This window comes from Labrys neptuniae (assembly GCF_040797145.1).
GTDB lineage: Bacteria > Pseudomonadota > Alphaproteobacteria > Rhizobiales > Labraceae > Labrys > Labrys neptuniae.
This window is the reverse complement of the sequence record NZ_JBFNQD010000023.1, coordinates 1-55,542: the sequence shown is the minus strand read 5'-3', so window position 1 is coordinate 55,542 and position 55,542 is coordinate 1. Positions and strand designations below refer to the sequence as shown.

Below are 55,542 nucleotides of genomic sequence, written 5' to 3'. Positions count from 1 at the left end.
ATGGCGGATCCTGGGCTGTGACGGTCGCGGTGAACGGGCAGTACCTGCCAGAGCCGGCCGTCCATTGCAATCGTTGAGGGAGCATCCTTCTGGGACCGCAGGCGTCTCGCCTGCATCTTCCTTCCTGCAAAGGCGTCGCTTTCAAGAGCAGGCGGGACGCCTGAGGTCCCAGGCAATCGACTTCCTCCCGATGTCGGTCCGTCATCGCCCTCCGAAACGATCCCGCCAGCTGGGCAAGGCCCCGGGGAAGGGCAGGGCTTTCGCCTCGTAGACGGCACGGGCACAGGCCCTCGCCAGGGCATGCGCCGCCGCCGTGCCCAGGGCGATCAGGTCGCCGATCGGTTCGGCCAGCGCCACGCGCCCCGTGGCGGCGGCAAATACGGTGTCGCCGTCGAGCGGGGTGTGGATCGGGTGGATGGCGCGGGCAAGGCCATCCTGCGCCATCACGGCAAAATGCTTGGTCTGGGCCTTGGTGAGCACGGCATCCGTTGCCACCACGGCGATCGTGGTGTTGCCTGCCTGCATGGCCTTGTGGCGCAGCGCCAGCGCGTCGTCGGGCCAGGGGATCGGCAGGCCGAGGCCACCGAATTCCCCGGCCTGCTCATAGGGCGCCGCCCAGAAATGGGCGCCGTCACCGATGGTGACGCTGCCGAGCGCATTGACCGCGACCAGCGCCCCGACCACATGGCGCCCGCAGCGCACCGAGGCGGAGCCGAGACCACCCTTCAGGCCGGCTGTGGTAGCGCCCAATCCGGCGCCCGACGATCCCAGGGCGAAGGTGTCGCCCGCCGCCTCGGCCGCAGTGAAGCCGAGTTCTCGATAGGGCGGAAAGCGTCCCCATTTCTTGTCGCCGCCATTGAGAAGGTCGAACAGGATGGCGCCTGGCACGATCGGAACCCTGACGGCGCCGACCTGGAAACCACGACCCTGCTCCGCCAAAAGGGCTCCGATGCCGGCGCCGGCTTCCAGGCCGAAAGCCGAACCGCCCGACAGGGCGATGGCGTCGATCCGCTCGACCGTCCGCTCCAGGGCGAGCAGATCGGTTTCCCGCGTTCCCGGTGCGCCGCCACGCACATCGACGGCGGCGACCGCCGGCTCCTCGAACACCACCGCCGTCGTGCCGGAGGCAATCGCGGCGTCTTCGGCATTGCCGACCAGCACGCCGGCGACATCCGTGATGAGATTGCGCATGAATCAGCCTCCGTTCGTCGGCAGCTTCGCACCCGCCGTAGGGCGAGACAACCGCTTGGGGTGAAGCGCGAACTCCGGGCGCACGGGCATCCTGCCCGTTTTTCCTCGCTCGCGAACACGGTGTTTCCAAGAACGGGTAAGATGTGCCCGTGTGCCCGGAAGAAACGCTCGCTCGACGCCCAGGTCCATGCGCTTCTTAGCCCGAGTCCGCAGGCTCAGGTAACGAGGCCCTGCGACATCACTTCCGATCACGAGACAGGGAGTTTGACGAAACGGGCTTGGGCAAAAGGCGTGGGCGCGCTAGAGCAGGGGCTTCGCCGCCGGAAGGTGGTGTTGACGCGTGAATGCCTGTTCTGGATGGGTCCATGGCCGATATTACCCTGCCTGCCGTGTTCGTGGCCGGCCTGTTCTCCTTCCTCTCTCCCTGCGTGCTGCCGCTGGTGCCGCCCTACCTGACTTTCCTGGCCGGCTCCACGCTGGATGAGATGACAGGGCAGACCATCGACAAGGGTGTCCGCCGCCGTGCGGTGATCTCGGCCCTGTGTTTCGTCGCCGGCCTTGCCACCATCTTCATCTCGCTCGGCGCCGGCGCCTCCTATCTGCTCGTCCTGCGCAGGGCGATGGCCAACGGCCTCAGCAGCCTGGCCGAAAAGGGTATTCTTCCCGCCTCCTGGGCCAATTCGATCGACCCGTTCTACCTGCTGGCGGGCATCGTCATCATCGCCATGGGCCTGCATTTCCTCGGCGTCTTCCGCATTTCACTGCTCTATCGCCAGGCCCGCCTGCAGGCCGGCACCGGCTCCGGCCCCTGGGGCGCCTTCGTGATGGGCCTCGCCTTTGCCTTTGGCTGGACCCCGTGCATCGGTCCGGTGCTCGGCACGGTGATCGCCGTGGCCGGCAAGGATGGCAGCGTCAGCCAGGGGGTGACCCTGCTCGCCATCTACACGCTCGGCCTGGGGCTGCCCTTTGTGGTGGCCGCCTTTGCCATGAACCCCTTCATGCGCTTCCTGCGGAGCTTCCGGGCTCATCTCGGCACGGTGGAGAAGGCGATGGGCGGGCTGTTGGTAGTGGCCGGCATTGCCTTCCTGACGGGCGGCATGGCCGATTTCGCCATCTGGCTACAGAACACCTTTCCGATCCTCAGCAAGCTCGGCTGATATCGAGGGATCGGTTCGCTTTTGGAGTGTCAATCTCCTGATTGACACTCTCGTAGAGGATCGTCTGTCGGAAAAAGATGTCAATCTCGCTCCGTCAAAATGATGGAGCTGTGGAGATTGACGCTCCGTGCTTCCCCACTTTTGCGAGTACAAAGGGGCTGTTGCTGTCTGTTCGGCCCAGATAAAAACCCGCCCCGGTGAACCGGAGCGGGTCATGGTCGTCATTGCGATAGGAGGCGAGGCGCCTCAGGAAGGGTTCTGCTCCGCGGCGATCTTGCCGTCCGCAGCCTTCTTCCAGGTGTAGATGGCGTAGGCCGGCTGTGCCAGGTCGCCCTTTTTGTCGTAGGAGATCTCGCCGATCACCGTCTGGAACTTCTTGCCCGAATGCATGACCTCGGCGATCTTCTGCGGATCGGCGGACTTGGCCTCTTCGGCCGCCTGCGCCAACACCTGCACGCCGGCATAGGCCAGCAGGGTGAAGCCGGCCGGATCGGTGCCGCCCTCGCGGAAGCGCTTCGCCAGGTCGGCATTCGCCGGATAATCCTCGATCTTCGGCGCAAAGGTCATCAGCGTGCCGACCACGGCGTCACCGCCGATGGTGGCGAATTCCGGTGAGTTGAGGCCATCGGCGCCCATCATGATGGTCTTGCCGCCCTGGTCGCGCAGTTGCTTGAGGATCAGCGCGCCCTCGGTGTAGTAGCCGCCCCACAGCAGCACGTCGGCGCCGCTGGACTTCAGCTTGGTAACGAGACCGGAATAGTCCTTTTCGCCGGCGTTCACGCCTTCATAAAGGACTTCTTTCACGCCGGCATCGTTGAGGTATTTCTTCGCACCTTTGGCCAGGCCTTCGCCATAGGTCTGCTTGTCGTGCGCGATGGCGATCTTCTTGTCCTTGAAATGCGCCAGGACATAGTCCGCCCATACCTTGGATTGCTGGTCGTCGCGGCCGCAGGTCCGGAAGGTGTTCCACAGCCCGCGATCGGTCAGCTTCTCGCTGGAGGCAGAGGGAGTGACGTTGATGATGTTGTTGTCGGCATAGACATCCGAGGCGGCGATGGCACCGCCGGAGGTGACGTGGCCGACAACCCAGGTTATCCCGTCGCCCACGAATTTGTTGGCGACCGAGACGCTCTGCTTGGGATCGGCCTGGTCGTCACCGACGCTGATCTCGATCTTCTGGCCGAGCACGCCGCCCTTGGCGTTGATGTCCTTCACCGCCATATCGGCGCCTGCCTTGGCCTGCAGGCCGTAGGAAGCAGCGGGGCCGGTCATCGGGCCACCGACGCCGAGCTTGATCTGCGCCTGCGCGCTGCTGCCCAAGGCGAGGCCCGCTGCGAGTACAGCGCCGGCCAATGAAAGTTTGTTCATGGGGTTCTTCCCTGTTGTACTGGGCGCAGACCGTTCTTTTCTGGACCGGTTCGGCTGCGCCCGATGACGCCATTGTCTAAATTTCCAGCGGCTTGTCACGGAAATTCAGGCGAATTCGCAAAGGGGAGGGCAGCCTGGCCATCTCCCCCTGCGTCATGTCCCATGTCGCGGCCCGATCCGAGCCGCGAATAGGAGGCCTCCAAAGAAATCGCCCCAGCGAACCGGGGCGATTGAGATATTACGAAGAATGAAGGCAGGTCACTTGTTCTGGAAGAAGTCGATCTTGCCGTCGGGACCCTTCTTCCAAGAGAAGATGACGTAGTCGATCTGCTTCATGTCGCCCTTGTCGTCATAGGAGACGTCGCCGATCACCGTCTTGAAGGCCTTGCCCGAATGCATCACTTCGGCCATCTTCTGCGGATCGGCCGATTTGGCTTCTTCCGCGGCCTGGGCCAGGACCTGCACGGCCGCATAGGCCTTCAGCGTATAGCCTTCCGGCGTGAAGCCGCTGTCCTTGAACTGCTTGACGATGGCGGCGTTGGACGGATCATCCTCGGCCTTGGGCGCGAAGGACATCTGGGTGCCGATCACGGCGTCGCCGCCGATGGTGGCGAATTCAGAAGAGACCAGGCCGTCGCCCGAGACCATCACGGTCTGCATACCCTGGTCGCGCAACTGCTTGAGGATCAGGGCCGCTTCGGTGTAGAGGCCGCCATAGATAAGCACGTCGGCGCCGACGGCCTTGAGCTTGGTGACGATGGCCGAATAGTCCTTCTCGCCGGTGTTCACACCTTCGAACAGGACTTCCTTCATGCCGTCGGCAGCCATCAGCTTCTTGGCATTCTCGCCCAGGCCCTGGCCATAGGTGGTCTTATCGTGGACGATGGCGACCTTCTTGCCGGGATAGGTGGCCTTGACGTAATCCACCCAGACCTTGGCCTGCTGGTCGTCACGGCCGCAGGTGCGGAACATGCCCCAGAGCTTGCGGTCGGTCACCTTCTCGTTGGTGGCGGCCGGGGTGATGGCGACGATGCCATTGTCGCCATAGACCTCGGAAGCGGGGATGGTCACGCCGGAGTTGTAGTGTCCCACCACCCAGGTCACGCCGTCGCCGACGAACTTGTTGGCGACCGAAACGCCCTGCTTGGGATCGGACTGATCGTCGCCGACCGTCGATTCCAGCTTCTGGCCGAGCACGCCGCCGGCGGCGTTGATGTTCTTGATGGCGAGTTCCGCGCCCTGCTTGATCTGGGCTCCGGAGGCCGCACTCGGACCGGTGATCGGTGCGCCGATGCCGATCTTGATCTGCGCGAAGGCGGACGTGCTGAGCAGCAGGCCTGCCGCCAGCGCTGCGCCTGTCAACCAGACTTTTTTCATGTCGTTCTCCCAGTGGATTGGTGGAGCTTGCGGCTCCGGTCTGCGGATAGTCAGGACGTGAACGAGGCCGTCAGCCCAAGTTGCGCGTACAGCTCATCCGATTTCCTTGTTGCTTGTATGCGGTCATTCTGCGCTCGATCGTGCACTCCAGCCAAGCGCACCCGATCGCTGGAACATCCAGCCATATTTGCCGACCATCTGCTTGGCGAGCCGGACGCGATAGGACAACAGGCCGATGAGCTGGATGATGACGAGGTCGACCACGAAATAATAGGGCGAGAACATGTTGCCCCCGAACGGCGCCTGGTGAAGGAAGCGCACGCCCATGGTCAGCAGCACCAGATAGAAGAACAGGATCGGGTAGCGGCTCCAGGTCGAGGCGCTGGCCTTGCCGGTCATCCAGGCGGCCCAGCCACCCATCAGCAGCGTGACCAGCACGAAGACGAAGGGACTGTCCTCGTAGAGGTAGGTTTCCATCTCAATGACCCCCTTCCAGATAGGCTGCGCGCACCTCGGGCCGGGCGAGCAGTTCCTTGCCGGTGCCGGACATGGTGATCTGGCCGTTGACCATGACATAACCTCGATGCGCCAGGCGCAGGGCATGAAAGGCATTTTGCTCGACGAGGAAGACGGTCAGCTTCTCCGTCTCGTTGAGCACCCGCACCGCGTCGAAGATCTGTTTGACGATCAGCGGTGCCAGGCCGAGCGAGGGCTCGTCCAGCATCAGAAGGCGCGGCCGGCTCATCAGGGCGCGGGCAATTGCCAGCATCTGCTGTTCGCCGCCCGAAAGCGTACCGCCGCGCTGGCTGGCGCGTTCCTTCAGACGCGGGAAGAGCGTGTACATGCGCTCGAGATCGTCGGCGAAATGGGCATTGCCGTCGATCTCGGCTCCCATCTGCAGGTTCTCGTAGACCGTCATGCGCTGGAAGATCCGCCGTCCCTCGGGGGATTGGGCGATACGCAGCCGGGCGATCAGGTGCATCGGCATGTGGGTGATGTCTTGCCCGTCGAACGAAATCGAACCGACACGGCATTTGGGCGAACCGAAGACCGTCATCATCAGGGTCGACTTACCGGCGCCGTTGGCGCCGATGATGGTGACGATCTCGCCCTGGTTGATGTCGACGTCGACACCTTTGAGAGCGTGGACCTGTCCGTAATAGGTGTGGACGCCGCGGACGGCCAGCAGGGGCGAGGACATGCTCAACTCTCCGTTTCCTCGTCGGTGCCGAGATAGGCGGCGATCACGGCTGGGTCGTTGCGGACCTGCTCGGGCGTGCCGTCCGAGATCTTGGTGCCGTAATTGAGCACCACCACATGGTCCGAAATCTCCATGACCACGGACATGTCATGCTCGATCAGGAGAAGAGAGGTGTCGTGATCGCTGCGGATCGTGCGCAGCAGCTTGTTGAGATCGAGGCTTTCCCTCGGATTGAGGCCGGCGGCCGGTTCGTCCAGGCAAAGCAGCACCGGCTCGGTGCACATGGCGCGCGCGATCTCCAGGCGGCGCTGGTCGCCATAGGGCAGGCTGCCGGCCGGATCGTCGGCTCGGGCCATCAGGCCGGTCTTGTCGAGCCAGTATTTCGCCTTCTCGATCGCAGCCTTCTCGGCATGGCTGTAGGTGGGCAGCCCGAGAATGCCGAAGACGGAGAAGCCCGACGCGCGCATCAGGTGGACATGCTGGGCGACCAGCAGGTTCTCCAGCACCGTCATGCCCGCGAAGAGGCGGATGTTCTGGAAGGTTCTGGCGACCTTGGCCTGGCGGGAGACCATGAAGTCGGGCATGCGCTCGAGCAGGTAGAGCGTGTCCTGGCCATGGCTCAGCTTTTGCTGGGTGGTTGCGGTCAGGGCATCGAATTCGCCCCAGGCCGCCACCGAGCCGTGACGCAGGCCGATCCGGCCTTCGGTCGGCTTGTAGAAGCCGGTGATGCAGTTGAACACCGTGGTCTTGCCGGCGCCATTGGGGCCGATCAGGGCGGTAATGTCGCCCCGGCCGCAATTGAAGGAGACGGCGTTGACGGCGGTGAGGCCTCCGAACCGCATGGTCAGCTTCTCGACCTTGAGGATCGGATCGCTGTGCCAGTGCTGTTCGGGATGGGCGTGCGAGGCGAGGGCGGGATCGATCATGTCGTTGTTCTCGGGCGCGCTCATCCGTGACCTTCCTGTACGAGGGCGCCAGAGACGATCTTGCGTTCCTTCAGATAGACGGTGGGAGCACGGTTGGAGATGAGACCGCGCGGCTTCCACAGCATCATCGAGACCATGGCGAGGCCGAAGATCATGGGGCGATACTGGCTCGGGTCGAAGTCGGGCCCGAAGATCCACTTCATGAAGGTCAACTCACGCAGGATCTCCGAACCGCCGACCAGCAGGACCGCTGCCACGACCACGCCGAGCAGGCTGCCCGAACCGCCGAGCACGACGATTGCGAGCACCATCACCGATTCCTGGAACACGAAGCTCTCGGGATTGATGAAGCCCTGCTTGGCCGCGAAGAAGGCGCCGGCGAGACCGCCGAACAGGGCGCCGCTGGCGAAGGCTGCGAGCTTGGTGGTGGTGGTGTTGATGCCGAGCGAGCGGCAGGCGATCTCGTTCTCGCGCAAGGCTTCCCAGGCGCGGCCAACCGGCAGCCTGCGCATGCGGCTGGTGATGTAGGCCGTCATCACTGCGAGAATGAGGATGACATAATAGAAGAAGATCTTGCCGTGGATCGGCGAGAAGGCGAGGTCGAAGGTCTTGGCAAAACCGTTGGGGCCGGCGGTGAAGGGAATGCCGAAGAAGGTGGGCGGCTTGATCGAGGTGATGCCGTCATTGCCGTGGGTGAAGGATTTCCAGTTCACCAGCACGCTGCGGATGATCTCGCCGAAGGCCAGCGTGACGAGGGCGAGATAGTCGCCGCGCAGGCGCAGCACGGGAAAGCCGAGGATGATGCCCCAGAGCGCGGCGAGGAACCCTGCGATCGGCAGGCATTCCCAGAAGGTCATGCCGTAATAGACCGACAGGAGCGCGTAGGAATAGGCGCCGACCGCGTAGAAGGCGACATAGCCCAGGTCCAGGAGGCCGGCCATGCCGACCACGATGTTCAGGCCCCAGCCCAGCATGATGTAGATCATGATCTGGATGCCGTAGCTGTCGATCCACTTCAGCGAGCCCTTGTCGCCGAGGGTACCCAGCATGACGAGGGGGAAGACGAGCGCGAGCCCGGCTCCGAACCACATCACCCAGGGCGACATGCCGATCCGCGACATGGTCTGGGCGAATTTGGAGGGGGTCTTGTGTTCCGGGCGCTGCGGGCGCAGCAGCACGAAGAGGCGGACAGCCAGGATGAGGCCGACGATCACGGCGGTGGTGATCAGGCCGCCGAAGCGTTTGCCGAAGCCGAAATCGGGGTTGAGGAAATTCAGGCGGAAACTGTTGGTCGCCTGGTCCGAATAGGTCGTCAGCCCCACCACCGGCAGGAACATGCAGGTGGAGACCGCTGCCCAGAAGATGAGATCCTTGAACAGGTCGGCCGATGAAATGCGCGTGGTATCGGATTCGGCCATGATCACACCTTCTCCACTTCGGGGCGTCCCAGCAGGCCTTGCGGCATGAAGATCAGCGTGATGGCGAGCACCGAGAACACGGCGACGTCGCGATAGGCCGCTACGTCGCCCTCGAAGGATCCCTCCCACAATTTTTCGATCAGGCCGATCAGCATGCCGCCCAGCACCGCACCGGGCAGGGAGCCGATGCCGCCGAGGACCGCGGCGGTGAAGGCCTTGACGCCGGGCACGAAGCCGTCACGGAAGTTCACGGAACCGTAGAGCACCAGAAACATCAGGCCGGCGACGGCGGCGAGGGCGGCGCCCATGATGAAGGTGATCGAGATGGTGCGGTCGACATCGACGCCGAGCAGGGCGGCCATCTTGCGGTCTTGCTCGCAGGCGCGCTGGGCGCGGCCGAGCGAGGTCCGGGAAACGATGTACCAGAAGATTGCCAGCAGCACCGCCGTGGTGACGAAGATCAGGATGGCCTTGAGCGAGAGCGAGGCGTCCATGGCGCGTCCGTCCGAGGTGACCTCCGACCAGATCTGATATTTCGCGCTGAGGGCAGCGTCCACGGCGTGGGGGATCGCCTTGGATTCGGCGCCCTGGCTGACCTGTACGAAATTGGACAGGGCCATGGAGACGCCGATGGCGGAGATCAGCGGAGCGAGGCGGAAGGATCCACGCAGCGGGCGGTAGGCGATGCGCTCGATGGCCCAGTTCCAGATACTGGTGAGGACCATGCCGATTGCCATGACCACCAGCAAGGCCACGACGACCGACGAAAGTCCGAGCAAGGTTACCAGGATCACGAAACAGATGAATGCGATGATCGCGGAGAGCATGAACAGATCGCCGTGAGCGAAGTTCACCATGCCGATGATGCCGAACACCATCGTGTAACCTACGGCGATAAGACCATATAGCGATCCTACCGCCAGCCCGTTGATGAGCTGCTGTAAAAACTCTGCCATCGTCTACAAACTTTCCCCTCTGTCGACGCCGTCCTTGCTTCTCCTGGTCTCCCTTTGGCGGGATTTTTGCCTAAGAGACAGGCAGTCATTCGACGATTTCCTGTCATAGCAAGCGCTTTGCAAACTGACAATCACCGCGATGGTCTCGAAAGCGAAGTTTCTGGAAATCACGAAATATTTATGCAGCCCGACGAATTTTTTAGCGTCGGCTGGCGTTAGAAGCGTCAATTTTGCACCAGTAACGCCCAAAAAACGATTTAGCGACTGAATGGCTCCAGTCGTGCAGACGTGTAACGGCTGTTAGATTTCGTCTAGATCCACACAAAAATTTCGACGGCCATACTATCCTTCATCAGGGGAAAGAATATTGCTGAATAATTGCGCACACCCCTTGCACGCGAATGTTGCGGCGGCGGGGCGAGCAACAAAATGTCAGGTCGGGAGTTGTCGCAATTGCGCGAGCGCCTCCCTCGTGTCCACGTCGAAGCTTGCGGCGCTCGAAGAGACGGGAATCTCGACCACCGCATCGCCGTTGGCCTTGAGGATCTGCCGGCCTCCGGCGTCGCCCTCGATGGCCTGCAATTCGTCGAAGAATCGCCGTGCCCAGATCACGGGATTGCCGCGCTGCCTCTCAGTGACGGGAAGCACGATGAGGGCGCCCTTATCCGGTTCGAAGGCCGATATCAGCCGATCGAGCAGGGCGGCATCCACCAGCGGCATGTCGCCCAGCGCGATCAGGGCAGCGTCGCATTCGGCGGGCAGGGCCGCGATGCCGGCGCGCACGGAAGTGGAGAGGCCTTCGGCGAAGTCCGGATTGTGCACGAAGGAGACGGCCAGCCCGGCCAGGGCATCGCGAACCTCGGCCTGCTGGTGGCCGGTGACCACCGTGACCGAACCCGCCTTGCTGGCAAGCGCCGCTTCCACGGCATGACGGACCAGCGGCTTGCCGGCATAATCCTCCAGAAGCTTGTTCGATCCGCCCATGCGCGTGGAGCGGCCGGCAGCCAGGACGATGGCCGCGACGTGAGGAGGGCTCTCGCCCGTCTTCCCGGCCGCTGCGCGCGGCTGGGGACGGCTGACGATCTCCATCAGCAGGCCGCCGACGCCGAGGCCGACGATATCGGCACGGGTGACCGGCAGGCCGGCCAGCAGGCGGTGCAGGATCCAGTCGAAGCCGTTCTCCTTGGGCGAGCGCGCGCAGCCCGGCGCGCCCAGCACCGACATGGCGCCGGAACGCCCCAGCAGCAGGAGATTGCCTGGATCGACCGGCATGCCGAAATGTTCGACCGTGCCGCCCGATATTTCGATGGCTGCGGGGATGACGTCGCGCCTGTCGGCAATGGCCGAAGCGCCGAAGATGATGGTGAGGTCGGCCTGAGCTGCCTTGGCTTGATCGAGGGCAAGCGCCAGCGCCGGGGCCTGATGCGGCACCCTTTCGTCGAGGACGAGTGTGGCCTCGGCCGGCGCCAGGCGGTCCTTCAGCACCTGCAGGGTGCGGGCGATCACGCTTTCCTTCAGGCCCGGCAGCAAAGTGGAGATGGCGGCTACCTTGAGCGGGCGGAAGGGAGCGATCCGGATGATCGGGGCACCCAGGCTCGCAAGCGCGCGCTCGAAGGTCGGCGCCTCGACTGCAAAGGGGATGATCTTGACGGTTGCGATCATTTCGCCGGCCTTGACGGGATCAAAGGCAGGGAGGGTCGCGAAGGTGATGCTTTCGTCGATGGCGTTGACCCGATCGACGCCGTCACGGTCGATCACCAGCACGCCGGCCTGCTCGGCGAACAGATTGGCCCTGCCGGTGAAGGGCTCGGCCACGCGCACGCCTTCACCTCCCAATCTGGTGGCAATGTGCTCGGCGGCGATATCCTCGCCGACATCGCCGGGATCGAGCCTGGCGATGACGATGGACTCGACCCTTTCGCGGCGCAGCGCCTCGATTTCGGCTGGCCCGATATGCGTACCCTTCTTGAGGACAAGCCCCCCCTTGCGGATCGAATGGACAGCAACGCCGCCCTGGGCCTGGTCTATGGAAATCTCGCCGAAAAACATGGAAACACAGTCACTTATAACAGGGTTTTGACAGGACAGGCGACCTGGGTTGCCTCTCGCCACTCTCCAGTCGAAGCGCGGCAGTAATCTCTGCCATGATCGAGACGGCGATCTCGGCCGGGCTGATAGCGCCGATGTCGAGGCCGATGGGCGCCCGGATACGCGCCAGCGCGGCCTCGCCGACACCGGCCTCGCACAGCCGCTCGATGCGGCGCGCATGCGTCCTGCGCGAGCCCAGCGCCCCCACATAGAAGCACTCGCGTTCGAGCGCATGGATCAGCGCCCCATCATCGATCTTCGGGTCGTGGGTGAGGGCGACGAAGGCGGTGTAACGGTCGATGCCGAGGGGCGGCAAGGCGACATCGGGCCATTCGGCGAACAGTTTGACGTCGGGAAAGCGCTCTGGCGTGGCAAAGGCGGTACGCGGATCGACGATAACAGGATCCTGGCCGACGAGGCGGGCCAGGGGGACCAGCGCCTGGCTGATATGGACGGCGCCGATCATCACCAGGCGTACCGGCGGCACGTGGACGGTGATGAAATGGCGCCTGCCATCCTGCTCGACCGTGGCGGAGCGACCCTGCCGCAATTGCTGCGACAGCACGGAGGCCAGCGGATCGGCCGGGATCGCGCTTTCCTCGACCAGGCGTTCCTCGCCGGTCTCGAGATCGGTGACGAGAAGAACGGCCTTGCGGGTGGCTTTGGCCTGGTTGAGGGCCTGGAGGGTGGCAAGTTTCATGGCGGAGCCTGCGACAAATATTGCGAAGGAAAGCGGCCTTCAGTCCAGTTTTTCGACATAGACCCGGATGGTGCCGCCGCAGGACAGGCCGACCCGCCAGGCGGTCTCGTCGGCGACCCCGAACTCGATCAGGCGCGGCTTACCCTCTTGAATAACATCGAGTGCTTCGGTGACCACGGCGCCTTCCACGCAACCGCCGGAAACGGAGCCGAGAAAATTGCCGTCCTCGTCGATCACCAGGTTCGAGCCCGTCGGGCGCGGCGCCGAGCCCCAGGTCTCCACTACGGTGGCGATGGCGACCCCTTTGCCCTGTTCGCGCCATTGCTGGGCACTGGCGAGGATGTCGGTGTCGGAAGCGAAATTGCTGGTGGTATCACTCATCGAAATTGCTCCTTGAGACGGGCCTTTCAGCCGCAATGCAGTTCACTCGAGCGCCCTGGAGTTTGCATGACCTTTGTCATTGCCGGGCTTGACCCGGCAATCCAGGCCTGGGCCCCGCAGCGCGGGGGCTTCTGGATGGCCGGGTCAAGCCCGGCTATGACAATTCGGAGTGTTTCCTCCTTACGTCAGCTACAGGGCCCGTCAACCAACGCGTTTCAACCAGCTCCTGGGATCGGCGGCGGCGTCGGCTCTGCGGTCGAGGGCTTTGACCAGGTCGCCCATGCTCTTGAGATTGTGAATGGTCCTGAATTCGTCAACATGCGGCAGCATGGCCTTGATGCCGGCCGCGCGCGCTTCGAAGGCGTCGAAGCGCAGCAGGGGATTGAGCCAGATCAGGCGGCGGCAGGAACGATGCAGACGGTCGAGTTCCTTGGCGAGGCCGGGATCGACCTGACGCTCCAGCCCATCGGTGATCAGCAGCACCGTGGCGCCCTGGCCGAGCACGCGGCGCGACCAGTCCTTATTGAAGCGCTCCAGACAATGGGCGATGCGGGTGCCGCCATCCCAATCCTTGACGGCTCTGGAAGCATGTTCGAGGGCTTCGTCGGGATCGCGCGTCCTCAGTGAACGCGTGATGTTGGTCAGCCGCGTCGCGAACACGAAGGCATGCACGCGCCGGCCCTTTTCCGAGATCGCATGCAGGAAATGCAGAAACAGGCGGGAATAGTCCGCCATCGATCCGGATATGTCGCAAAGCGCCACGAGGGGCGGGTGCTTCTCGCCGGCCTGCCGATAGGCGATGGATACGAGATCGCCGCCGCTGCGCATGGCGGCTCTGAGAGTCCTTCTGAGGTCGATGACCTCGCTGCCTCCGGGCCTGAGGCGACGTGTCGGGACATTGTCGAAAGGCAGGCGCAGCCCTGCCATTTCCTTCTTGGCGGCAGCGATCTCCTCCGCGGTCATCTGGGCGAAGTCCCGCTCCTTGAGGATCTCGCGCTCCGACATGGTCAGGCGCGCGTCGAACTCGACGAGCTTCTTCTCCTCCACCTCGCGCGGCGGCTCCTTGTAGAAGGCATCGTTGACGCGCTGCGCGCCGGCCTTGGGCTTGGGCGGTTCCTTCATTGCCACCGCCTGGGGAGACATCATGGCGATGAGTTTTTCGGTCAGGGCGCGCTGGCGCCAGAACAATTCGAAGGCCTGGCGAAAGAGCAGCGATTGTTCGTGCCGCGTCACGAAGACGCTGTGCAGTGTCCAGTAGAAATCCTGCTTGCCCCCGAGACCGGCTGTCTCCACCGCCCGGATGGCATCGAGCACGCTGGCCGGGCCGACCGGCAGGCCGGCGTCGCGCAGGAGGCGGCCGAAATAGGCGATGTTGTCGGCAAGCCTGCCGATCTCGGGGGGCGCTGTTTCGGCAGGCGGGATGTCAGGCATGGGCCTGCGCCCCGGCCTTGACGCTGTCGATCAGCCTTTTGGCCTGGCTGCCGGAGAGGCGGGCAATGTCGTCCTGATATTTCAAGAGCACGCCGAGCGTGTCGGAGACGAGCGCGGGATCGAGCGCCACGGCATCGAGCTCGGTCAGGGCGGTGGCCCAGTCCAGCATCTCGGCGACGCCCGGCGCCTTGAACAGGTCCTCCCGGCGCAGCGCCTGCACGAAGCCGATCAGCTCGCGCGACAGCTTGGCAGGCACATGCGGCACCTTGCGGCGCAGGATCTCGAGTTCGTTCTCGGCGCTGGGGTAATCGACCCAGTGATAGAGGCAGCGCCGCTTGAGGGCATCATGGATTTCGCGGGTGCGGTTGGAGGTGATCACGACGATGGGCGGCGCTTCCGCCTTGACCGTGCCGAATTCGGGAATGGTGACCTGGAAATCCGAAAGGACCTCGAGGAGATAGGCTTCGAAGGCCTCGTCGGTGCGGTCGAGTTCGTCGATCAGCAGGATCGGCGCACCACCGGCCTGGGGGCGTACCGCTTCCAGGATGGGCCGGGCGATCAGGAAGCGTTCGGAGAAGAGATCGGAACCGAGGCTGGCGCGGTCGACATTGCCGCCGGCCTCGGCCAGGCGGATCTCGATCATCTGCGCCATGGTGTTCCATTCATACACCGCCGAGGCGATGTCGAGGCCTTCATAGCATTGTAGGCGGATCAGGGAGCGGCCCAGCGTCGCAGACAGCACCTTGGCGATCTCGGTCTTGCCGACGCCCGCTTCCCCTTCCAGGAAAAGCGGGCGGCCCATGCGCAAGGCGAGGAACAAGACGGTGGCAAGGTCGCGCCCGGCTACATAGTCGGCCTTGGCGAGTAGGGCGGCTGTTGCGTCGATGGAGGCGGGAAGGGAGGCAGGCAAGGCAAACTCCTGAAATCTGCCGGCACTATAGGACGAGTCCCTGCCAAGCGGAATTTCTCGATGGGGCCCATGAATGGGCAATGTCGAAAAACTCCGCAAGTCTTTGAGATCCTGCAGAGTTATCCTGATCGGGCCCGATCAGAAGGGGGCGAGGCCAGCATCGACGAAGGCCTGGCGGTAATGGGTGGCCGTGCCCGCATCGAAACAGCAGAACACGACGAGCGACGGGGGCGCCGACAGCAGCGGCAAGGTATCGATGACGGTCGCGACGGCGATCGTGGCCGCTTCGTCCGCCGGGTAACGGTAGATTCCGGTGGAAATGGCCGGAAAGGCGATCGAGGCAATGGCATTGGCCGCGGCGACTTCGAGGCTGCGCCGATAGCAGGAGGCGAGCTTGTCGGCCTCTCCCTGGGCGCCGCCATTGAAGACCGGGCCAACGGTATGGATGACATGACGGGCCGGCAGCCGGTATCCCCCGGTAATCTTGGCATCGCCCACCTTGCAACCGTTCAGCGTACGGCACTCCGCCACCAGCTCCGGCCCGGCGGCACGGTGGATGGCTCCATCAACGCCGCCACCGCCGAGCAGGGAGGTATTGGCGGCGTTGACGATGGCCTCCACCCCCAGCGTGGTGATGTTGGCGACGAGGACCGTCAAGCGGGTCTTGGCCAAATCGGTGGAGAATTCGGCTTCGGGCATGGTTCCTGAAGATGCGGGCATGCGCGCGCTTTCGGTCGGTGCAGGAGGCGGGAGCGCAAATGAGGGTCGCGCTCCCGGGGAGCAAAACGCTTTGGGTCGGTCACTTGGCGGCTGCGACGGCTCTCTTGGTCAGCACGCCGATCAGGTGGGCGCGGTAGTCGGCGCTGGCATGGATGTCGCCGTTGAGCCCCTTGGAGGCCAGGCTCACCCCGTCGAGCGATTTGGCATGGAAGCGCGACGACAAGGCTTCCTCCGCCTTGGTATGGCGGAACACGCCGTCCGAGCCGGCACCGGTGACGGCGACGCGCACCGAACTTCCCTTCTTGGCCACGAACACGCCGACGAGAGCGTAGCGCGAAGCGGGATTGGGGAATTTCTGATAGGCCGCCTTGGCCGGGATGGGGAAGGAGATCTTGGTGATGATCTCGCCTTCCTCCAGCGCGGTGTCGAACAGGCCGGTGAAATATTCGTCGGCCGGTATCTTGCGCTTGTTGGTGATGATGGTGGCGTTGAGGGCGAGGGCCGCCGCCGGATAGTCGGCCGCCGGATCATTGTTGGCGAGCGAGCCGCCGATGGTGCCGCGCGAACGCACCGCCGGATCGCCGATCATGCCGGCGAGGGCCGCCAGCGCCGGGATGGCCTCGCCGACGGTGGCGCTGTCGGCCACTTCGCCATGCGGCGTGGTGGCGCCGATGACGAGGTTGCGGCCCTTCACCTCGATACCGCTGAGGCCCTCGATCTTGGTGAGGTCGATCAGTGTGGTGGGGCTGGCAAGGCGCTGCTTCATGGTCGGCAGCAAGGTGTGCCCGCCGGCGAGCAGTTTGGCGTCCTCCGCCTTGGCGAGGGCGGCGACGGCGCCGCGGACGGAGGTCGGGCGCTGATAGGTGAACGGATACATCAAGGTTCTCCTGATGGAGACGAAGGGGAAAGGCGGGCGGCTGAGCCGCCCGCCGGCACATCATTCTGCGGCCTTCCTGGCCTTGGCGGCGCGCTGTACGGCGTTCCACACCACCTGGGGCGACGCCGGCATGGCAATGTCTTCGAGGCCGATGGCGTCGGTGATGGCGTTCATCACCGCCGGAGGCGCTGCGATCGCACCGGCCTCGCCGCAACCCTTGATGCCGAGCGGGTTGGAGGGGCAGGTGGTCTTGGTCATGCCGACATTGAAGGAGGGCAGGTCGTCGGCGCGCGGCATGCAATAATCCATGAAGGAGGCGGTCAGGAGCTGGCCGTCCTTGTCGTAGACCGCGCCCTCGAGCAGGGCCTGGCCGACGCCCTGGGCGATGCCGCCATGCACCTGGCCTTCGACGATCATCGGATTGATCAGCTCGCCGAAATCGTCCACCGCCGTCCAGCGGGCGATGGTGGTGACGCCGGTATCGGGATCGATCTCGACTTCGCAGATGTGCACGCCTGCCGGGAAGGTGAAGTTGGTGGGATCGTAGAACGCGCCTTCCTTGAGGCCGGGCTCGAGGTCCTGGCCCGAGAATTTATGGGCGATATAGGCCTGCAGAGCCACTTCGCCGAAAGCCAAGCCCTTGTCGGTACCGGCCACGGAGAAGCGCCCATCCTTGAACTCGATGTCGCCCTCGGACGCTTCCAGCACGTAGGAGGCGACCTTCTTGCCCTTGGCGATGACCTTGTCGACCGCCTTGACGATGGCCGACATGCCGACCGCGCCCGAGCGCGAGCCATAGGTGCCCATGCCGAACTGCACCTTGTCGGTATCGCCATGCACGACGGCGACCGAGTCGATGGGAATGCCGAGCCGGTCGGAGACCAGCTGCGCGAAGGTGGTCTCGTGGCCCTGGCCGTGGCTGTGCGAGCCGGTCAGCACCTCGACGGTGCCGATCGGATTGACGCGGATCTCAGCCGATTCCCACAGGCCGACGCCGGCGCCGAGGGAGCCCACCGCCTGGGAGGGTGCGATGCCGCAGGCCTCGATATAGGCCGAATAGCCCAGGCCCCTGAGCTTGCCGGCCCGCTCGGAGGCACGCCGACGGGCGCCAAAGCCCTTGACGTCGTGCAGTTCCATCGCCTTGTCGAGCGAGGCATTATAGTCGCCGGCGTCATAGGTCATGATCACCGGGGTCTGGTGCGGGAAGGACCGCACGAAGTTCTTCTTGCGGAACTTGGCTGGATCGAGGCCGAGTTCGCGCGCCGCCACCTCGACAAGGCGCTCGACCACGAAGGTCGCCTCCGGCCGCCCGGCGCCGCGATAGGCGTCGACCGGGGCGGTGTTGGTGTAGACGCCGTCGACCTCGGCATAGATCGCCGGGATGTCATACTGCCCCGACAGCAGCGGCGCATAGAGATAGGTCGGCACGCTGGAGGAGAAGGTCGAAAGGTAGGCGCCGAGATTGGCGATGGTATGGACCCTGAGGCCCGTGATCTTGTTGTTGGCGTCGATGGCGAGCTCGGCGCGGGTGACGTGGTCGCGGCCATGGGCGTCGGCCAGGAAGGCCTCGGTACGGTCGCCCGTCCACTTCACCGGCCGGCCGATGCGCTTGGCGGCCCACACGCACACCGTCTCTTCGGCATAGATGAAGATCTTGGAGCCGAAGCCGCCGCCGACATCGGGGGCGATCACGCGCAGCTTGTGCTCAGGTGCGATGCCGATGAAGGCCGACAGCACCAGGCGGGCGACGTGCGGGTTCTGCGAGGTGGTGTAGAGCGTATAGGCTTCATTGCCGGCATCGTAGTCGCCGACGGCCGCGCGCGGCTCGATGGCGTTGGGCACCAGCCGGTTGTTGACGATGTCGAGCTTGGTGATGTGCTTTGCCGCCTTGAAGGCGGTGTCCGAGGCTGCCTTGTCACCGAGATGCCACTGAAACACGGTGTTGTTGTCGGCCTCGGCATGGACCTGGGGCGCGTCCTTGGCCTGGGTCTTGGCAGTATCGACGCTGGCCGGCAGCGGCTCATAGGTGACGTTGATGGCCTCGGCACCGTCCTTGGCCTGTGCCAGGGTTTCGGCGAGCACCACGGCGACATGGTCGCCGACATAGCGAACCTTGCCCTGGGCCAGCGCCGGATGGGCGCCTGCCTTCATCGGCGAGCCGTCCTTGGAATGGATCATCCAGCCGCAGATCAAGCCGCCGATCTTGTCCTGCGCCAAATCCTCGCCGGTGAGGATCTCGATGACACCCGGCAGCTTGCGGGCCTCGCTGATGTCGATCGACGTGATCGCCGCATGGGCATGCGGCGAGCGCAGGAAATAGGCGTGGGCCTGGCCCGGGCGATTGATGTCGCCGGTATAATTGCCCTTGCCGGTGATGAAGCGGAAATCCTCTTTGCGGCGCACTGGTGCGCCGACGCCTGTGGCGTTCATGTCGTTCTCTCCCCCTGGAGCAAGGCGCGCTCGCCTGTGAACGCTTGCTGCTCCAATTCGCTGATTCGACGCGTCTTGCGATCTGATGCGATTTTCGCGGATCGCAAAACGCTATGGGATTGGAATAATCCCCGGCAAACAAAGGCTTCGCCGAGAGTGTCGATGAAAAGCTCGAAATCCGGAGCGTCGGTCGAAGGCGCATTTGAGCGGCCGCTGACAGTCGGATGACGCAGTCCGGGAGAGAACGATTATTCGGCCGCCTGCAGCGCCTCACCTTCGCTCATGGCCTTGGCGCCTGCCGCCACCGCCTTGACGATGTTGTGGTAGCCGGTGCAGCGGCAGATATTGCCTTCCAGCTCATGGCGGATGGTGGCCTCGTCGAGATCGCCGCCGAGCCGGTCGACCATGGCGACCGAGGTCATGATCATGCCGGGCGTGCAGAAGCCGCATTGCAGGCCGTGATTGTCGCGGAAGGCTTCCTGCATCGGATGGAGCTGGCCGTTATTGGCCAGGCCCTCGATGGTCGTCACCGAGCTGCCGCTGGCCTGGACGGCAAGGGTGGTGCAGGATTTGACGGCCTTGCCGTCAATATGCACCACGCAGGCACCGCATTGGCTGGTATCGCAGCCAACATGGGTACCGGTAAGCCTGAGGTGCTCGCGCAGAAATTCGACAAGCAAAGTACGTGGATCAATATCAGCCGTAATTTCCCGTCCGTTGACGAGAAGCGAAACGGAAGCCATGGGGTCCTCCAACCGGTTCGCGATCTGTTGTCCCCTCTGTGTTCGCCACCATTCATTTGATGGTCTGAACGAAGGACTCTCATGAAGCAGATCGGAATAATTCTAGTCTGGACCCCCGTTTTTCGGTGGTCAAGTGACAAGCTTGAAAAGTTGAGGGTCGTTTTTGCGGGGTTTTTCGCGATTTTTTCGATTTTTCGAACAAAGGTGATGGAGCCCCCCTGCGACAAGACAGCACGAGCACACAGGTCTTGCGATGCAGCATGGAATGTTGTGCTGCAAAGGGAACTATGCGGCAAAAGCACAACACCCATCCGCAAATGCCGCGCCCGGTTTGACGTCCGGCAGCACAATCATCTCGAAATTGTCGCAGAGTCCCACTATAAGCCCGGCAAGGATCCCACGAGTCAGCCCTATTTTGGAACCGCGTAACCCCAGAACATCCGAACTCCTTGCGGCGATTGCCTCGGCGGAAGGGGAGGAGCGCATTTATTTCGGCGACCTGACGGCCGCCATGCGCAACCGCGCCTTCGGTATTCTGTTCTTGCTCTTCGGCATACCCAACTGCCTGCCGATGCCGCCGGGCATTCCGGTGATCTGCGGCATCATCGTCGCCCTGATCGCGGCGCAGATGGTGATGGGTCGCGACAATCTCTGGCTGCCGCAATTCCTGGCCAAACGCAGCTTCGCCCGCAAGGATCTGCAGCGTATCGTCACCAAGGCGGAGCCCTGGATCCAGTGGGTCGAGCGTTTTGCCAAGCCGCGCCTGCATCTGTTCGCCGACGCGCGGTCCCGGCGGATCGTTGGCATCGTCGCCCTGGTGCTGGGCCTTGCCCTGCTGCTGCCGATCCCGATCATCGGCAACATCCCGCTCGGCATTCCCATCTGCATCCTCGGCCTCGGCCTGGTCGAGCGCGACGGCGCCGTCATCCTGGCTGGCTATATCGCTACCAGCGTGGGCCTGTTGATCACGGCCGGGCTCGGCTATCTCATCTTCCAGGGCGCGCTGGCCATCTTCTGAGGCGCGCCGGCGACAGTCCCGTCGATATTCAGGCGGCCGTTCGAGCGCGTTCCCTTGCTGCCTTGGTGTCGCGAACCGGCGGCAGGCCGAACAACCGGCCATATTCGCGAGTGAATTGGGAAACGCTCTCATAGCCGACCGAGAATGCCGCCCCGCTCGCGCCCATACCCTCGGCTTGCATCAATCGCCTGGCCTCGATCAGGCGCAGCTGCTTTTGGAATTGTAGGGGAGAGAGCGAGGTTATCGACCTGAAATGCTGGTGAAATGAGGAGGAACTCATGCCGGCAGCCGCGGCCAAGCGCTCGACCGGCAAGGGCTGCATGAATTCGGCCCTCAGTATCGCGACGGCACGTGCGATGCGCTGTGCGTGGCCATCGGGCCAGCCCAGTCGTCGTATTGCCGTACCGTGACGGCCGGCCAACAGCCAGTAATGCATCTCACGCACGAGTTGGGCTTGCAGCACCGACACCGAAGCCGGTCGATCGAGCAAATGCATCAACCGTAGTGCCACGTCGGCGACCTCGGCATCGGTGGGCTGGACGCGTACCGGGACATGGTCGGCCCCGCCAAAGGCATTCATCTGCGCAGCCAGATCGGCTATCACGGCAGCGTCCAGCTCCAGCACCAGCGACAGATAGGGAGCCATGGCGCTGGCGTGGGTGATCTGGCTCACGGTCGGCACATCCGCGGTGATCAGCAGGGAATCGCCAGCCGCGAAGTCGAAAGCCTGCATGCCCATGGTGACATGCTTGCTTCCCTGCAGCACAAGGCAAGCGAGGGGGCGGGAGATGGCATGAACCAGGCCGCTGGGCGCCGTCGCCCGCACGGTGGTGAGACCCGGAATCGGCGTGGCCGCGATACCATTCGAGTCGGCGTGGACTTGGGCATGGCGGCGGATGGCTTCAAGCAGGGCGGTCATGGTGACAGCCTACTCGCTTCGCGTCCGTCCTGCATGCCTCTTGGAGGATTAGGCAAGAAACATCGAGATTCCAGCAACACCGAAGGCAGGTTTGGCCCGATATCGGAGGCCGTCACACCAACGGAGTTTGCCCGATGACCAGGATTTCACTCGTAACCGGGGCCAGTCGCGGTCTTGGCCGCAGCACCGCCCTCAATATTGCCCGCCTTGGCGGCGATGTCATCCTCACCTATCGCAGCCGGAGCGAGGATGCCGAGGCGGTCGTCGCTGAAATCCGGGCCATGGGCCGGAAGGCGATCGCCTTTCAACTCGATACAGGTGACGTCGCAGCCTTTGCCGCCTTCACCGAAAGGGTGCGGGCAACGCTGCACGACACGTGGTCGCGGGGGACATTCGATCATCTGGTGAACAATGCTGGCCATGGCGACTACGCCCTGATCGGCCAGACGACCGAGGCGCAGTTCGATGCCCTGGTCAACGTCCATTTCAAGGGCGTTCTCTTCCTCACCCAGGCCCTGCTGCCGCTGATCGCGGATGGCGGTCGCATCGTCAACCTATCTTCCGGCCTGACACGCGTGTCCTATCCAGGCTATGCAGCCTATGCCGCGGCCAAGGGGGCCGTGGAGGTTCTGTCGACCTATCTGGCCAAGGAACTGGGTGAAAGGCGGATTGCGGTCAATACCGTGGCGCCGGGCGCGATCGAGACCGACTTCGGCGGTGGTGCCGTTCGCGACGATCCCAGCATCAACAAGATCTTTGCGCAGATGACCGCGCTTGGGCGAGCCGGAGTGGCCGAGGACATCGGGCCGATGATCGCGAGCCTGTTGTCGGACGCCAATCGCTGGGTCAACGCCCAGCGGATCGAGGTTTCGGGCGGCCAAGCCATCTGAGCCGCTCAATCGCTGAAACGGATGCCGTCGCCCAGGCCGATCGTTCCCGGTTGCTCGACGGTGCCGTAAATGCCGATCTGGTTGGCGAACTGACGCGCGACTGTCTTCATGATCGCGGGAGTGCGCTGGGCCGTCTGCGGATCGAGGGTGATCATCACGCAGCGCTCGATCGGCCGGTCGGTGCGCAGACGGACCTCCCGGTTGCCGATGGCGACCCTTTTGTCGAGCCAATCCCGTTCCCAGCTCTCGGCATCCGCGGGTTCTATCAGAAGATTGATGCGGAAGCGTTGCAGATCGATATCGCCGCCATGGGCCTGCGCCAGGCGGCCGGTCGTCGTCGTGCTCACCAGAGAGATGACGGCGCTGTCGAAATGGCCTCGGCCGAGCTGCATCAGGTGCACGGGCTCGCCAGCCGCCTCGCTCAATTCCCGGCACAAGGCGGGATCGTCGATGTCGTATTCGCCGCCCTTGGGGGAGTGCACGACCAGCGTCGAGGTTTTGGGATCCTCCGGCTTGAGGTAACGGGCGCGGTAGAGCAGGAGATCGGGCAGATCCCGGCCGGTGAGGTAGGGAAAGCGGCCGCGATCATTGGTTTTCACGAAGGCATATTGCCGGTCACCCGCCAGGCCGTTCCAGTGCAGCTCCGCCGTGTCCAGGATGTCGCTGCCCATGGATTTGACCGGAAAACGCTGGATCCGACGAATGACGCCGATCAAACCGTTTTTGCCCATGCCCGTTCGCCTATCCGGGGTTGAAGGGGATCAGTGGATGGAGAGGCCGTGGGAATCCCATTCGTCGCGCGGGACGGCTTCGCCGACCCTGTATTCCAGCGATATCACCTTCATGCGATCGGGCGTCGCCTCGCAGGTAAAGGAATATTGATACCAGATCCCGCCGCTGCGGAAGGCGCCGCCGTCGCCCTTGAGCGTGTCGCCCGTCACATGAGGATCGCCCAGCGCATAGGCGATCACGCTGTCGGGCTTGTAGGGGCGGGATTCGTGGCGCAGCCTTTCCATCAACTCGATGTCGCAGGCCTGCTGAAACCGGTCGGCCGGGGCCAGTTTGGCGAGGCCGGCTTCGGTCCGGCCGGGCTTGACGTTCTGGCGTGCTGAGGCGGGTGTCAGGGCAAGGGCGATCAGGGCGATCGAAAGCAGCGTCGATTTCATTCCATCCAGTCCAGGCAGAAGCGAACCCGGGCCGGATCGCGTGAGCGACCGGCACAGGCCCGGTATTGGCCATGATCCCCACCACGCGCCGCACGATCGGGTGGAAGCCCCCCGGGAAATCGCGCGGCGTCTGGAAATGAGGAGCCCGAACAAAGGCGTTTGACAACCGCGCTTATTGCTCCGGGCGACAGGCCCCGATGGCCGGGGCAGTCATCTCCATGGTGGGGAGGATCGGCCCGGGAAGAGATGGGTCTGGTTTCAAACCCAGGTCGACCCTGTGCCGATTCAGGGAGCGCAACCTAGCGCCTCATCCTCATCTTGTCGATCCATGGCGGATCTGGGCACCCGGGCGATGGGTGTGGTTCGATTCTACCGCTTGCGTGCCGCGTCCACGCTGATCGATCCCGGGCCGGCGAAAACGAAATAGAGGAAGAGGAAGCAGTAGAGGATGGCGGCGTCGCCGCCGTTCAGGGCCGGGAAGAAGGATTTCGGCGCGTGGAACATGAAATAGGCCACGGCCATCTGCCCGGAAAGGATGAAGGCGACGGGGCGGGTGAACAGGCCGATCACGATCAGCAGGCCGCCGAAGGCCTCGAGTATGCCGCCGAACCACATCAGGCCGAAGACGGGGATCTCGCGATCCGGCGCGAGTGCGGGAAAGCCGAACAGCTTCTGGGTGCCGTGGGCCAGGAAGATCAGGCCGGCGACGATGCGTACGAGGGAAAGAATGGTCGGCGCATAGGCCTGGAGGGTCGATTGCGTCGAGGATTGCGACATGCTGCTCCGTCCGTGGTCGCTGAGGGGAACGCAGCCTTAGGTTAGTCAGACACGACTTTCCAGCCCGTGCGGCCGGTTCGGCGATCACGAACCATCACGTTCTTGTTTAACGTCATTCCAGATTTGGCGGATTTTCCGGGGCGTTCCGGCGGCCTGCTCCAGCAAGGCACGCGCCGATCCGCTCCGGTTCAGGGCGTGTCGAGCACGCCCGTCTTGCCGATGATGTAGGGTGGCCTGGGAATGGCGATGTGGGCGGCCCGCAAGGCCGCCGACCAGCGCTCGCGCAGATCGTGGAAATAGGGCTCGCCCGGCTCTATGCGATGGCTGATCTCGGATTTGAGCGCGTCCCGCCGCACGGTGAGGATGTCAATCGGCATGCCGACGCCGAGATTGGAGCGCATGGTGGAGTCCATCGAGATCAGGCCGACCTTGAGGGCATCCGGCATTTCCGTCTCGTAGTTCACCGCGCGATCGAGGATCGGCTTGCCATATTTGTGCTCGCCGATCTGCAGATAGGGGGTATCGGCCGTCACCTCGATGAAATTGCCCGCCGAATAGATCATGAAGAGCCGCATCTTGCCGCCCTTGATCTGCCCACCGAACAGGAAGGCCACGTCGAAGCGGCTGTTGTGCTCCTCCAGGCTGCGCCCATCGGTGGCGTAGACCTGGCGAATGGCCCGGCCGATCAGCTGGGCGGCCTTGAACATGCTGGGCATGCTCATCAGCGTATCGACGGCGCCGGTATCGGGATTTTCCAGGCCCTCCTGGATATGGTCCAGCACGGCCTGGCTCACCGAGAGGTTGCCGGAGGTGCACACCGCCAGGACGCGTTCGCCCGGCTCTTCGAACACATGCAGCTTGCGGAATGTCGCGATGTTGTCGATGCCGGCATTGGTGCGCGTATCCGCGATCATCACCAGGCCCTCGCGAACCGAAATCCCGACGCAATAGGTCATCGACTGAACTCCCAAGCCGCCTGTCGGCGGTGCCCCCCAAGCAAGCCTGAACCTTCAGGCTGCCACGCCCTTCCCATAGAGCAAGATTCGTTTGCCGCCTACGGGCGCAAGGCCGGTCGGGAGAGCGGCAAAAAGCGGCAGGGGACCTAATGCTTCGGCGCCGAGCGCAGGCTCGAATAGACCATGCGGATGATGAGCACCAGCGTGGTCAGCACGATCAGGATGACGGAGATCGAGGCGATCGCCGGATCGATGTTGTCGCGCACCCCGCTCCACATCAGCCGGGGCAGGGTGATCGCATTCACGCTGGTGATGAAGAGGGTGACGCCGATTTCCTCCCAGGACAGCACGAAGGACAGCATCGCCGCGGTCAGCAGGCCGAACTTGATGTTGGGCAGGATGATCCGGGTGGCGCGCTGCCAGACGCTGGCGCCCATGCCGCGGGCGGCGAGATCGATGCGGCGGTCGACCTGGCTGAGCGAGACCATGATCAGCACCACGCAGAAGGGGACGATCATCACCACATGGGCGAGGACCACGCCGAGCCAGGTGTCGAAGCCGACGAGGGAGCTGACCTGGGACAGGCCGGTGAGCAGGAAATAGAGCGTCATCGCCGAGACGACCGGCGGCACGATCATCGGCAGCAGCACGAAGCCGACGAGGGCGGCGGCGAAGCGGGGACGAAACATCCAGATGCCGACGCAGAACAGGGTCGCCAGCGTGGTGGCGAGAGCGCTCGAAACTACGCCGATGCGGATGCTGAGCAGGATGGAATTCGCCCAGTCCGGATTGGTGAACAGGGTACGGTAATGGGTCAGGGCGTAGTTGCCGTTGGGCATGGAGAGGTAGCGGGCTGCCGTGAACGACACCGGCACCACGGCCAATAGCGGCAGCAGCAGGAAGACGGCGACGAGGGCCGCCGCGGTGAGGGCGATCAGGCCGGGGCGATGCGATGTCATTTGGACACTCCCGTATCGCCGAGGCGGGCATAGCGAAACAGCAGGGCCATCAGCGCTGCCACGATCACCACCAGCGTGACGCTGATCGCCGCGCCGAGGCCCCAATCCGGGCTCTGGAACATGCGCAGATAGATGAGTTCGGCCACCATCACGCTGCGGCCGCCGCCGAGAATGGCGGGCGTGACGAAGAAGCCGAGGGCGAACACGAAGACGATGAGCGTGGCCCCGATGATGCCGGAAAAGGTCATCGGCACGAAGACCTTCCAGAAGATGCGCAGCGGACCGGCACCCATGCCGCGAGCGGCCAGAAAGACGCGTTCATCCAGGCTCCGCATGGCCGAGGCCAGCGGAAACACGGCGAAGGGAATGAGAAAATGCGTCATGCCGATGATGACGCCGAACTCGTTGCGCACCAGCGTCAGCGGCTCCGAGATGAAGCCGAGACTCTGGAGCCAGCTGTTGACCAGGCCGCGATTGGAGAGCAGCGCCAGCCAGCCGAAGGCGCGGGTCAGCACCGAGATCCAGAAGGGGATCAGGATGCACAATTCCGCCAGGCGCTGCTGTAGCGGCGTGCCACGCACCCAGACATAGGCGATCATATAGGCGGCGATGACGGTGATCACCGTCACCATGGCGCAGATGCGGAAGGTACGCAGGAAGACCGAGAGCACCAGCGGGTCGCCGGCAAGCCTTTGATATTGCGTCAATCCGGGTTCGGGCAGCGTGATGCTCCACTGGGCCACGCCGAGGAAGGGAATGAGATAGACCAGCGTCAGGAACGCCAGCAACGGCCCTGCCAGAACCAGGAATGAAAGTGAAGACAAGGGCTTGCGCATCAAAGCTCTCGCATGTCTTCACTGCCCGGACTTGGAGGCCGCCCGGGCAGTGGATGAAAGGTCAGGCCGAGATGATCTTGGTGTAGGCGTCCAGCGCGGCGCCGTAATTTTCGGCATACCAGTTCATGTCGAGCGCGATTTGCTTGCTCATATTGGCGGGATCGACCGGATTGAGGCGCTTCTGGTCGGCGGGGATGAGGGCATCGGTGGCCGGATTGGCGGGGCCCTGTCCGAGCATGTCGAACATCACCAGCTGCTTCTTGGGATCCTGCGCGCTGGCGATGAACTTCATCGCATTGTCCTTGCCGCCGGGATTGTTCTTGATCACCGCCATGGCGCCGGGCGAGATCAGGCCCTGATCCCAGATGAACTTGATCTGGCCGCCCGAATCCTTCTCCAGCACCGAGGCGCGCGTGGACCAGATCAGCGCCATCGAGGCATCGCCATTCAACAACACCTGCTGGCTTTCGGCGCCGCCACCCCAATAGGACACCACATTGTCCTTGAAGGCAGCGAGCTTGTCGTGGGCGCGCTTGAGATCGAGCGGATAGAGCTTCTCCGGCGCCACGCCGTCACCGAGCAGCAGCGCCTCCCACATGCCGGCGCCCCATTTGTAGAGTGAACGCTTGCCGGGGAACTTCTCCACATTGAAGAAATCGGCCATGCCGGTCGGCGGCTTGTCGCCGAATTTGGAGGCGTCATAGGCAATGACATAAGAGAAGAAATAGGTCGAGGAGGCATGTTCCCAGCCAAAGCCAGGCCGGAACTTCGACTTGTCGACCACCTTGTAGTCGATCGGCTCGAGCATGCCCTGCTTGCCCAGGGAGATGGCGGAGAACGGGTCGGCGTCCACGATGTCCCAGGTCGGCTTGCCGCTCTTGAACTGCGCGGTGATGCCGCCTTCGGTCGGGCCGGTGCCGTCTTCCTTCACGGTGATGCCGGTTTCCTGCTGGAAGGGCTGGCCATAGGCGGCGTCATAGGCCTTGATGGCATCGCCACCCCAGTTGACGAGGACGAGCTGGCCGCCATCGGCGCGGGCCGGGCCGGTGCGCAGGGCAAAGGGAGCGCCGGCGAGGACCATGGCGGCGAGCTGGGCAAAACGCCGGCGGCTGATCTGGCCGGCTTCGACCTTCGAGGCGAGGATTTCGAGACAGTCTTTCTGGAAGGCTTCATTCATAGCCGATGTTCCCCTGTTGGGTATGCGAAGGCGGATGGTGAGAATTTCGTTATAATTATTTGTTTTTTACGGTGTTTTATTGCAGGAGAAGCAGTTGCTTTACGCATCTTCCGGCAACAGGAATCCCTTGCTCTTGGGCCAGGTGAGCCAAAGGTCCGGCCCGTTTGCCAAGGCCTCCGCCGCGCGATCCGTCGGCAGCGTCAGGCTCACCGGCGTGCCGCTCTTGGTGGTCAGGGACAGTTTGGTGGCCGAGCCGAGATAGGTCGAGGCCGTCACGGTGCCGGCCAGGCAGTTGAGGGATTCTACCTGCGGCCTGGCCGAGACATCCATATGCTCGGGGCGGATCGCCAGGATGCCAGTCTTACCGATATGGCTCTGGGACGGCACGTCGAGCAGGGCTCCGTCGCAGGAGCCGCGGGCGTTGCCGGCTTCCCGCTGGACGTCGTGCAGCGGCAGGAGATTGATGTCGCCGAGGAATTCCGAGACGAAACGGTTGGTCGGCTTCTCATAGACCTCCTGCGGCGTGCCGACCTGCAGGAGCTGGCCCTGGTTGAAGATCGCTACATGCGATGACAGCGCCATTGCCTCGCTCTGGTCGTGCGTGACGAAGATGAAGGTGGTGCCGAGCTCTTCATGCAGGCGCTTGACCTCGTCCTGCATGGAGTTGCGCATGTTCTTGTCGAGAGCCGAAAAGGGCTCGTCGAGCAGGAGCACGGGCGGCTCGAATACCAGAGCCCTCGCCAGGGCCACGCGCTGCTGCTGGCCGCCGGAGAGTTTGGCAGGAAGCTTGTGGCCATGACCGGACAGGCCGACACGCGCCACCATCTCGCCGACGCGCCGACGGATCTCGTCGCCGGGCACCTTGCGGATATGCAGGGGGAAGGCGATGTTCTGTTCCACCGTCATATGCGGGAACAGCGCATAGCCCTGGAACACCATGCCGAAGGCGCGTTCTTCGGCGGAAAGCGTGGTGATATCGGTGCCGTCGCGAGTGAGGCGGCCGACCGTCGGCTTTTCGAAGCCGGCGAGGATCATCAGGAAGGTGGTCTTGCCGGAGCCCGAGGGGCCGAGCAGGGTGAGGAATTCGCCGCGGGCAATGGTAAGGGAAACGCCCTTGAGCGCCTCGAACTTGCCGAATGTCTTGCCGATGCCTTCGGCCCGGATCTCGGCAGCGTGTTCGATGCCCGAATGACCGGCTGCTTTGCCGGGCGCTACCCCGCCGTTTTGCGCCATGCATGTCCTCCTAGAGCAAAGCGCATTCAGGGATGAACGCGTTTTGCTCCGATTCCTTGTTTCGACGCGTCTTTGCGGTTCTTGCCGATTTCGTCAAATCGCAAAACGCTTTGGAAAACCGTTTAAAGCCTAAGCGTGATTATCGTTCACGACAATTGAATGTTGTTGCCTCTGGGGAAAAATTTGATTCACCCCAACGGGTAGCCCGCTACAGCCGTTCAGCCATAGTTGGGGCGGTATGTCGGGCTCGTCTGCGCCAAGGCCGACTTCAACCAGTCTGCGAAGGCCCGCGAGACCGCATGGCCGATCTTGGCATGCTCCATCACCAGGAAATAGGAGCGCGGCGACTTGATGGCGAGGTCGAAGGGGCGGATCAACTGGCCGGCCTTCATGGCGGTACGGCAGGTGAGTTCATCTCCCATGGCGATGCCCTGGCCGGCGGTAGCGGCGGCGAAGACGAGATTCATGTCGGAGAAGATCATGCCGCATTCGGCATTGGGATTTTCGACATTGGCAAGGGCCAGCCAGCGCGTCCAATCGTCGAAATCGCCCAGGTGAAGCAGTGGTGCCCTCAATACGTCCGAGGGTTCGTTGAGACCGCCGACCTTGTTGAGCAAAGCCGGGCTGCATAATGGCGTGAACTGGACTTCGCACAGCAACTCGACCGCCCGATTGGGCCAATTGCCGTCGCCGAAGGTGATGAAGAGGTCGACATCGGGGTTGGAGACGTCGTCGAGCCGCCGCGGCGTCACCACGCGCAACGACACGTCCGGATACATTTCCTGGAACTCGGCGATATGGGTGCATAGCCAAAGCGAGGCAAATCCGGGCGTGCAGCTCACCTGCAGCGTGCCGGCGACGCCCTTGTCGCCATATTGCAGCGAGGCATCCCCGATGACGGTGAGGGCCTTGCGCACCTCGTTGGCATAGTGGCGGCCGCGGGCGGTCAGCATCACGCCCTTGCCGTTGCGCTCCAGCAGGTCGAAGCCGAGATCGCGCTCGAGCAGGCGCAATTGGTGGCTGACGGCGCTGCGGGTGAGAAAGAGCTCTTCGGCGGCACGCCAGACGCTGCCGTGGCGGGCGAAGCTGTCGAGGGCACGCAGGGCCTGGGTGGAGGGAATGCGCAAGGGAACTCCGGAAATCTCTCACCAGATTTCGGGCAAGATTGCCTAAAGGTGAATGGAATTTGTTCAAACAGGCAAAACATATCACTTTTTGATAGTGATGTTCACCGCTTATCCTCCCCGTCAATCAGGGAGGTAGGAAGTGACCAGTTCAGCTCAGCAAACGGCGCTTGCGCATGTCGATGCCATCGCCGGCGACCTGTCGACCTGGACACGCACGATCTTCGATTTCGGCGAGACGGCCTGGCGCGAATATCAATCCGCCCGCTGGTATGTCGATCTCCTGCGCCGGCACGGTTTTGCCGTGGAGGAAGGCTCGGCCGGCATGCCGACCGCCTTCTGCGCGCACTGGACCGGCAAGCCGGGCGGGCCGACCATCGGCATGTATGCCGAATATGACGCGGTGCCCGGCAATTGCCAGGATGCGGCGACCGTCAAGCGCCCGCGGCCGGGGCTCAGCGAGCATGCCGGCGGCCATACCGATCCCCATTCGGCGCTCGGCACCTCCAGCCTGGGCGGGCTGCTCGCCACCAAGCAGGCAATGGAGCGCCACGGCCTTGCCGGCACGCTGCGCTTCACGGGCGAACCGGCCGAGAAGGTGAGGGGCTCCAAGCCCCTCCATGCCGCAAAGGGCTATTATGACGGCCTCGACGGCATGCTCTCCTTCCATCCCTTCTACATGCTGCCGATGTGCAACACGGTGCGCTGGGATACCCATTGCGGCGCCGCCTATTCGATGATCTATCGCTTCGTCTGCGACGAGCCGGAGGCCTGGAACCGGGCCGCCGGCGCGCCGATCCCGCAGTCGCATTCGGCCGTGCGCGCGCCCGGCGCCAATGACGCGCTGATGATGATGTACATGGCCTCCAAGGCCCTGCGCGACTCCATGCTGACCCACCAGGGCGGCTGGTCGATCAGCGAGGCGATCCTGACGGCCGGCCAGGCAACGGCGGACAATCTTCCCGCGGGCCTCGCCGAAATCCAATACATGATGCGCATGCCCACGCTCGACATGGCCGAGCAGGCAACCGCCATGCTCGACCGGAATGCCGAGATGGCGGCGCAGATGACAGGCTGCCGCTATGAACGCCACTGGGTATGCAAGTCGCGCCCGGGCCTGGCCAACCACGCCATCGCCAATGTCGTGTGGGACGCGATGTCGACGGTGGGAGCGCCGCGCTGGGGCGAGGAGGCCTGCCGGCTCGCCCGCGAGATCCAGGTCAATCTCGGGCTGGAGCCGATGGAAAAGCCCTTCCTGGCCGAATGCGAGCGCCTGATCGCCCCGCAGGAAGCCGAGGCGATCCTGCGGCGGGACCTGCCGCCCTCCCAGCACAACTCGACGTCGGACGACTATACCGACATGAGCTGGCATGCCCCGACGGCCCGCTTCTATGTGGCCCGGCCGGCTCTCAGGGCGCCGGAGGGCTATACCTATCCGGGCTGGGTGATGAATGCGCTCGGCGGCATGCCGGCCACCATCGATCCGATGGTGACGACGGCCGCCAAGACGATCGCGCTCTCGGCCCTGCGCCTGATCGAGGACGGGGAGGCGTGTGCCGCTGCCCGCCGTGAATTCGAAGAACGTACCGGCGGCGGTATCGGCGGCTCCAGCTGGATTCCGCCGCTGGCCGATTATCCGCCGCCGATCGGCTTCCGCTGGCCCGAATATGTCACCACCACTCGCGGGCGCGAATGGTGGATCCCCACCTGATGAAAAGGGAAACGACCATGAACCGCATCGAACAGATCCATGTCGACGACGCCTTCACCCTGCGCCGCCGCAACCTTGCCGGCGGCACCAAGCCGCTCAAGCATTGGGGCTTTCGCAACGAGACTGACAGGCTGACCGACGTCCTGCTCGGCTCGCCGGCCTATCTGAGGCACATGGCGACCAGCTCCCTGTCGCGCAAGCATCTGCGCGAGGCGCCCTGCAACATCCAGACCGCGCAGGCCCAGCACAAGGAACTGGCTTCGGCCTATGAGCATTTCGGCGTCGACATCCACTGGCTGGAGCCGGAGGTCGAACTGCCGATGCAGGTCTATACGCGCGATTCCAGCGTGATGACCCCCTATGGCGTCGTCATCACCGCCATGGCCAATTGGTGGCGCCGCGGCGAGAACTACGCCGCCATCCGTGCCTATGAGAAGATGGGCATCCCGATCTACGACATGGTGACATCAGGGACCTTCGAGGGCGGTGATTTCAACGTGATCGAGGAAGGCTGCGTGCTGATCGGTTGCGGCGGTGCCCGCACCCAGGAGGAGGGCGCCCGCCAGGTCGCCGAGTGGTTCGAGAAGGAAGGCTGGGAGGTCCGTCTCGCCTTCATCGACGAATATTACGTCCATATCGACCTGATGGTGGTGCCGATCGCCCCGAAGCTGACGGCGGTATGCCTGGCCTGCACGGAACCGGGGATCGTCGACTGGCTCAAGGCCAAGGGCCACGAGATCATCGACGTGCCCTTCCAGGACACCATGGCGCTCGGCTGCAACTTCATGTCGCTGGGCAATGACCGCATCATCGCGCCCACGGCGAGCAAGAGCCTGATCGGCCAGCTCAAGGCCCGTGGATTCGAGGTTGCGGCGGTGGATACCAGCGAGATATCCAAGACGGGCGGCGGCATCCACTGCATGGCGCAGGCCCTGCGCCGCGCGGCTTGAGCGCCCACGGCGAAAGACGATGAGGTAAGGCGATGATCGAGCAGGAAAACGCGCTGCCGGCAGGCTTCCTGTCCGATCTCGCCTCGGCGGTAGGCGCCGCCAATATCCGCACCGGTGCTGCGATCGCCGAGCTCGATCCGGGTGAGGAACCGCACAATCTCGGCGCCTCCGCCGTCGTCTCGCCGGGGACGACCGGGGAGGTGGCCGCCATCGTGGGGCTGTGCGTTCGGCATGGCGTCTCCATGGTGCCGCAGGGCGGACGCACCGGCCTCGTCGGCGGCGGTGTCTCGACGGCGGGACAGATCGTCGTCTCGACCCGCCGCCTCGACAGGATCGAGCGGCTCGGCGCCGATGAGCGCGTCGCCGTGGTGGAAGCCGGCTGCACGCTTCAGGCCCTGCAGGAGGCCGCGCTCGTCCACCGCCTCGAGCCCGGCATCGACCTGCCGGCGCGCGGCTCCGCCACCATCGGTGGCATGATCTCCACCAATGCCGGTGGCATCATGGCCTTCCGCAACGGCGTGATGCGCCATCGCATCCTCGGCCTGGAGGCGGTGCTGCCGGATGGCTCCGTCTATTCCGACCTCACCCGGGTGGTGAAAAATTCGGCGGGTTATGATCTCAAGCACCTGCTGATCGGTGCCGAGGGAACGCTCGGCATCGTCACCAAGGTCGCGATCAAGCTGGACGCCGTACCGCCGGCCCATGCCGTGGCCCTGTTCGGTTTCGACTCCGTGCCCGCCGCCCTGGCCGCCATCCGGCGGGCACTCGACGCACGGGTCGGCGAATTGCGCGCGGCCGAGGCGATGTGGGCCGATTATTTCCGCTATGCCGCCCGCCATTTCGCCTGGTCGGCACCGGATTTCTCCATGGAACACCGGATCTATCTCATCCTCTCCCTCGGCGGCGCCGACGAAGCGGCGCTGCAGGAGGAACTGGCTGTAATCTATGAGGAATTGCTGGAAACCCATCCCGAGACCAGCGCCGTCCTGGCAAGCTCGCTGGCGCAGGAGCAGGCGATCTGGCGGCTGCGCGAGGAATCGGCCGTCATCTATGTCGACCATCCCAATTCACCCAGCTTCGACGTCTCGCTACCCTTGTCGCAAGTGGACGACTATGTGCGCGCCAGCATCGCCGGCCTTGCTGGCGTCTCGCCGGGGCTCGCTCCCTTCGTCTTCGGCCATTTGGGCGATGGCAACCTCCATATCATGCTCAACCGGGCGGAAGACGCGCTGACAGCGGACGACATCGCCGGGGTGGAAGCGGTGCTTTATGGCGGCATCCGCCAGCGCGGCGGCTCGTTTTCGGCCGAGCACGGCGTCGGTTCCAAGCGCATCCATGCCCTCTATGCCACGGCGGATCCGGTCAAGCTCAGCTTGATGCACGCGATCAAGGCGATTATCGACCCGGCGGATCTCATGAATCCCGGCAAGGTGATCGATCCCTCTCGTCTTGCCGACGCGAAGCATTCGGACTGACACCGCCTGTGCAGGCAGATGCCATTGGCGGCGCATACCGGCAGCCTTGCGGCCCTGCCGTCATGCAGTTGTGTGCACTGGTCCGATATAACGCCTACCTCATCCGAATAGGGCATTGCTTCTTTCGTCGAAAGAACCCACTGTCCGAAATCGTCATGTATGGAAGTTGGTTTCAGGTAAAAAAAGCCAGCCCCCTTCTTTCGAAGGAGTTTTTGCTAGACTCCGGGGGCCCAGTATCGGCAAGATCGATCCCGCTACAGACAGGTAGAATGAAAGCCGAGTTTCGTAGCAGACCAACGGGATAGTTGGAGAGACCTATGTTCGTGATCTGGCCTGTCATCGTCGCGATGGTGCTGGGCGTGGTATGCGGGACCTTTGTTCCGGTACTGGCATTCACGATCATTGCCCTGATCGCTTCGATCGGCAGCGCCCTCATCATCTGGATGGCCGGTTTCGGCTTGGGGACCGCTTTGATCGACATGGTGGCCATCGCCATCGCCCTGCAGGTGGGCTATGTCTTCGGCATACTGGTCTTGCTCGCCGTCAGCAAACTGGCTCCGAAATTGCGGCCGGGCCTGGTGCGACGCTACGAGCACGAACACGATTCAAGCCGGCCTTGAGAGACTGCCCAATGCCGATCGTGCGTGTGCCGATCGCGCGCGGCCTGGGCATGGCAGCGGATCATCTGCTCAGCGATATCTGGCGTCAGCGATAGCCGGTGAAGCACCGGGTCTGATCAGCTCTGCGACTGGCGCTGCGCCTGAGGACGCTCGCCTTTTTCACCGATATCGACGGTGACCTCCAGGCTTTCGCCTTCCCCACCGTAATGGGCGCCCCGTACCGGCGCCGCGCCCAGATAATCGAGGCCGACCGCGACGCGGATGTGCTGGACGGTCGGACAGACCGACAGCGCCGGGTCGAAGCCAACCCAGCCCAGACCCTCGACATAGGCCTCTGCCCAGGCATGGCTGGCGCTGCCCTGCTGCGTCGGCGGTTGCCACAGCAATCCACTGACATAGCGCGAGGGTATGCCGAGCGTCCGGGCGCAGGCGATGAACAGATGGCTGGCGTCCTGCGCGACACCGTTGCCGGCGGCGAATGCCTGCGTCTGGCCCACTGCCGGCTGCTTCGGGTCGCCACTGACCTCGATGCGATCATGAATCGCCTGCATCAAGGCGTGGCAGGCGGCAAGCCCGCCTCCCGCTGTTCCGGCACTCCGGTGGGCGAAGTCCCGGATCGGAGCATCGGCCTGGGTGAGGTCGGTATCACGCAGATAGAGGGCGACGGGGAAACGCTCGATCACGCCGTGCAACACGCCGGCATTGTCGTGGGTCTCGACCTCGCCCTCCACGCGCACGCGCAGGCTTTCGATGCTGCCGATCGCCGTGAAGGCATGGCTGATATTGCCGAAGGCATCCTCGGACTGGCTCAACCTGACATCCTGGTCCACGTCGATGCGCCAGCGCACCACATGCTGGCCGTCATGCGAGCGCGGGGTCAGCCGCAGGGTCTGGATCACGGATTTGGCCGGCCGCTCGTAGCGATAGACGGTTTCGTGGGCAACGCAGATGCGCATGGGTTCGTCAGATCAGATATTGCTCGGCGATCGCCGTGCTCAGATTGTTGTTGTCGGTGATGAAGTCGGTGATGAAATCATGCAGACCGGATTGAAAGACCTCGTCGATGCTCAGATTCTGCAGGCGCGACTGGGTCACGCGAGCCAGACGCTGGGCGGGACCCTGCCGGCCATAGACCTGAGCGAGCTGGTCGAGATTCCCGTTCAGGTTCTCATAGCATGAAGCAAGCGAACGCGGCATCTGTGTGTTCAGGGTCAGGAGATCGGCGACGAGCCAGGGCTTGAGGCTTTCCTTGTAGACCCAGTGATAGGCGGTAAGGGCGGAGACGGCGCGCAGGATGGCGGTCCACTGGAAATAGTCGAGACTGCCGCCGACGCTTTCCGAGGGCGGCAGCAGCACATGATATTTGACGTCGAGGATGCGGGCCGTGTTGTCGGCGCGCTCGAGGAACAGGCCGAGCCGTGCAAAGGCATAGGCGTCGTTGCGCAGCATGGTGCGGTAGGCCGAGCCGTCGAACATCAGGGAGACGCCCTTGACCCAGTCGAGGAAGCGGGAGATTTCCTCGCGGCTCATCCGGGCCGGGTCATAGCGCTTGAGCTGGAGCCAGGCGTCGTTGATGGTCGACCACATCTCCGCCGTGAGGGCGGTGCGCACGCCGCGGGCGTTGGTACGCGCCATCTCGAAGCAATTGCGGATCGAGGAGGGGTTCTCGGCGGAAAAGGCCAGGAACTCGGTGACGGTCCGCTCATTGGCCTCCTCATAGGCGGCGAAGAAGGCGGGGCCGCATCCGGCCGTTTCCACCGCGCTTTCCCATTCCGTGGTCAAGCCGCCATAGGAGGCCGGCAGGGACGACAGGCGGTAGGCGGCATCGAGGATGCGGGCGAGATATTCGGCCCGTTCGACATAGCGGGCCAGCCAGAACAGGTTATCGGCGGTACGCGACAGCATGGCTCAATGTCCGGGCGAGAGGGAGCGGGAGAAGGAGGGCGAGCGATGCATGGCTGATATCACCGATCCAGGATCCAGGTATCCTTGGTGCCGCCCCCCTGGCTCGAGTTCACCACCAGAGAGCCTTGCTTCAGTGCCACGCGGGTCAGGCCACCGGGCACGATGCGGACCTTGTCCGAACCGGTGAGGACGAAGGGCCTGAGATCGACATGGCGAGGCGCGATGCCCTCCTCGACATAGCAAGGGCAGGTCGAGAGCGCCAAGGTGGGCTGGGCGATGTAGCCGAAGGGATGAGCCTTCAGCTTGGCCCTGAAGTCGGCGATCTCGGCCTTGCTGGCGTGCGGGCCGATCAGCATGCCGTAGCCGCCCGATCCCGAGACCTCCTTGACCACCAGACTTTCGAGATTGTCGAGCACATAGGCCAGCGCCTCGGGCTCGCGGCAGCGATGAGTCGGCACATTCTGCAGGATCGGCTCCTCGCCGAGGAAGAAGCGCACGATGTCGGGCATGTAGGAATAGACGGCCTTGTCGTCGGCGACACCGGTACCGACAGCGTTGGTCAGCGTGACGTTGCCGGCGCGATAGGCGGTCATCAGGCCGGGAACGCCGAGGGCCGAATCCGGTCGGAAGGCGAGGGGATCGAGGAAGTCGTCGTCGATGCGCCGATAGATCACGTCGACCCGGCGAGGCCCTTCGGTGGTGCGCATATAGACGATTTCGTCCCGCACGAAGAGATCACGCCCCTCGACGATCTCGATGCCGAGGCGGTCGGCCAGGAAGGAATGCTCGTAATAGGCCGAATTGTACATGCCCGGCGTCAGCAGCACCACGACCGGATCGCGCGAGGCCGTGCGAGGGGCGATCGAGCGCAGGGTGGCGAGCAGTTCGTCCGTGTAATTCTCGACCGGGGCGATGCGATGGCGCGCCACCACTTCCGGGAACAGGCGCATGGTGACTTCGCGGTTCTCCAGCATGTAGGAGACGCCGGAAGGTGTGCGCGCATTGTCCTCGAGCACATAGAAGGTATCGGCGTCGACGCGCACGATGTCGATGCCGGCAATATGGACATAGACGTCATGGGGCACGCTCTGGCCCGCCATTTCGGGGCGGAAGGCCGGATTGTTGAAGATCAGGTCCTCCGGCACCACGCCGGCGCGCACCACTTCGCGTTTGCCGTAGACGTCCTTGATATACATGTTCAGCGCACGCACGCGCTGTTCGAGGCCGCTTTTGAGCGTGTTCCACTCCTGGGCCGCCAGGATGCGGGGGATGATGTCGAAGGGGATCAGGCGTTCGGCGCCATCCTTGTCGCCATAGACGGCGAAGGTGATGCCGATGCGCCGGAACAAGAGCTCGGCCTCGTTGCGTCGGTGGGTCAGCAATTCCTTGGGGGCCGTGGAGAGCCATTGCGCGAGATCGGCATAGGCGGGACGTATAGCGCCGTCGCTCAGGGTCATCTCGTCGAACGCCGCCATGCAATCCCTCCAGACGTGCAATCTGGCGTTACATTGAGCGAGATCGTGCAAGGCGGCAAGCGATCTGCGTAGATCGATTGGCGAGATCATGGGCAGAATTGCAGATTTGCCTAGTGCGGAGGCATCTTGCCTTCCCTGCTGGCATTGTTTGCCTGAAATGGCGGCTGAGGCTTCGGCCGCAGTCGATGCGTCCTCGGCCTTTGGTCAGCGGGGATTCACGAGCGAAGCCGGCAGGCGCAGGACGGCGAGGCCACCAATCGCGATGAGAACCGCAAGACAATAGAGCGCGAGCGATGAGCTCTGAGTCGCGTCGCGCATCCAGCCAAGGAAATAGGGGGCGAGGAAAGCCGCGACATTGCCCAGCGAACTCACCAAGGCGATGCCGGCCGCCAGGACGGCGGCGGACATCACGGTGGGCGGCAATTGCCAGAACAGGGGCAGGGAGGTGCTGGCACCCATGCCGGCGATCGTCAGGCCAACCATGGCCGATACCGGGTTGCCGGGATCGAAGCCGATGAGCGCGAGGCCGCCGGCTGCCATGAGCAGAGGGATGCAAAGATGCCAGCGGCGCTCCCTGAACCTGTCCGAGGAATGGCCGGTGGCAAGCATGAAGATGCAGCCCGCCAGATAGGGGATGGCGCTGAGGAGCCCGATCGTCATATCGCTGGTGATACCGGCGCCATTGATCAAGGCCGGTGTCCAGAAAGCGATCGTGTTCACGGCAAGCATGACGGCGAAATAAATGCCGACCAATTGCCAGATCCGGGGATCGCGAAGGCATTGGGACAGCGAGACATTCGCCGTCGGCTTCTGTTCGGCGGCGAGGATTGCGGTCAGATGTTCCTTCTGCGGCTGGCTCAGCCAGGAGGCATCGCGCACGGTGTCGGGGAGCGCTGCGTAGACCACCAAGGCCAGCGCGATGACGGGAAGGCCTTCGAGCAGGAACATCCACTGCCAACCGCGCAGGCCGGCGATGTCGTGGAAGCTTTCCAGAATACTGCCCGAAATCGGGCCGCCGAGCAGGCCGGCGGCCGGCACGGCAAGGGCGAAGAGCGCCGTGACCTGGCCGCGCCGGCGCTGCGGAAACCAGCGATTGATGTAGACGAGGACGCCCGGAAAGAAGCCCGCTTCGGCGATGCCGAGAAGGAAGCGCAGACCATAGAACTGCAGGGCGGAGCTGATCAGGAAGGTCGAGGCGGAGAGAATTCCCCACACGAGCATGATGAGGGTGATGCCACGCCGCGGGCCGAGTTTGTCGAGCATGATGTTGCTCGGCACGCCGAACAGGGCATAGGCCACGAAGAACAGGCCGGCCCCCAGGCCATAGGCGGTGTTGCTGAAGCCGAGATCGGACGTCATCTGCAGCTTGGCAAAGCCGATATTGATGCGGTCGAGATGGGCGAAGACGTAGCAGGCCAACAGCAGGGGCATGATCCGCCACGCCGTGACGCGATGGATCGCATTGCCGACGGCCTGGATATCCGCGTCGATCGCGAAATCTCGGCCGGCGACATCACCCTGCGAATAGCCCTGGTTTGCCATGGCTTCCTCCTGTCGCTCCCGATCTGTCGCCTCGAAGCATGCTTGCCGAGAAGATCAACCTGGATTTCTTTATACTTAATATGTTAATTAAATACTGGATAACCCCATTCGTGCCCGATGGCAAGGGGATGGCGTTCTCGCACCTGGAAGGCAGCGAACGGCAGGATTAGCGATCGGTCCGGGAAGGCGCGTCTTCAGAGGTCAATGCGGTGCACCTGAGTGTCCTCGTGTTTGCTCGACCTTTGTCATTGCCGGGCTTGACCCGGCAATCCAGCCTGGGTCCCCGCGTTGCGCAAGAGGCTTCTGGATAGCCGGGTCAAGCCTGGCTATGACAATTCGGAACGTTTTCTTCCCGGATGACCCGCATTGCGCCTTCAGAGGCCGACTTCATTGCTCATCAGGCGCGAGAGGTTCGCAGCCAGAATATCGATGGCGGCCCGCACACGCAGCGGCAGCACGGGGGAGCGCGGCCAAAGGGCGTGCACGTCGAAGACCAGGCCGGGATGCTCGGTCAGTACCCGGATCAGCTCGCCCTTGCGCACACGCTCGGCCACCAGCCAGCACGGCATCCAGGCAAGGCCTGCTCCGGCCACCGCGGCATCGGCGACGGCATCGAGGGAGTCGAAGATGAAACGGCTCGGGGGCATGATTTCGACGGCAGGCCCGCCCATCACCGGAAACAGCCATGAGCGGGGTTGGCCCGAGCGCCCGTAGAGAATGGCGTGATGGTCGGCGAGGGCGGCCAGGGTGAGCGGCGCTCCATGTTCGCGCAGATAGGCAGGGGCGGCGCACACGGTCATGCGCTGCTGGGCGACACGGCGCGTGATCAGGTTCATGTCGGATTCGAGGGCGCCGTTGCGAATGGCGAGGTCGTAGCCGTCCTCGATCAGGTCGACGCGCCTGTCGTTGAAATTGAGCTCGAGCTCGAGGGCCGGATGCTGGGCGGCGAGCCGGAGCAAGAGCGGCGCGACGCAGGCCCGTCCGAACAGGGCCGGCATGGTGACGCGCAGCCGGCCGCCGACGTCGCGCCGACCGCTGTCGAGCATGGCCTCGCCCTCGCGGATCTCGGCCAATGCCCTCAGGCAGCGCTCATAGAAGACCTGGCCGTCCTCGGTCAGCGCCTGGCTGCGCGTGGTGCGATGGAACAGCCGGGTTCCCAGGCGTTCTTCGAGCCGGGCGATCGACTTGCCGACCGCCGAGCGCGACAAATTGAGCCGCTGCGCAGCCGCAGCAAAGCCGCCGGCTTCCACCGCTTCGACGAAGACCGAGACACCGTTGAGACGATCCACCATGGCAAGGGCGATCTTGTAGATAGCTAGGAACCAATGATCGGAAATTATATCGCCACTGGTGCATGAAATTCAACATTACCGTGCCGGCTCCCTGAATTCGATGGAGACGGTCATGACGGAACAGATGAAACGGTGGTCGATGAACGCAATCGGGCGCGATCGGCTCGTGCTCGAGCATGTCGCCAAGCCCCGGCCGGCGGCGGGCGAAGTCCTGGTCAAAGTGGCTGCCGTTTCCCTGAACTACCGCGATAAGCTGGTGATCGAAACCGGCTTCGGCCAGCCCCTGGCTTTTCCCTTCACCCCGGCGTCGGACATGGCGGGGGTCGTCGAGGCCGTCGGAGAGGGAAGCACGCGATTCAAACCGGGTGACCGGGTGATCTCCACCTTCATTCCCGGCTGGATCGACGGGCTGAACGACGGTACGGCCCGGGTGCCTCCCTATCGCACCTTGGGGGGCATGCGGCCAGGCGTGCTTGCGGATTATGTCGCCTTTCCCGAGGACTGGTTCACTTTCGCGCCCGCCACACTTGATGATGCTGCCGCGAGCACCCTGCCGGTAGCCGGGCTGACCGCCTGGTTCGCGCTGGTGGAGCGCGGAGCTCCCCTGGCCGGCAAGACCGTGCTGGTACAGGGCACCGGCGGCGTCTCGCTGTTCGGGCTGCAGATCGCCAAGGCTGCCGGGGCGAGCGTGATCGTCACCTCCGGCAGCGCCGACAAGCTGGTGCGGGTCCGCGAGCTTGGGGCCGACCATGGCATCGATCGCAGCCGCGAGGACTGGGTGGAGGCGACCCATCGCCTGACGGGGGATCGCGGTGCCGATCACATCCTCGAAGTCGCCGGGGGCCCCAATCTGGGGCAGTCCGTCCAGGCAGCGGCGATGGGCGGGCGCATCTCCGTCATCGGCGTGCTGGAAGGCGTGGAGGTTTCCGCTCCGGTGGTTCCTCTGATGCTCAAGGGCCTCACGGTCCAGGGCATCGGCGTCGGCCATCGCCGGGCACAGGAGGATCTGGTGCGGGCCGTCGACGCGCTCGGCCTCCGGCCCGTCATCGACAGGCGTTACGGTTTCGCCGAGCTCCCGGCCGCACTCGATCATCTCGACCGCGGTGCCTTCGGCAAGATCGTGATCGAGACGGATCGGTAGCTGGAGCAGCCCGCCTTCGCGCCTGACACTCCAGATCCGGCGCTTCCCGGAGAATACGCAACTGTAGCGTCATGCCGCCGCCGCTGCTCTGCCGAAAAGATGCAGGGCGGCATGATAGAGCAGCATGATGGTCTTGCCGTCGCGGATCTCGCCGCGCGCGATCATCGCCAGCGCCTCGTCGATATCGAGTTCGAGGAGGTCGATGTCCTCGCCTTCCTCAGCCTGGCCGCCGCCTGTGCCGACACGGTCGCCCGGGCTGTAGGGCGCGACGAAGAAATAGAGCTTCTCGGTCACCGAGCCCGGGCTCATATAGGCCTCCATCACGCGCCGGACTTCGCGGATCCGGAAGCCGGTTTCCTCCTCCGTCTCGGCGCGAATGCGCTCCTCCGGTCCGGCATTGTCGAGCAGGCCGGCCGGGGCCTCGATCAGGAGGTCGTCCCAGCCATTGACGAAGGCCGGATAGCGGAACTGTCGCGTCAGGACGACGGTACGCCGCGAAGGATCGTAGAGCAGGATGGTGGCGCCGTTGCCGCGGTCATAGGTTTCCCGGCTCTGCCTTTGCCAGCTTCCATCGCCGCGGCGATAGAGAAACGTGGTTTTCTTCAGCACATACCAATCGTCGGAGAGGAGTTCGACATCCTCCACACGCACCCGATCCGCCACGCTCATGACAGCCTCTTTGCACGAAATATCTTGAATGACCTTGAATGGATTTCAAAATTCGTGCAGTTTCGTGCGAAGTCAAGAGAATTCGTGAGGCGGCGGCATCATGCTCACCAGCGAGCGAAAGGCCTATATTCTCGAGGTCCTCGGCCGGGACGGGCGCGTCGTCGCCAAGGCAGTCAGCCGGGAACTCGACCTGTCGGAGGACACCATCCGCCGGGATCTGCGCGAACTGGCGGGCGAGGGGCTGCTGCAGCGTGTGCATGGCGGGGCCCTGCCGGCCTCACCGGCCATGGGCGATCTCGTCCAGCGCCGCGAGGTTTCGGTGGCCGGCAAGGTCGCCATCGGCCGGGCGGCCGCGCGCCTGGTGCGCCCGGGACAGGTGGTGATGCTCGACGGCGGTACCACTGCGGTACAGCTCGCGCGCCATCTCGCCCCCGGTCTCAAGGCCATGGTGGTGACCCACAGTCCGAACGTGGCGGTCGAGCTTGCCGGCCATGCCGGCATCGAGGTGGAACTGATCGGAGGCCGGCTGTTCCGCCACTCCATGGTCGCCGTGGGGGCCGTCGCCGCCGAGGCGATCGCACGCATCCGGGCCGACATCTATTTCATGGGGGTGACGGGCATCCATGCCGAGATCGGCCTGACCACCGGTGACAGCGAGGAGGCGGCCATCAAGCGGGCGCTGTGCCGGCAGGCTGCGGAAACCGTGGTATTGGCTTCCCGGGAGAAGATCGGCGCGGCTTCGCCCTTTCAGGTCGCGACGATGGAGGAGATCGACGCGATGCAGGTGGAGGAGGACACGCCCGATCAGGCCGTCGAACCCTTCCGTGCACTTGGCGTCACCATCATCCGGGCATGATGCTCCCATGCCGCATGGGAGTGCCTGGTCGGTCGGGCGAGGGCGTTTGCCAGGGAGTTCGTTGGATTTTCTTGATCAGAGCGATGCGCTGGAACATGGCTTTGGTGCGCATGGCCGTCTCCGGCGAGGATGGTGCCGGGGCACCCTTCAGAACAGGCGTTGCGCCTTCAGGCTGACATGGCCGTCGCGGCCGATGATGATGTGATCATGTACCACGATGCCGAGCTGCCCGGCGACATCGGCGATGGTGCGCGTCATCGAAACGTCCGCCGAGGACGGCGAAGGATCGCCGGAGGGGTGGTTATGGACGAGGATCAGCGCGGTGGCCGAAAGTTCCAGTGCCCGCTTCACCACCTCGCGCGGGTATACGGGCGTATGATTGACCGTGCCCCTCTGCTGCACCTCGTCGGCGATCAGGCCGTTCTTGGTGTCGAGGAAGAGGATGCGGAAGATTTCGCGCTCGGCGAAAGCCATGGTGCTGCGGCAATAGTCGATGAGCGCCGCCGAGGTCGACAGCACCGGCCGCTTGGCGATGCCGCCCTTGGCAAGGCGATGGCCTGCCGCCTCGACGATCTTGAGGTCGCCGGCCACGCCGTCGCTGACGCCGTCGACCTCCTTGAGCCGGGCGATCGGCGCGCCCAGCACTTCCGCCAGCGAGCCGAAGCGGGCGATCAGCGCCTTGGCGAGCGGTTTGACGTCCCGGCGCGGAATGGAGCGGAACAATAGGAGTTCGAGCAGTTCATAGTCGGGCAGCCGGCCCTCGGCCTCGGCAAAGCGCTGGCGCAGCCTCTCGCGATGGCCGTGATAGTGCGGCTCCACCGGTTCGCCGGCTGACGGGAACAGGGGTGCTTCGCCCAGGCCGGGAAGTGGGGCGTCCGGCAAAGGCGAGCGCCCCTTCTTCATTCAGGCAGCCTTGGCGTAGGGTGGCTGGTTCAACTCGGCGGGGGAGAGGGTGAAGATCTCGACGCCGGTTTCGGTCACGCCGACGCTGTGCTCGAACTGCGCCGAGAGCGAACGGTCACGCGTGACCGCGGTCCAGCCGTCATTGAGCACCTTCACGTCCGGCCGGCCGAGATTGATCATCGGCTCCACCGTGAAGAACATGCCGGGCTTGAGCACCACGCCTTCGCCGCGCCGGCCGCAATGCAGGATGTTGGGCTCGTCGTGGAACAGGCGGCCGAGGCCGTGGCCGCAGAAATCGCGCACCACCGAGCAGCGCTCGGCTTCGGCGTAGCTCTGGATGGCGTAGCCGATATCGCCGGTGGTCGCGCCCGGCTTGATGACGTTGATGCCGCGCATCATCGCCTCATAGGTGACTTCCATCAGCCGCTCGGCCCGGCGAGCGATGTCGCCGGCTGCATACATGCGGCTGGAATCACCATGCCAGCCATCGAGCACCACGGTATAGTCGATGTTGAGGATGACGCCATCCTGGAGAGGCTTGTCATCCGGGATGCCGTGGCAGACCACGTGGTTGAGCGAAATGCAGCTCGACTTGCGATAGCCGCGATAGAACAGGGTGGCCGGGTAAGCCTTGTTGTCCATCGCGAATTCGAACAGCATCCGGTCGAGCTGATTGGTGGTGACGCCGGGCTTGACCGCGTCCACCATCAGGTCCAGCCCCTGGGCCGCAAGCCTGCCTGCCGCGCGCATGCCGGCAAAGGCCTCCGGACCATGGATCTTGATCTGGCCATTCTTGCGCTGGGGAGACAGTTCTGCGTCGATGAAGCTCATGAAACTACCTGATTAGACATGTAGGATTCTTATGCCATCTGGGGATGCGGACAGGAAAGAGAATTCTGAATATCGCATGGCTGCCTTGTGATCGTCTTGGGATCGCAGGCTTCCAGCCCATAGGCGCTAACTTTGCGGATGAGGTGCGGGCCCTTTACCCTCCCCTGGAGGGGGAGGGTCGACACGCAGTCTCGGGGTGGGGTGGCTTCCTCGCGGAGATTGCATTCATTTTGACAGAACTTGCTTAGTTTCACTCCACCCCGGCCTTATAGGCCGACCCTCCCCCTCCAGGGGAGGTAAGAAATCGGCGCATTCTCAACTTAAGTTAGCGCCTATGGGCTTCCAGCCTGCAATTTCGTTGTCATCACCCGCAATGTTTCCAGATGCGGGCGAGGACGCCCGCGATCCCAGAAGCTATGACCGCGCTGGTGCCAGGATTTCCCGCAAAGTCATCCGGCGAAAGGCCGCTACGATGGCCGCTCCTTCCTTTTCGTCCACCGAGACCGCCAGGCGCATGGTTGCCTCCCCGAGCTGCCAGATCGTGAAAGCGGTGGTGGCATAGGCTGAAGCATCCGCCGCCCCGTGGGCCCGCGCCATGGCATCGGCCAGCATGCCGCCGCAGATGCGGCTTTCAGCGAGTTCGAGGGCCGCGAGCTGCTTGTCGGCCTGCGTGCCCGACCAGATGTCGCGCATCACCGGCTCGGCCCGGTAGATGTCGTAATAGATGTCGATCAGCGAACCATAGGCCGCCTCCAGCTCCGCCAGCGATTGAACTGGTGTCAGGGCGTCCTCGATACAGCGGCGGCTCTCGGCGCTGCAGCGCTCGGCGAGGCTGCGGATGATGGCGCTCTTGTCGGGGAAATATTGGTAGAGCGAGCCGATGGAGATGCCGGCCTGTTCGGCGACCTCGCCCATCTTCAACTGGTCGCTGCCGCGTACCCCGATCATTGCCGTTGCCACCGCCAGGATCCTGTCCATGCGTTCGCGGCTGCGCTGCTGGACCGGCGCGCGCCGGGGAAGGGTTGCTGTACTTGCCTCTGCGGGGGAGGCGGCAGGAGATCTTTTTGCAGGCATGGCTTGACAGCGAAAACATGAGTAATTATCACATTCTCAAATATGAGAATTACTCATGTTTATCAGCGGGAGGTCGAAATGGCAAATGATCACTGGTCCAAGGGCGCAGTGCTGGTGTTGGGCGGAACCGGCAAGACGGGGCGCCGGGTTGTCGAAGGGCTGGAAAAGGCAGGGCGGACGGTGCGCCTCGGCTCGCGCAAGGCGCAGCCGGCCTTCGATTGGGAAAGGCCGGAAGGCTGGGCCGCCGCCCTTGACGGTATCGCCGCCGTCTATGTCGCCTATCAGCCCGACCTCGCCCTGCCCGGAGCGGTCGCGGCAGTGAGCCGGTTCTTCGCCGAAGCCAGGGCGGCCGGTGTCGGCAAGATCGTGCTGCTGTCCGGGCGGGGTGAGCCGGAGGCCCAGGACGCGGAAGAGGCGCTGCGGGCCACCAGTCTCGATTGGACGATCCTGCGCTGCAGCTGGTTCTTCCAGAATTTCAGCGAGAATTTCTTCCTCGACGCCATCCTGGCGGGGGAGATTGTTCTGCCTGACACGCTCGCCCCGGAGCCTTTCGTGGATGCCGACGACATCGCCGAAATCGCAGTGGCCGCCTTTGCGGATGCCAGGCATTCCCACCAGCTTTATGAGATCACCGGTGCTGAAGCCCTGACCTTCCAGCAGGCCATCGCGGCGATTGCCGAGGCTTGCGGACGCCGCATCGACTATGTGCCGGTTTCCCAGGAGGCCTATCGCGCCGGCCTGGTCGAGCAGGGCCTGCCGCCGGAGGTCGTCGATCTCGTCACCTATCTGTTCTCTACCGTGCTCGACGGCCGCAACGAGCCGATTGCCGACGGCGTCGCACGCGCTCTGGGACATCAGCCGCGCCGCTTCGCCGATTATGTCGCCCGCACTGCCGCCACCGGCATCTGGGGAGGAAGCCATGCTTGAGCGCAGCCTCTACGTCACCACGTTCATCGCTGCCGTCGGCAGCGGCGTAGTCGCCGGCATCTTCTTCGCCTTCTCCAATTTCGTCATGCCGGCGCTTGGCCGCGTCGCTCCGGCGAGCGGCATCGCGGCGATGCAGGCGATCAACGTCACCGTGATCAATCCCGGCTTCATGCTGGCCTTCATGGGCACGGCGGTGCTTTGTCTCGGACTTGCCCTGGGTTCCTGGCTCTGGCTGGGAGAGTGGAGCGGCAAACTGCTGCTGCTTGGCAGCCTGGTCTATCTTATCGCCTGCATCGGCGTGACCATGGCTCTGAACGTACCGCTCAACGATGCCATCGCCGTGGTCAAGCCGGAGACGATCGAGGCCGGGGAACTCTGGCAGCGTTATCTGGTGGACTGGACATTCTGGAACAGCGTCAGGACCGCGGCTTCGGCGCTCGCCATGGTGCTGTTCATGCTTGCGCTGATTGCGCGCAGCGCTGCCTGAGGGCACTTGCGCGGCGGCCGGGAGAGGGGCTGGCATCTTCCGATGCTGCGTCTTTGGAGCGAGGTACGTCTTCTTCGAATCCGACCCTGCTCGAGCTCCTTGTTCTCGCGCCGTTTCTCGAACGGAAAGCCTGCCGGCCTTTCTGGAGAATGCCCTCAACGCCCGAAGATGCCCTTGAAGAACTGGGCCACGCTGTTGCGCTTCTTCTTGCGTTCGAGTTCGCCGGCATCCTTCAGCCAGGTGATCTGGACGACGCGCCGCTCGCCTGCGAAGGGCTTGTGGCCGTGCCATGAGTTGGCGGCCCGGCGAAAGCCGAAGCAGGAGCCCATGACGGGCGAGATCTCGGCCGTCATGTCGTCGAAATTGTCAGGCCCGTTCAGCACGCGCAGGCATCCGCCTTCACCTTCCTTCCAGCCATCGTTCATATAGACCAGGAAGGTGGCGAGCTTGCTTTCGCTGTCGGTATGGATGCGCCCGTCCTTGAGTTGCGAAAGCCGGCGGATCGTCGTCAGCCGGGGCAGGGGATCGAGATCGAGGCCGAGCTTCTCGGACAGGGACTGGGCCATCGCGCTGCTTTCGAGTTCCTCGACCAGCTCCCGGAAGCTGCCTCGTAGCGCAATGTCGGAAACGGTCAGGAAGCCGGGTTTGTCGATGGCCGGAAAGTCCTGCCGAAGCGACGGGATCTTGTTCTTCTGGAGAAAACCCTCGCCGATGATGTGGCGGTAGGGCTCGTCATGGATTTCAGCATTGCGGATGACATCAAGGTCGATGACAGGCATCGCCGGTCACTCCTGGAATGCAGGCACCGGCTGGCAAAGCCTGCACGGTGCTGCCCGAGCGTCCCCCGACCCTGAATGGATATGACGGGCTTGAATGTCTCGCCGACGCCCGTCGTGGTCAAGATGCTTTTGGTTTATAGGCGGTCCTGTGAGCCCCTGCTGCCTGCTCCTTTTCGTGACCGGCTTGCACGCGTGTCCTTGCTGCAATCTGCCCGATAGGAGAATCGCGCTGGCGCGCCATATTATTGCGGGACTTGGCGGTGGTTGTGCTTGAATGCCCCCGCCGCGCTTCCCAATATTGAGGGAAACTTTCGGGGCCGCCTCGCCGGCACCTTCCCTTGCTTCGTGAGGATCGTTCCTTGTCTCTGACGCCAGCCGATGTCATTCGCGCCCTTGAACTCGTCAAGCTGCCGGCAAGCGGCCAATCATTGCCCTCGACCGGCCGGCTGACCGAAATCCGCATCGACGGTTCGAAGGTGATGTTTGCCATTGCCATCGATCCCACCGAGGCGCGGGCCATGGAGCCGGTGCGTGCTGCAGCGGAGAGCGCCGTGCGCGGCCTTCCCGGCGTCGCCAATGTTCTGGTGGGGCTGACGGCCGAGCGGCCGGCCGGCGCGGCGCGGCAGGAACCGCCGGGCCCGCGGGCGCAGACCGCCGCGCACAATGCGCCGCAGCAGCGGCCGCCCGTGCTGCCCAGCGTCAAGCGCGTCGTCGCCGTCGCCTCCGGCAAGGGCGGCGTTGGCAAGTCGACGACGGCCTGCAATCTCGCCATTGCCCTCGCAGCGCAGGGGCTGAGCGTCGGGCTGCTCGATGCCGATATATTTGGACCATCTGTTCCAAAACTTCTCGGCCTGACCGACAAGCCCGAACAGAATGCCGACAAGAAAATCATCCCGCTCGAAGCCTATGGCGTGAAGGCGATGTCGATCGGCTTCCTGGTCGACCAGGAGACCGCGATGATCTGGCGTGGCGCGATGGTGCAGTCGGCGCTCACCACGCTGCTGCGCGATGTCGTCTGGGGCGAACTCGACGTCATGGTGGTCGACATGCCGCCGGGTACGGGCGATGCGCAACTCACCATGGCGCAGAACACGCCTTTGGCCGGCGCGGTGATCGTCTCGACGCCGCAGGATCTTGCCTTGATCGACGCCCGGCGCGGCGTCGGCATGTTCCAGAAGGTGAACGTGCCGATCCTCGGCATCATCGAGAACATGTCCACCTTCTCCTGCCCCAATTGCGGCCATGTCAGCCATCTCTTCGGCCATGGCGGCGCGCGGCGCGAGGCGGAAAAGCTCGGCGTGCCCTTCCTCGGCGAACTGCCTCTGTCCATGGAGGTGCGCGAACGCTCGGATGCCGGCAGGCCGGTGACTGCGACCTTGCCGGACAGTGCCGAGGCCGGCATCTATCGCCGGATCGCGGCGCAGGTCTGGGCCGGTCTGTCGGGGGAGGGTGTTGATCAACGCCAGCCGCCGCGTATTGTCATCGAGTGACGGCCGGCCGCAACCCGCCGGAACCCGACAGCGACATCATTCGGAAATGCCTATGGAAACGCTCTCTGCAAATCCCGAGCAAGCCTCTCCGGTATCCGTGACGGCCGCCATTCTCGTCGTCGGCGACGAGATCTTGTCGGGTCGCACCAAGGACAAGAATATCGGCTACATCACCGAATTCCTCACGGGTGCGGGGGTGGACGTGAAGGAGGTGCGCGTCGTTCCCGACGAGGAGGAGCGTATCGTCGAGGCCGTCAATGCCCTGCGCGCACGCTATGACTATGTGCTGTCGACGGGTGGCATCGGGCCGACCCATGACGACATCACGGCCGATTCCGTCGCCAAGGCCTTCGGGGTCGGCATCGAGATCGACCAGCGCGCTGTCGAGGTGATGACCAGGCACTATGGCGGTGCCGCAAACCTGACGCCGGCCCGCTTGCGCATGGCGCGCATTCCGGATGGGGCCGAGCTCGTCGACAATCCCGTCTCCGCGGCACCCGGCTTCATGCTGGGCAATGTCATCGTGATGGCGGGCGTGCCCAACATCATGCAGCGCATGCTGGACAACGCCATCCTCAGGATGCGTACGGGCGCCATCACGCTGTCCGACAGCGTTTCGCCGGGACCGGGGATCGGCGAGGGCGCCGTCGCCGAGCCGCTTGCGGCGATCGCGCTGGCTCATCCCGAGGTCTCGATCGGCTCCTATCCCTCCTTCGGCCCGGCCGGCTTCCAGACCCAGCTGGTGATCCGGGGCAAGGATGCCGCCAAGGTCGCTGCCGCCAAGGCCGATATCGAGGCGATGGTCGCCACCATCAAGCGCTGATCACCGATTTTTCCGGGATTGGCTCGTAAAATGGCGTGGAAGGGCGAAAACTGGGCTTGATCCGTTCGATTTCACCGCTATGAAGAGCGACCCGCGAACCCGCAAATTATGGCTCGTCGGATCGGAAACCCGATAAGCCATACTTTGCAGGATTTTTAACATTTGCAAAATTCACCAGCTTCATCCACCCGTGGATGAAGCTGGTGAATTTTTTGCTAGGGACCGGATCATGAACTCGCCGAAGCCCGACAAGGCCTTCCCCGTATCCTGGGATCAGTTCCACCGCGATGCGCGCGCGCTTGCCTGGCGCTTGTCCGGCAGCGGCCCCTTCAATGCCATCGTCTGCATCACGCGCGGCGGCCTCGTCCCCGCTGCGATCATTTCGCGCGAGCTCGGCATCCGCCTGATCGAGACCGTCTGCATCGCCTCCTATCACGACTACAAGACCCAGAGCGGCCTGCAGGTGCTCAAGGACGTCGACGAGAAGCTGGCTGCCAATGGCGGCGAAGGCATCCTGGTGGTCGACGATCTCGTCGACACCGGCTCCACAGCCAAGGTGGTGCGCGACCGCTTGCCCAAGGCGCATTTCGCCACCGTCTACGCCAAGCCGCTCGGCCGCCCGCTGGTCGATACCTTCATCACAGAGGTCAGCCAGGATACCTGGATCTATTTCCCCTGGGACATGGGTCTTGCCTTCCAGCCGCCGATCGCCCAGAGCACCGAGGGCTGACATCGGCGCGCTGAAAGCGCGGCGTTGGTACCAACTCTTCTCGCTCTTCTCGGGATGATATGGCATCAGCCCGGCTGCGCGATGTGCAGCCGTTCCAGTTCCTCCCAGCAATTGCGGATGATCGGCTCCGCGCTCGGGCCGACATGCTCGCGGAAATGGGCCAGCATCTCGTCCATCGGCAGGCCGAGCTCGTCGAAGCCGATCATGTAGTTGCGGATACGGTCGTGCCAGCTGATCGTATAAGGCGCGCCCATCGGTCGGTCGAAGCGGTGGATCCAGCGCAGGAAAGGCAGGCATAGGGTGCGCCCGCCTGCCTGGCGGAATTTCTCGTGAATATAGCCTTCCTCGCCGCCAAAGCCGCGGAAGAGCTTGTTGTAACCCGGCCAAGCGGCGCGGCGGCAGGCGTAGAGGCCGAGCCCCTGCATCGGGATGTCGAAGGGCGGCGCTTCCGGATCCCTGCCAGCGGCGTCGAGCGCCCAGGTGCCATACATGCCCCCGGCCCACTCCGCGTTCCAATGGGTGGACAGGCTCGTGAGGTCGTCGCTGACCAGCGGTCCTTGCAGCAGGTCGTTGCTGCCGGGATGCTGCTCGAAATAGTCGAGCAGCCTGGCTAGCGCGCCCGGCACCAGCAGGACGTGGCAATCGAGGCACATAACGTGCTCGCCGGCGGCTTCCTGCATCACGAAATCGCGTACGGCGGTGCCGATGCTCTCTGATACCGGAATATAGCGAAACCCGCCCGAACCCTTGGCAAGGCGTCGCAGGGCGTCGCCGCACATCCCGTTCGGATTGTTGTCGACCACCAGGAGTTCGAGATCGTCGGCGACTTCGGGATGATAGAGCCGCAAGGCCTGCAGCGTGAAATAGACCCCGTCATAGTCGTCGAACGTCGCCATGCCGATGCTCAGGCGCTTGCGCGGTGCGGCGAGGGCCGGCTTGGGGAAGAACCAGTCGCCGGCCGGACGCGCCGTTACCGCCGCCACGGCCTCCAGTTGCTGGCGCGCCTCGGTCTTGTGCTGATGGACCGCATTCGCCGCCGGCAGACCGGCATCGAGCGTGTGGCGGAGGAAGTTGTCGAGCCAGTCGCCGGGCTGGCCGAAGCGGGCCCTGACCACCGGCACCTGCCGGGCGAAATCGGTGAGCCTGGCTTCGGTCGCAGCCGATATGCGCTGGTCGGGATGCTGGGCGAGTTCGAGAAAGAAGCGGCGCCTGTCGGTCGAGATCGTCTGCAGGTCGGGTTCGGCGCCCTCATGGCGTTGCGGGATGAGGACGAGGGCGCAGGGCCACTCGGCCGCATGTCCCTCCGCCAGGGCCTCCGGCTTGATTATGGCACCCGCCTGGGTGAGGCTGGCATAGGCATCGATGAAGGCCGGCGAAGACAGGATCCGGGCCGATGCCTGCGCATGCGGCGCGAGGGCGAGCGAGCCCGGCCTCACAGACGCCTCCGCATCCCCGAGGCAGACGAGATCGTCGGCGAGGAACTGGAAGCCCTTTTCGACGAGCCAGGCTGCCAGGCCGGTTTTGCCGCAGCCGGGAGGGCCGGCAATCAGCACCACTTTGCCGTCATAGGCGACTGCCGCGGCACGCAGAACCGGGCGGATGGACGCCGCGGCCACCACGCGGCCGATCTCGTCGAGCAGGGGATGCAGGGCCTCCGGCCAGGACAGATCCTTCCAGACCAGGGCGCCGTCGCGATAGAGTTCGAGCCGGCCGTAGGCCTGGCGGTAGAGGCGCAAGGTCGCGGGTGGAGCCTCCGGCTGGCCGTCATGGGCGACATGCCAGAAATAGGGCCAGATCTCTTCGTCCAGATCGTCGGGATAGATCAGCGCGAGGTCGATGCCGCAAAGCGTGATCGAGATAGTGCTTTCGCTCATCCCTTCTCCTGTTGCCTCTTCATGGTCGGGATCCACCGCCGTGGCGTGGACGATCCGCATGGCAGGATGCAGAGCACGAGCGGGCGAGGCCTTGCAAGCCCTGGCCAAATCCGCCGGCAAGGCAATCATCGATGGCGGTGCTATGGTGCCGAATTAATTTTGCCTGTTGCCGATATGTCACCGACTTTTACTTGCCCTGAAAGTATAGCTTGTATCGCATTTTACGAGGGGGATTCGATGCGTACGATTTGCTTCGCCATAGCCGGCCTTTCTGCCTTGCTCTGCTCGACTTCGGTCTATGCCGCCGACCTGGCCGCGCAGGCCGTCGAGCCGGTTGCGCCGGTGGTAACACCTTACAACTGGAGCGGCCCCTATGTGGGTTTGCATGCCGGTTATGGCTGGGGCCGCGAGAATGACGACCAGAGCAAGCTCTTCTCGGTTACGACGACGACCACGGTTGCGCCGCAGTTCGCGGACAAGTTCGATCTCAGCGGTTTCATCGGCGGCGCCCATGCCGGCTACAACTACCAGATCAACGAATTCGTCATCGGCGTCGAAGGCGATATCGACTATTCCAACCTGAACGGCAGCGCCCATGCCAATTATGGCGGCACGCTTCGCACGCTTAAACTGAAGACCGAGTGGCAGGGCTCGGCCCGCGCTCGCCTCGGCTATGCCTTCGACAACATCCTGATCTACGCCACCGGCGGCCTTGCCCTGGCCAATGCCAAGCTCTCCACGGCCGGTGCTGATTCCAGCAATACCCATATCGGCTGGACGGTGGGCCTGGGCGCCGAATACGCCTTCACCCAGAACTGGATCGGCCGCCTGGAAGTGCGCTACAGCGACTTCAACAAGAAGAGCTACGCGACGCCCGATGGCCGCGTGAAGGCGGATTGGAACCAGACGACGGTTACGGCCGGTATCAGCTACAAGTTCTGATCAACCGCACTGCGACGGTATGAGAAGCCCGGCTCCGCCGGGCTCAGACCGCTGACAAACCCCGCCATTTTTGGCGGGGTTATTTTATGTGCCTGCTGCAAAGGTTTGAGTTATCGA

The 55,542-nt window shown here is 63.9% G+C and carries 53 protein-coding genes and 1 pseudogene (1 of these 54 only partly in view); 15 read left to right on the top strand and 39 right to left on the bottom strand.

The genetic code is table 11. The features are described 5' to 3' along the window. Both rpe and ABXS05_RS32100 read right to left on the bottom strand, forming a co-directional pair. Positions 1-2, bottom strand: a 2-nt sliver of a protein-coding gene (gene rpe / locus ABXS05_RS32105) for a ribulose-phosphate 3-epimerase (RefSeq protein ID WP_311938789.1). The gene continues 670 nt to the left of window position 1, outside the view; just 2 of its 672 coding nucleotides fall inside the window; its start codon straddles the left edge of the window (only 2 of its three bases are visible, at positions 1-2); its stop codon lies beyond the left edge, outside the window. Positions 3-201: 199 nt separating this feature from the next. Further along, positions 202-1,191 carry a P1 family peptidase gene (locus ABXS05_RS32100; RefSeq protein ID WP_367626711.1) on the bottom strand — a complete coding sequence of 330 codons (990 nt, stop codon included), beginning with the start codon at positions 1,189-1,191 and terminating at the stop codon, positions 202-204. 365 nt (positions 1,192-1,556) lie between these two features. Here ABXS05_RS32100 and ABXS05_RS32095 point away from each other — a divergent pair, with 365 nt between their 5' ends. Beyond that, positions 1,557-2,348 (top strand): cytochrome c biogenesis CcdA family protein, encoded by a 792-nt coding sequence (locus tag ABXS05_RS32095; protein WP_367626710.1) that lies wholly within the window; start codon positions 1,557-1,559, stop codon positions 2,346-2,348. A gap of 246 nt (positions 2,349-2,594) precedes the next feature. Here ABXS05_RS32095 and ABXS05_RS32090 read toward each other — a convergent pair whose 3' ends face one another. From ABXS05_RS32090 to ABXS05_RS32015, 16 genes and pseudogenes are all read right to left on the bottom strand, one after another. Next, the gene (locus ABXS05_RS32090; protein WP_311938794.1) at positions 2,595-3,716 is read right to left on the bottom strand and encodes a branched-chain amino acid ABC transporter substrate-binding protein; all 1,122 of its coding nucleotides are present in this window, start codon (positions 3,714-3,716) and stop codon (positions 2,595-2,597) included. A 258-nt stretch (positions 3,717-3,974) separates the two neighbouring features. Continuing rightward, entirely contained in the window at positions 3,975-5,093 is a 1,119-nt protein-coding gene (locus ABXS05_RS32085) for a branched-chain amino acid ABC transporter substrate-binding protein (RefSeq protein WP_068299299.1), read from the bottom strand. Between the two features lie 123 nt (positions 5,094-5,216). Beyond that, positions 5,217-5,570, bottom strand: a complete 354-nt coding sequence (locus ABXS05_RS32080; RefSeq protein WP_311938797.1) for a DUF6867 family protein — start codon at positions 5,568-5,570, stop codon at positions 5,217-5,219. Between the two features lies 1 nt (position 5,571). Continuing rightward, the gene (locus ABXS05_RS32075; RefSeq protein WP_311938799.1) at positions 5,572-6,294 is read right to left on the bottom strand and encodes an ABC transporter ATP-binding protein; all 723 of its coding nucleotides are present in this window, start codon (positions 6,292-6,294) and stop codon (positions 5,572-5,574) included. Positions 6,295-6,296: 2 nt separating this feature from the next. After that, entirely contained in the window at positions 6,297-7,220 is a 924-nt protein-coding gene (locus tag ABXS05_RS32070; RefSeq protein WP_367626720.1) for an ABC transporter ATP-binding protein, read from the bottom strand. Between the two features lie 20 nt (positions 7,221-7,240). Beyond that, positions 7,241-8,437: pseudogene (gene livM / locus ABXS05_RS32065) on the bottom strand (high-affinity branched-chain amino acid ABC transporter permease LivM); the annotation flags it as partial. 203 nt (positions 8,438-8,640) lie between these two features. Then, the gene (locus ABXS05_RS32060; protein WP_311938801.1) at positions 8,641-9,594 is read right to left on the bottom strand and encodes a branched-chain amino acid ABC transporter permease; all 954 of its coding nucleotides are present in this window, start codon (positions 9,592-9,594) and stop codon (positions 8,641-8,643) included. Between the two features lie 432 nt (positions 9,595-10,026). After that, entirely contained in the window at positions 10,027-11,643 is a 1,617-nt protein-coding gene (locus tag ABXS05_RS32055; protein ID WP_367626709.1) for an NTP transferase domain-containing protein, read from the bottom strand. A 10-nt stretch (positions 11,644-11,653) separates the two neighbouring features. Further along, the gene (locus ABXS05_RS32050; protein ID WP_311938805.1) at positions 11,654-12,382 is read right to left on the bottom strand and encodes an XdhC family protein; all 729 of its coding nucleotides are present in this window, start codon (positions 12,380-12,382) and stop codon (positions 11,654-11,656) included. A gap of 39 nt (positions 12,383-12,421) precedes the next feature. Continuing rightward, on the bottom strand, positions 12,422-12,763 hold the full coding sequence (locus tag ABXS05_RS32045; RefSeq protein WP_068299280.1) for an XdhC family protein: 342 nt from the start codon (positions 12,761-12,763) through the stop codon (positions 12,422-12,424). Between the two features lie 201 nt (positions 12,764-12,964). Further along, positions 12,965-14,194: a vWA domain-containing protein gene (locus tag ABXS05_RS32040; RefSeq protein WP_311938808.1), complete on the bottom strand. Its 1,230-nt coding sequence runs from the start codon at positions 14,192-14,194 to the stop codon at positions 12,965-12,967. Then, on the bottom strand, positions 14,187-15,104 hold the full coding sequence (locus tag ABXS05_RS32035; RefSeq protein WP_311938810.1) for an AAA family ATPase: 918 nt from the start codon (positions 15,102-15,104) through the stop codon (positions 14,187-14,189). Before ABXS05_RS32035 ends, ABXS05_RS32040 begins: the two co-directional genes overlap by 8 nt. 138 nt (positions 15,105-15,242) lie before the next feature. Next, positions 15,243-15,824, bottom strand: coding sequence for an O-acetyl-ADP-ribose deacetylase (locus tag ABXS05_RS32030; RefSeq protein ID WP_437178716.1), 582 nt, complete (start codon positions 15,822-15,824; stop codon positions 15,243-15,245). Positions 15,825-15,903: 79 nt separating this feature from the next. Beyond that, positions 15,904-16,701, bottom strand: a complete 798-nt coding sequence (locus ABXS05_RS32025; RefSeq protein ID WP_367626708.1) for an FAD binding domain-containing protein — start codon at positions 16,699-16,701, stop codon at positions 15,904-15,906. A gap of 60 nt (positions 16,702-16,761) precedes the next feature. Beyond that, positions 16,762-19,131 (bottom strand): xanthine dehydrogenase family protein molybdopterin-binding subunit, encoded by a 2,370-nt coding sequence (locus ABXS05_RS32020; RefSeq protein WP_068299269.1) that lies wholly within the window; start codon positions 19,129-19,131, stop codon positions 16,762-16,764. Positions 19,132-19,379: 248 nt separating this feature from the next. Next, complete coding sequence (locus ABXS05_RS32015; protein WP_068299266.1) at positions 19,380-19,874, bottom strand: (2Fe-2S)-binding protein; 495 nt, start codon at positions 19,872-19,874, stop codon at positions 19,380-19,382. 415 nt (positions 19,875-20,289) lie between these two features. Between ABXS05_RS32015 and ABXS05_RS32010 the strand changes: the two genes are divergently transcribed. Beyond that, positions 20,290-20,892 (top strand): exopolysaccharide biosynthesis protein, encoded by a 603-nt coding sequence (locus tag ABXS05_RS32010; protein ID WP_105862748.1) that lies wholly within the window; start codon positions 20,290-20,292, stop codon positions 20,890-20,892. A gap of 28 nt (positions 20,893-20,920) precedes the next feature. Here the strand turns inward: ABXS05_RS32010 and ABXS05_RS32005 are convergent, their stop codons facing one another. Next, positions 20,921-21,811, bottom strand: a complete 891-nt coding sequence (locus ABXS05_RS32005; RefSeq protein WP_367626707.1) for an AraC family transcriptional regulator N-terminal domain-containing protein — start codon at positions 21,809-21,811, stop codon at positions 20,921-20,923. A 134-nt stretch (positions 21,812-21,945) separates the two neighbouring features. On the opposite strand from ABXS05_RS32005, the gene ABXS05_RS32000 reads away from it, so the two are divergent. Next, positions 21,946-22,701, top strand: a complete 756-nt coding sequence (locus ABXS05_RS32000) for an SDR family NAD(P)-dependent oxidoreductase (RefSeq protein WP_311938821.1) — start codon at positions 21,946-21,948, stop codon at positions 22,699-22,701. Between the two features lie 5 nt (positions 22,702-22,706). Here ABXS05_RS32000 and ABXS05_RS31995 read toward each other — a convergent pair whose 3' ends face one another. From ABXS05_RS31995 to ABXS05_RS31955, 9 genes are all read right to left on the bottom strand, one after another. Further along, positions 22,707-23,432, bottom strand: coding sequence for an MOSC domain-containing protein (locus tag ABXS05_RS31995; protein WP_367626706.1), 726 nt, complete (start codon positions 23,430-23,432; stop codon positions 22,707-22,709). Positions 23,433-23,462: 30 nt separating this feature from the next. Then, on the bottom strand, positions 23,463-23,867 hold the full coding sequence (locus ABXS05_RS31990) for a DUF930 domain-containing protein (RefSeq protein WP_311938825.1): 405 nt from the start codon (positions 23,865-23,867) through the stop codon (positions 23,463-23,465). A gap of 369 nt (positions 23,868-24,236) precedes the next feature. After that, positions 24,237-24,644, bottom strand: coding sequence for a DoxX family protein (locus ABXS05_RS31985; RefSeq protein WP_367626705.1), 408 nt, complete (start codon positions 24,642-24,644; stop codon positions 24,237-24,239). Positions 24,645-24,832: 188 nt separating this feature from the next. After that, entirely contained in the window at positions 24,833-25,600 is a 768-nt protein-coding gene (locus ABXS05_RS31980) for a proteasome-type protease (RefSeq protein WP_311938829.1), read from the bottom strand. A 146-nt stretch (positions 25,601-25,746) separates the two neighbouring features. Continuing rightward, positions 25,747-26,559, bottom strand: a complete 813-nt coding sequence (locus ABXS05_RS31975) for an ABC transporter permease (RefSeq protein WP_311938831.1) — start codon at positions 26,557-26,559, stop codon at positions 25,747-25,749. Continuing rightward, the gene (locus ABXS05_RS31970) at positions 26,556-27,395 is read right to left on the bottom strand and encodes an ABC transporter permease (protein WP_367626704.1); all 840 of its coding nucleotides are present in this window, start codon (positions 27,393-27,395) and stop codon (positions 26,556-26,558) included. Before ABXS05_RS31970 ends, ABXS05_RS31975 begins: the two co-directional genes overlap by 4 nt. A 61-nt stretch (positions 27,396-27,456) precedes the next feature. Further along, positions 27,457-28,572, bottom strand: coding sequence for an ABC transporter substrate-binding protein (locus ABXS05_RS31965; RefSeq protein WP_367626703.1), 1,116 nt, complete (start codon positions 28,570-28,572; stop codon positions 27,457-27,459). A 99-nt stretch (positions 28,573-28,671) separates the two neighbouring features. Continuing rightward, on the bottom strand, positions 28,672-29,805 hold the full coding sequence (locus ABXS05_RS31960; protein ID WP_367626702.1) for an ABC transporter ATP-binding protein: 1,134 nt from the start codon (positions 29,803-29,805) through the stop codon (positions 28,672-28,674). 218 nt (positions 29,806-30,023) lie between these two features. Continuing rightward, the gene (locus tag ABXS05_RS31955) at positions 30,024-30,932 is read right to left on the bottom strand and encodes a LysR substrate-binding domain-containing protein (RefSeq protein ID WP_367626701.1); all 909 of its coding nucleotides are present in this window, start codon (positions 30,930-30,932) and stop codon (positions 30,024-30,026) included. A 139-nt stretch (positions 30,933-31,071) separates the two neighbouring features. On the opposite strand from ABXS05_RS31955, the gene ABXS05_RS31950 reads away from it, so the two are divergent. From ABXS05_RS31950 to ABXS05_RS31935, 4 genes are all read left to right on the top strand, one after another. After that, entirely contained in the window at positions 31,072-32,640 is a 1,569-nt protein-coding gene (locus ABXS05_RS31950; protein ID WP_367626700.1) for a zinc-binding metallopeptidase family protein, read from the top strand. A 17-nt stretch (positions 32,641-32,657) separates the two neighbouring features. Further along, positions 32,658-33,590: a dimethylarginine dimethylaminohydrolase family protein gene (locus ABXS05_RS31945; RefSeq protein WP_311938844.1), complete on the top strand. Its 933-nt coding sequence runs from the start codon at positions 32,658-32,660 to the stop codon at positions 33,588-33,590. A gap of 32 nt (positions 33,591-33,622) precedes the next feature. Further along, entirely contained in the window at positions 33,623-35,065 is a 1,443-nt protein-coding gene (locus ABXS05_RS31940) for an FAD-binding oxidoreductase (protein WP_367626699.1), read from the top strand. A gap of 317 nt (positions 35,066-35,382) precedes the next feature. Beyond that, on the top strand, positions 35,383-35,685 hold the full coding sequence (locus ABXS05_RS31935) for a hypothetical protein (RefSeq protein WP_311938847.1): 303 nt from the start codon (positions 35,383-35,385) through the stop codon (positions 35,683-35,685). 116 nt (positions 35,686-35,801) lie between these two features. On the opposite strand, the gene ABXS05_RS31930 is transcribed toward ABXS05_RS31935, so the two are convergent. From ABXS05_RS31930 to ABXS05_RS31910, 5 genes are all read right to left on the bottom strand, one after another. After that, on the bottom strand, positions 35,802-36,641 hold the full coding sequence (locus ABXS05_RS31930) for a transglutaminase family protein (RefSeq protein ID WP_367626698.1): 840 nt from the start codon (positions 36,639-36,641) through the stop codon (positions 35,802-35,804). Positions 36,642-36,648: 7 nt separating this feature from the next. Then, on the bottom strand, positions 36,649-37,590 hold the full coding sequence (locus tag ABXS05_RS31925; protein WP_311938853.1) for an alpha-E domain-containing protein: 942 nt from the start codon (positions 37,588-37,590) through the stop codon (positions 36,649-36,651). Positions 37,591-37,649: 59 nt separating this feature from the next. Further along, positions 37,650-39,065, bottom strand: a complete 1,416-nt coding sequence (locus ABXS05_RS31920) for a circularly permuted type 2 ATP-grasp protein (RefSeq protein ID WP_311938855.1) — start codon at positions 39,063-39,065, stop codon at positions 37,650-37,652. Between the two features lie 204 nt (positions 39,066-39,269). Then, positions 39,270-40,607 (bottom strand): MFS transporter, encoded by a 1,338-nt coding sequence (locus ABXS05_RS31915; RefSeq protein WP_367626697.1) that lies wholly within the window; start codon positions 40,605-40,607, stop codon positions 39,270-39,272. Between the two features lie 374 nt (positions 40,608-40,981). Continuing rightward, complete coding sequence (locus tag ABXS05_RS31910) at positions 40,982-41,896, bottom strand: LysR family transcriptional regulator (protein ID WP_367626718.1); 915 nt, start codon at positions 41,894-41,896, stop codon at positions 40,982-40,984. A 115-nt stretch (positions 41,897-42,011) separates the two neighbouring features. On the opposite strand from ABXS05_RS31910, the gene ABXS05_RS31905 reads away from it, so the two are divergent. Beyond that, the gene (locus ABXS05_RS31905; RefSeq protein ID WP_367626696.1) at positions 42,012-43,040 is read left to right on the top strand and encodes a zinc-dependent alcohol dehydrogenase family protein; all 1,029 of its coding nucleotides are present in this window, start codon (positions 42,012-42,014) and stop codon (positions 43,038-43,040) included. A gap of 69 nt (positions 43,041-43,109) precedes the next feature. Here ABXS05_RS31905 and ABXS05_RS31900 read toward each other — a convergent pair whose 3' ends face one another. After that, a complete protein-coding gene (locus tag ABXS05_RS31900) occupies positions 43,110-43,709 on the bottom strand; it encodes an NUDIX domain-containing protein (RefSeq protein WP_311938862.1) in 600 nt (199 codons plus the stop codon). A gap of 100 nt (positions 43,710-43,809) precedes the next feature. On the opposite strand from ABXS05_RS31900, the gene ABXS05_RS31895 reads away from it, so the two are divergent. Continuing rightward, complete coding sequence (locus ABXS05_RS31895; RefSeq protein ID WP_367626695.1) at positions 43,810-44,565, top strand: DeoR/GlpR family DNA-binding transcription regulator; 756 nt, start codon at positions 43,810-43,812, stop codon at positions 44,563-44,565. A gap of 147 nt (positions 44,566-44,712) precedes the next feature. Here the strand turns inward: ABXS05_RS31895 and radC are convergent, their stop codons facing one another. The 3 genes from radC to ABXS05_RS31880 all read right to left on the bottom strand — a co-directional run bounded on the left by radC (position 44,713) and on the right by ABXS05_RS31880 (position 47,277). Then, positions 44,713-45,468 (bottom strand): RadC family protein, encoded by a 756-nt coding sequence (gene radC, locus ABXS05_RS31890; protein ID WP_367626694.1) that lies wholly within the window; start codon positions 45,466-45,468, stop codon positions 44,713-44,715. Next, the gene (gene map, locus ABXS05_RS31885; RefSeq protein ID WP_367626693.1) at positions 45,469-46,299 is read right to left on the bottom strand and encodes a type I methionyl aminopeptidase; all 831 of its coding nucleotides are present in this window, start codon (positions 46,297-46,299) and stop codon (positions 45,469-45,471) included. A 414-nt stretch (positions 46,300-46,713) separates the two neighbouring features. Then, positions 46,714-47,277, bottom strand: a complete 564-nt coding sequence (locus tag ABXS05_RS31880; RefSeq protein ID WP_311938870.1) for a TetR/AcrR family transcriptional regulator — start codon at positions 47,275-47,277, stop codon at positions 46,714-46,716. A 174-nt stretch (positions 47,278-47,451) separates the two neighbouring features. On the opposite strand from ABXS05_RS31880, the gene ABXS05_RS31875 reads away from it, so the two are divergent. Both ABXS05_RS31875 and ABXS05_RS31870 read left to right on the top strand, forming a co-directional pair. After that, positions 47,452-48,300: an NmrA family NAD(P)-binding protein gene (locus tag ABXS05_RS31875; RefSeq protein ID WP_367626692.1), complete on the top strand. Its 849-nt coding sequence runs from the start codon at positions 47,452-47,454 to the stop codon at positions 48,298-48,300. Continuing rightward, a complete protein-coding gene (locus ABXS05_RS31870; RefSeq protein ID WP_367626691.1) occupies positions 48,293-48,787 on the top strand; it encodes an anthrone oxygenase family protein in 495 nt (164 codons plus the stop codon). The genes ABXS05_RS31875 and ABXS05_RS31870 overlap by 8 nt, the downstream gene beginning before the upstream one ends. A 155-nt stretch (positions 48,788-48,942) precedes the next feature. On the opposite strand, the gene ABXS05_RS31865 is transcribed toward ABXS05_RS31870, so the two are convergent. Next, positions 48,943-49,566, bottom strand: a complete 624-nt coding sequence (locus ABXS05_RS31865) for a 2OG-Fe(II) oxygenase family protein (protein WP_367626690.1) — start codon at positions 49,564-49,566, stop codon at positions 48,943-48,945. A gap of 359 nt (positions 49,567-49,925) precedes the next feature. Here ABXS05_RS31865 and ABXS05_RS31860 point away from each other — a divergent pair, with 359 nt between their 5' ends. The 3 genes from ABXS05_RS31860 (at position 49,926) to gpt (ending at position 52,609) form a co-directional block, all read left to right on the top strand. Then, entirely contained in the window at positions 49,926-51,056 is a 1,131-nt protein-coding gene (locus ABXS05_RS31860) for an Mrp/NBP35 family ATP-binding protein (protein ID WP_367626689.1), read from the top strand. Between the two features lie 52 nt (positions 51,057-51,108). Further along, the gene (locus tag ABXS05_RS31855; RefSeq protein ID WP_376717703.1) at positions 51,109-51,879 is read left to right on the top strand and encodes a competence/damage-inducible protein A; all 771 of its coding nucleotides are present in this window, start codon (positions 51,109-51,111) and stop codon (positions 51,877-51,879) included. A 229-nt stretch (positions 51,880-52,108) separates the two neighbouring features. Beyond that, positions 52,109-52,609 carry a xanthine phosphoribosyltransferase gene (gpt, locus tag ABXS05_RS31850; RefSeq protein WP_105862778.1) on the top strand — a complete coding sequence of 167 codons (501 nt, stop codon included), beginning with the start codon at positions 52,109-52,111 and terminating at the stop codon, positions 52,607-52,609. Between the two features lie 65 nt (positions 52,610-52,674). On the opposite strand, the gene ABXS05_RS31845 is transcribed toward gpt, so the two are convergent. After that, entirely contained in the window at positions 52,675-54,483 is a 1,809-nt protein-coding gene (locus ABXS05_RS31845; protein WP_367626688.1) for a glycosyltransferase, read from the bottom strand. A 237-nt stretch (positions 54,484-54,720) separates the two neighbouring features. Here ABXS05_RS31845 and ABXS05_RS31840 point away from each other — a divergent pair, with 237 nt between their 5' ends. Continuing rightward, the gene (locus tag ABXS05_RS31840; protein WP_367626687.1) at positions 54,721-55,425 is read left to right on the top strand and encodes an outer membrane protein; all 705 of its coding nucleotides are present in this window, start codon (positions 54,721-54,723) and stop codon (positions 55,423-55,425) included. Positions 55,426-55,542: the final 117 nt, after the last annotated feature.

What these genes read in the sequence shown, in the direction of transcription:
- ABXS05_RS31895 (WP_367626695.1), top strand. Translation starts at nt 43,810, where the DNA reads ATGCTCACCAGCGAGCGAAAGGCCTATATTCTCGAGGTCCTCGGCCGG.
- ABXS05_RS32100 (WP_367626711.1), bottom strand. Translation starts at nt 1,191, where the DNA reads ATGCGCAATCTCATCACGGATGTCGCCGGCGTGCTGGTCGGCAATGCC.
- ABXS05_RS32015 (WP_068299266.1), bottom strand. Translation starts at nt 19,874, where the DNA reads ATGGCTTCCGTTTCGCTTCTCGTCAACGGACGGGAAATTACGGCTGAT.
- ABXS05_RS32025 (WP_367626708.1), bottom strand. Translation starts at nt 16,701, where the DNA reads ATGTATCCGTTCACCTATCAGCGCCCGACCTCCGTCCGCGGCGCCGTC.
- ABXS05_RS31905 (WP_367626696.1), top strand. Translation starts at nt 42,012, where the DNA reads ATGACGGAACAGATGAAACGGTGGTCGATGAACGCAATCGGGCGCGAT.
- ABXS05_RS32080 (WP_311938797.1), bottom strand. Translation starts at nt 5,570, where the DNA reads ATGGAAACCTACCTCTACGAGGACAGTCCCTTCGTCTTCGTGCTGGTC.
- ABXS05_RS31970 (WP_367626704.1), bottom strand. Translation starts at nt 27,395, where the DNA reads ATGCGCAAGCCCTTGTCTTCACTTTCATTCCTGGTTCTGGCAGGGCCG.
- ABXS05_RS31985 (WP_367626705.1), bottom strand. Translation starts at nt 24,644, where the DNA reads ATGTCGCAATCCTCGACGCAATCGACCCTCCAGGCCTATGCGCCGACC.
- ABXS05_RS31875 (WP_367626692.1), top strand. Translation starts at nt 47,452, where the DNA reads ATGGCAAATGATCACTGGTCCAAGGGCGCAGTGCTGGTGTTGGGCGGA.
- ABXS05_RS32005 (WP_367626707.1), bottom strand. Translation starts at nt 21,811, where the DNA reads ATGACCGCCCTGCTTGAAGCCATCCGCCGCCATGCCCAAGTCCACGCC.
- ABXS05_RS32000 (WP_311938821.1), top strand. Translation starts at nt 21,946, where the DNA reads ATGACCAGGATTTCACTCGTAACCGGGGCCAGTCGCGGTCTTGGCCGC.
- ABXS05_RS31965 (WP_367626703.1), bottom strand. Translation starts at nt 28,572, where the DNA reads ATGAATGAAGCCTTCCAGAAAGACTGTCTCGAAATCCTCGCCTCGAAG.
- ABXS05_RS31925 (WP_311938853.1), bottom strand. Translation starts at nt 37,590, where the DNA reads ATGCTGTCGCGTACCGCCGATAACCTGTTCTGGCTGGCCCGCTATGTC.
- ABXS05_RS31855 (WP_376717703.1), top strand. Translation starts at nt 51,109, where the DNA reads ATGGAAACGCTCTCTGCAAATCCCGAGCAAGCCTCTCCGGTATCCGTG.
- ABXS05_RS31995 (WP_367626706.1), bottom strand. Translation starts at nt 23,432, where the DNA reads ATGGGCAAAAACGGTTTGATCGGCGTCATTCGTCGGATCCAGCGTTTT.
- ABXS05_RS31920 (WP_311938855.1), bottom strand. Translation starts at nt 39,065, where the DNA reads ATGGCGGCGTTCGACGAGATGACCCTGAGCGACGGCGCTATACGTCCC.
- gpt (WP_105862778.1), top strand. Translation starts at nt 52,109, where the DNA reads ATGAACTCGCCGAAGCCCGACAAGGCCTTCCCCGTATCCTGGGATCAG.
- ABXS05_RS31980 (WP_311938829.1), bottom strand. Translation starts at nt 25,600, where the DNA reads ATGACCTATTGCGTCGGGATTTCGGTTCGCGAGGGCCTGGTGATGATC.
- ABXS05_RS31865 (WP_367626690.1), bottom strand. Translation starts at nt 49,566, where the DNA reads ATGCCTGTCATCGACCTTGATGTCATCCGCAATGCTGAAATCCATGAC.
- ABXS05_RS31840 (WP_367626687.1), top strand. Translation starts at nt 54,721, where the DNA reads ATGCGTACGATTTGCTTCGCCATAGCCGGCCTTTCTGCCTTGCTCTGC.
- radC (WP_367626694.1), bottom strand. Translation starts at nt 45,468, where the DNA reads ATGAAGAAGGGGCGCTCGCCTTTGCCGGACGCCCCACTTCCCGGCCTG.
- ABXS05_RS32095 (WP_367626710.1), top strand. Translation starts at nt 1,557, where the DNA reads ATGGCCGATATTACCCTGCCTGCCGTGTTCGTGGCCGGCCTGTTCTCC.
- ABXS05_RS32055 (WP_367626709.1), bottom strand. Translation starts at nt 11,643, where the DNA reads ATGTTTTTCGGCGAGATTTCCATAGACCAGGCCCAGGGCGGCGTTGCT.
- ABXS05_RS32020 (WP_068299269.1), bottom strand. Translation starts at nt 19,131, where the DNA reads ATGAACGCCACAGGCGTCGGCGCACCAGTGCGCCGCAAAGAGGATTTC.
- ABXS05_RS32070 (WP_367626720.1), bottom strand. Translation starts at nt 7,220, where the DNA reads ATGATCGATCCCGCCCTCGCCTCGCACGCCCATCCCGAACAGCACTGG.
- ABXS05_RS31930 (WP_367626698.1), bottom strand. Translation starts at nt 36,641, where the DNA reads ATGCGCATCTGCGTTGCCCACGAAACCGTCTATCGCTACGAGCGGCCG.
- ABXS05_RS31880 (WP_311938870.1), bottom strand. Translation starts at nt 47,277, where the DNA reads ATGGACAGGATCCTGGCGGTGGCAACGGCAATGATCGGGGTACGCGGC.
- ABXS05_RS32030 (WP_437178716.1), bottom strand. Translation starts at nt 15,824, where the DNA reads ATGCCCGCATCTTCAGGAACCATGCCCGAAGCCGAATTCTCCACCGAT.
- ABXS05_RS31945 (WP_311938844.1), top strand. Translation starts at nt 32,658, where the DNA reads ATGAACCGCATCGAACAGATCCATGTCGACGACGCCTTCACCCTGCGC.
- ABXS05_RS32075 (WP_311938799.1), bottom strand. Translation starts at nt 6,294, where the DNA reads ATGTCCTCGCCCCTGCTGGCCGTCCGCGGCGTCCACACCTATTACGGA.
- ABXS05_RS32090 (WP_311938794.1), bottom strand. Translation starts at nt 3,716, where the DNA reads ATGAACAAACTTTCATTGGCCGGCGCTGTACTCGCAGCGGGCCTCGCC.
- ABXS05_RS32050 (WP_311938805.1), bottom strand. Translation starts at nt 12,382, where the DNA reads ATGAAACTTGCCACCCTCCAGGCCCTCAACCAGGCCAAAGCCACCCGC.
- ABXS05_RS31845 (WP_367626688.1), bottom strand. Translation starts at nt 54,483, where the DNA reads ATGAGCGAAAGCACTATCTCGATCACGCTTTGCGGCATCGACCTCGCG.
- ABXS05_RS31915 (WP_367626697.1), bottom strand. Translation starts at nt 40,607, where the DNA reads ATGGCAAACCAGGGCTATTCGCAGGGTGATGTCGCCGGCCGAGATTTC.
- ABXS05_RS31960 (WP_367626702.1), bottom strand. Translation starts at nt 29,805, where the DNA reads ATGGCGCAAAACGGCGGGGTAGCGCCCGGCAAAGCAGCCGGTCATTCG.
- ABXS05_RS31900 (WP_311938862.1), bottom strand. Translation starts at nt 43,709, where the DNA reads ATGAGCGTGGCGGATCGGGTGCGTGTGGAGGATGTCGAACTCCTCTCC.
- map (WP_367626693.1), bottom strand. Translation starts at nt 46,299, where the DNA reads ATGAGCTTCATCGACGCAGAACTGTCTCCCCAGCGCAAGAATGGCCAG.
- ABXS05_RS31975 (WP_311938831.1), bottom strand. Translation starts at nt 26,559, where the DNA reads ATGACATCGCATCGCCCCGGCCTGATCGCCCTCACCGCGGCGGCCCTC.
- ABXS05_RS32045 (WP_068299280.1), bottom strand. Translation starts at nt 12,763, where the DNA reads ATGAGTGATACCACCAGCAATTTCGCTTCCGACACCGACATCCTCGCC.
- ABXS05_RS32085 (WP_068299299.1), bottom strand. Translation starts at nt 5,093, where the DNA reads ATGAAAAAAGTCTGGTTGACAGGCGCAGCGCTGGCGGCAGGCCTGCTG.
- ABXS05_RS31940 (WP_367626699.1), top strand. Translation starts at nt 33,623, where the DNA reads ATGATCGAGCAGGAAAACGCGCTGCCGGCAGGCTTCCTGTCCGATCTC.
- ABXS05_RS32060 (WP_311938801.1), bottom strand. Translation starts at nt 9,594, where the DNA reads ATGGCAGAGTTTTTACAGCAGCTCATCAACGGGCTGGCGGTAGGATCG.
- ABXS05_RS31935 (WP_311938847.1), top strand. Translation starts at nt 35,383, where the DNA reads ATGTTCGTGATCTGGCCTGTCATCGTCGCGATGGTGCTGGGCGTGGTA.
- ABXS05_RS32040 (WP_311938808.1), bottom strand. Translation starts at nt 14,194, where the DNA reads ATGCCTGACATCCCGCCTGCCGAAACAGCGCCCCCCGAGATCGGCAGG.
- ABXS05_RS31870 (WP_367626691.1), top strand. Translation starts at nt 48,293, where the DNA reads ATGCTTGAGCGCAGCCTCTACGTCACCACGTTCATCGCTGCCGTCGGC.
- ABXS05_RS31990 (WP_311938825.1), bottom strand. Translation starts at nt 23,867, where the DNA reads ATGAAATCGACGCTGCTTTCGATCGCCCTGATCGCCCTTGCCCTGACA.